Origin of the sequence: Adlercreutzia muris (assembly GCF_041223505.1) — a bacterium.
GTDB lineage: Bacteria > Actinomycetota > Coriobacteriia > Coriobacteriales > Eggerthellaceae > Adlercreutzia > Adlercreutzia muris.
The window spans coordinates 1-55,621 of the sequence record NZ_JBCLQK010000004.1; the positions used below are offsets into that span (position 1 = coordinate 1).

54 protein-coding genes, 1 tRNA gene and 1 pseudogene are annotated in these 55,621 nt (G+C 63.3%); 29 read left to right on the forward strand and 27 right to left on the reverse strand.

What is annotated here, in order from left to right; all coding sequences use genetic code 11:
- Window positions 1–384: 384 nt before the first annotated feature.
- Complete coding sequence (locus AAK988_RS04945; protein ID WP_135970606.1) at window positions 385–918, forward strand: phosphatase PAP2 family protein; 534 nt, start codon at window positions 385–387, stop codon at window positions 916–918.
- On the opposite strand, the gene AAK988_RS04950 is transcribed toward AAK988_RS04945, so the two are convergent.
- Window positions 908–2,533 (reverse strand): helix-turn-helix transcriptional regulator, encoded by a 1,626-nt coding sequence (locus tag AAK988_RS04950; RefSeq protein ID WP_242370381.1) that lies wholly within the window; start codon window positions 2,531–2,533, stop codon window positions 908–910. The two genes, AAK988_RS04945 and AAK988_RS04950, sit on opposite strands and share 11 nt — an antisense overlap.
- A 191-nt stretch (window positions 2,534–2,724) precedes the next feature.
- Here AAK988_RS04950 and AAK988_RS04955 point away from each other — a divergent pair, with 191 nt between their 5' ends.
- Window positions 2,725–4,236 (forward strand): flavocytochrome c, encoded by a 1,512-nt coding sequence (locus tag AAK988_RS04955; RefSeq protein ID WP_369873770.1) that lies wholly within the window; start codon window positions 2,725–2,727, stop codon window positions 4,234–4,236.
- A 139-nt stretch (window positions 4,237–4,375) separates the two neighbouring features.
- Here the strand turns inward: AAK988_RS04955 and AAK988_RS04960 are convergent, their stop codons facing one another.
- A complete protein-coding gene (locus tag AAK988_RS04960; protein WP_135970604.1) occupies window positions 4,376–4,675 on the reverse strand; it encodes a helix-turn-helix domain-containing protein in 300 nt (99 codons plus the stop codon).
- Window positions 4,676–4,887: 212 nt separating this feature from the next.
- On the opposite strand from AAK988_RS04960, the gene AAK988_RS04965 reads away from it, so the two are divergent.
- A complete protein-coding gene (locus AAK988_RS04965; RefSeq protein ID WP_170272665.1) occupies window positions 4,888–6,099 on the forward strand; it encodes an aminotransferase-like domain-containing protein in 1,212 nt (403 codons plus the stop codon).
- Window positions 6,100–6,369: 270 nt separating this feature from the next.
- Here the strand turns inward: AAK988_RS04965 and AAK988_RS04970 are convergent.
- Window positions 6,370–6,443, reverse strand: a tRNA-Gly gene (locus tag AAK988_RS04970).
- Between the two features lie 71 nt (window positions 6,444–6,514).
- On the reverse strand, window positions 6,515–6,670 hold the full coding sequence (locus AAK988_RS04975) for a hypothetical protein (protein ID WP_369873769.1): 156 nt from the start codon (window positions 6,668–6,670) through the stop codon (window positions 6,515–6,517).
- 419 nt (window positions 6,671–7,089) lie between these two features.
- Here AAK988_RS04975 and AAK988_RS04980 point away from each other — a divergent pair, with 419 nt between their 5' ends.
- The 5 genes from AAK988_RS04980 (at window position 7,090) to AAK988_RS05000 (ending at window position 11,087) form a co-directional block, all read left to right on the forward strand.
- Window positions 7,090–8,010: a substrate-binding domain-containing protein gene (locus tag AAK988_RS04980; protein ID WP_369873768.1), complete on the forward strand. Its 921-nt coding sequence runs from the start codon at window positions 7,090–7,092 to the stop codon at window positions 8,008–8,010.
- 4 nt (window positions 8,011–8,014) lie between these two features.
- A complete protein-coding gene (gene pstC / locus AAK988_RS04985) occupies window positions 8,015–8,875 on the forward strand; it encodes a phosphate ABC transporter permease subunit PstC (protein ID WP_136435441.1) in 861 nt (286 codons plus the stop codon).
- A complete protein-coding gene (gene pstA, locus AAK988_RS04990; protein ID WP_135970602.1) occupies window positions 8,872–9,705 on the forward strand; it encodes a phosphate ABC transporter permease PstA in 834 nt (277 codons plus the stop codon). The genes pstC and pstA overlap by 4 nt, the downstream gene beginning before the upstream one ends.
- Before the next feature lie 36 nt (window positions 9,706–9,741).
- Window positions 9,742–10,548: a phosphate ABC transporter ATP-binding protein PstB gene (gene pstB / locus AAK988_RS04995; RefSeq protein WP_440132285.1), complete on the forward strand. Its 807-nt coding sequence runs from the start codon at window positions 9,742–9,744 to the stop codon at window positions 10,546–10,548.
- Between the two features lie 215 nt (window positions 10,549–10,763).
- The gene (locus AAK988_RS05000; RefSeq protein ID WP_369873767.1) at window positions 10,764–11,087 is read left to right on the forward strand and encodes a hypothetical protein; all 324 of its coding nucleotides are present in this window, start codon (window positions 10,764–10,766) and stop codon (window positions 11,085–11,087) included.
- A 281-nt stretch (window positions 11,088–11,368) separates the two neighbouring features.
- Here AAK988_RS05000 and AAK988_RS05005 read toward each other — a convergent pair whose 3' ends face one another.
- Entirely contained in the window at window positions 11,369–11,740 is a 372-nt protein-coding gene (locus tag AAK988_RS05005; protein ID WP_369873766.1) for a helix-turn-helix domain-containing protein, read from the reverse strand.
- A 183-nt stretch (window positions 11,741–11,923) separates the two neighbouring features.
- Between AAK988_RS05005 and AAK988_RS05010 the strand changes: the two genes are divergently transcribed.
- A complete protein-coding gene (locus tag AAK988_RS05010) occupies window positions 11,924–12,283 on the forward strand; it encodes a putative quinol monooxygenase (RefSeq protein ID WP_369873765.1) in 360 nt (119 codons plus the stop codon).
- Between the two features lie 121 nt (window positions 12,284–12,404).
- Here AAK988_RS05010 and AAK988_RS05015 read toward each other — a convergent pair whose 3' ends face one another.
- The 5 genes from AAK988_RS05015 to AAK988_RS05035 form a co-directional block, all read right to left on the reverse strand.
- Complete coding sequence (locus AAK988_RS05015) at window positions 12,405–13,727, reverse strand: MATE family efflux transporter (RefSeq protein WP_369880467.1); 1,323 nt, start codon at window positions 13,725–13,727, stop codon at window positions 12,405–12,407.
- Window positions 13,728–13,877: 150 nt separating this feature from the next.
- Window positions 13,878–14,339 carry a MarR family winged helix-turn-helix transcriptional regulator gene (locus AAK988_RS05020; RefSeq protein ID WP_151429464.1) on the reverse strand — a complete coding sequence of 154 codons (462 nt, stop codon included), beginning with the start codon at window positions 14,337–14,339 and terminating at the stop codon, window positions 13,878–13,880.
- Window positions 14,340–14,774: 435 nt separating this feature from the next.
- The gene (locus tag AAK988_RS05025) at window positions 14,775–15,191 is read right to left on the reverse strand and encodes a YjdF family protein (protein ID WP_151429465.1); all 417 of its coding nucleotides are present in this window, start codon (window positions 15,189–15,191) and stop codon (window positions 14,775–14,777) included.
- 233 nt (window positions 15,192–15,424) lie between these two features.
- Window positions 15,425–16,801 carry an MATE family efflux transporter gene (locus AAK988_RS05030; protein ID WP_151429466.1) on the reverse strand — a complete coding sequence of 459 codons (1,377 nt, stop codon included), beginning with the start codon at window positions 16,799–16,801 and terminating at the stop codon, window positions 15,425–15,427.
- 269 nt (window positions 16,802–17,070) lie between these two features.
- Entirely contained in the window at window positions 17,071–18,258 is a 1,188-nt protein-coding gene (locus AAK988_RS05035; RefSeq protein ID WP_151429467.1) for an aldo/keto reductase, read from the reverse strand.
- An 89-nt stretch (window positions 18,259–18,347) separates the two neighbouring features.
- Between AAK988_RS05035 and AAK988_RS05040 the strand changes: the two genes are divergently transcribed.
- Complete coding sequence (locus AAK988_RS05040) at window positions 18,348–19,034, forward strand: TetR/AcrR family transcriptional regulator (protein ID WP_369873763.1); 687 nt, start codon at window positions 18,348–18,350, stop codon at window positions 19,032–19,034.
- A gap of 51 nt (window positions 19,035–19,085) precedes the next feature.
- Here AAK988_RS05040 and AAK988_RS05045 read toward each other — a convergent pair whose 3' ends face one another.
- From AAK988_RS05045 to AAK988_RS05070, 6 genes are all read right to left on the reverse strand, one after another.
- Window positions 19,086–19,808, reverse strand: coding sequence for a hypothetical protein (locus AAK988_RS05045; RefSeq protein WP_369873762.1), 723 nt, complete (start codon window positions 19,806–19,808; stop codon window positions 19,086–19,088).
- Window positions 19,809–19,846: 38 nt separating this feature from the next.
- Window positions 19,847–20,095: a hypothetical protein gene (locus tag AAK988_RS05050; RefSeq protein WP_369873761.1), complete on the reverse strand. Its 249-nt coding sequence runs from the start codon at window positions 20,093–20,095 to the stop codon at window positions 19,847–19,849.
- Complete coding sequence (locus tag AAK988_RS05055) at window positions 20,083–20,307, reverse strand: hypothetical protein (protein ID WP_369873760.1); 225 nt, start codon at window positions 20,305–20,307, stop codon at window positions 20,083–20,085. Before AAK988_RS05055 ends, AAK988_RS05050 begins: the two co-directional genes overlap by 13 nt.
- Window positions 20,308–20,341: 34 nt before the next feature.
- Complete coding sequence (locus tag AAK988_RS05060; RefSeq protein WP_369873759.1) at window positions 20,342–20,515, reverse strand: hypothetical protein; 174 nt, start codon at window positions 20,513–20,515, stop codon at window positions 20,342–20,344.
- A 111-nt stretch (window positions 20,516–20,626) separates the two neighbouring features.
- Window positions 20,627–21,988, reverse strand: coding sequence for a sensor histidine kinase (locus AAK988_RS05065; RefSeq protein ID WP_369873758.1), 1,362 nt, complete (start codon window positions 21,986–21,988; stop codon window positions 20,627–20,629).
- A 4-nt stretch (window positions 21,989–21,992) separates the two neighbouring features.
- Window positions 21,993–22,655 (reverse strand): response regulator transcription factor, encoded by a 663-nt coding sequence (locus tag AAK988_RS05070; protein WP_440132286.1) that lies wholly within the window; start codon window positions 22,653–22,655, stop codon window positions 21,993–21,995.
- Window positions 22,656–22,836: 181 nt separating this feature from the next.
- Between AAK988_RS05070 and AAK988_RS05075 the strand changes: the two genes are divergently transcribed.
- The 3 genes from AAK988_RS05075 to AAK988_RS05085 are packed head-to-tail and all read left to right on the forward strand — an operon-like array spanning window position 22,837 to window position 25,130.
- A complete protein-coding gene (locus AAK988_RS05075) occupies window positions 22,837–23,634 on the forward strand; it encodes an ABC transporter ATP-binding protein (protein ID WP_369873756.1) in 798 nt (265 codons plus the stop codon).
- Window positions 23,631–24,356: an ABC transporter permease gene (locus AAK988_RS05080; protein WP_369873755.1), complete on the forward strand. Its 726-nt coding sequence runs from the start codon at window positions 23,631–23,633 to the stop codon at window positions 24,354–24,356. The genes AAK988_RS05075 and AAK988_RS05080 overlap by 4 nt, the downstream gene beginning before the upstream one ends.
- Window positions 24,357–24,365: 9 nt before the next feature.
- Entirely contained in the window at window positions 24,366–25,130 is a 765-nt protein-coding gene (locus tag AAK988_RS05085) for an ABC transporter permease (protein ID WP_369873754.1), read from the forward strand.
- Between the two features lie 91 nt (window positions 25,131–25,221).
- Here the strand turns inward: AAK988_RS05085 and AAK988_RS05090 are convergent, their stop codons facing one another.
- The 7 genes from AAK988_RS05090 to AAK988_RS05120 all read right to left on the reverse strand — a co-directional run bounded on the left by AAK988_RS05090 (window position 25,222) and on the right by AAK988_RS05120 (window position 33,615).
- On the reverse strand, window positions 25,222–27,234 hold the full coding sequence (locus tag AAK988_RS05090; RefSeq protein ID WP_369873753.1) for a hypothetical protein: 2,013 nt from the start codon (window positions 27,232–27,234) through the stop codon (window positions 25,222–25,224).
- On the reverse strand, window positions 27,231–28,448 hold the full coding sequence (locus AAK988_RS05095) for an ABC-2 transporter permease family protein (protein WP_369873752.1): 1,218 nt from the start codon (window positions 28,446–28,448) through the stop codon (window positions 27,231–27,233). The genes AAK988_RS05090 and AAK988_RS05095 overlap by 4 nt, the downstream gene beginning before the upstream one ends.
- Complete coding sequence (locus tag AAK988_RS05100) at window positions 28,439–29,317, reverse strand: ATP-binding cassette domain-containing protein (RefSeq protein ID WP_369873751.1); 879 nt, start codon at window positions 29,315–29,317, stop codon at window positions 28,439–28,441. Before AAK988_RS05100 ends, AAK988_RS05095 begins: the two co-directional genes overlap by 10 nt.
- A gap of 1 nt (window position 29,318) precedes the next feature.
- Complete coding sequence (locus AAK988_RS05105; RefSeq protein ID WP_369873750.1) at window positions 29,319–30,491, reverse strand: WD40 repeat domain-containing protein; 1,173 nt, start codon at window positions 30,489–30,491, stop codon at window positions 29,319–29,321.
- A 3-nt stretch (window positions 30,492–30,494) separates the two neighbouring features.
- A complete protein-coding gene (locus AAK988_RS05110) occupies window positions 30,495–31,523 on the reverse strand; it encodes a hypothetical protein (protein ID WP_369880469.1) in 1,029 nt (342 codons plus the stop codon).
- A gap of 131 nt (window positions 31,524–31,654) precedes the next feature.
- Window positions 31,655–32,944, reverse strand: coding sequence for a sensor histidine kinase (locus AAK988_RS05115; RefSeq protein ID WP_369873771.1), 1,290 nt, complete (start codon window positions 32,942–32,944; stop codon window positions 31,655–31,657).
- Window positions 32,941–33,615 (reverse strand): response regulator transcription factor, encoded by a 675-nt coding sequence (locus AAK988_RS05120; RefSeq protein ID WP_369873748.1) that lies wholly within the window; start codon window positions 33,613–33,615, stop codon window positions 32,941–32,943. Before AAK988_RS05120 ends, AAK988_RS05115 begins: the two co-directional genes overlap by 4 nt.
- A gap of 188 nt (window positions 33,616–33,803) precedes the next feature.
- Here AAK988_RS05120 and AAK988_RS05125 point away from each other — a divergent pair, with 188 nt between their 5' ends.
- The 4 genes from AAK988_RS05125 (at window position 33,804) to AAK988_RS05140 (ending at window position 37,485) form a co-directional block, all read left to right on the forward strand.
- Window positions 33,804–35,219: an FtsX-like permease family protein gene (locus tag AAK988_RS05125; RefSeq protein ID WP_369873747.1), complete on the forward strand. Its 1,416-nt coding sequence runs from the start codon at window positions 33,804–33,806 to the stop codon at window positions 35,217–35,219.
- Between the two features lie 11 nt (window positions 35,220–35,230).
- The gene (locus tag AAK988_RS05130; protein WP_201757736.1) at window positions 35,231–35,977 is read left to right on the forward strand and encodes a nitroreductase family protein; all 747 of its coding nucleotides are present in this window, start codon (window positions 35,231–35,233) and stop codon (window positions 35,975–35,977) included.
- A 324-nt stretch (window positions 35,978–36,301) separates the two neighbouring features.
- Window positions 36,302–37,006 (forward strand): HAD family hydrolase, encoded by a 705-nt coding sequence (locus tag AAK988_RS05135; protein ID WP_236650689.1) that lies wholly within the window; start codon window positions 36,302–36,304, stop codon window positions 37,004–37,006.
- Between the two features lie 2 nt (window positions 37,007–37,008).
- Window positions 37,009–37,485: a VanZ family protein gene (locus tag AAK988_RS05140; RefSeq protein ID WP_369873746.1), complete on the forward strand. Its 477-nt coding sequence runs from the start codon at window positions 37,009–37,011 to the stop codon at window positions 37,483–37,485.
- Between the two features lie 25 nt (window positions 37,486–37,510).
- Here the strand turns inward: AAK988_RS05140 and galE are convergent, their stop codons facing one another.
- Window positions 37,511–38,683: a UDP-glucose 4-epimerase GalE gene (galE, locus tag AAK988_RS05145; RefSeq protein WP_369873745.1), complete on the reverse strand. Its 1,173-nt coding sequence runs from the start codon at window positions 38,681–38,683 to the stop codon at window positions 37,511–37,513.
- Window positions 38,684–39,051: 368 nt separating this feature from the next.
- On the opposite strand from galE, the gene AAK988_RS05150 reads away from it, so the two are divergent.
- Together AAK988_RS05150 and AAK988_RS05155 are read left to right on the forward strand one after the other, a co-directional pair.
- Window positions 39,052–40,491 carry a CapA family protein gene (locus AAK988_RS05150; protein ID WP_369873744.1) on the forward strand — a complete coding sequence of 480 codons (1,440 nt, stop codon included), beginning with the start codon at window positions 39,052–39,054 and terminating at the stop codon, window positions 40,489–40,491.
- A 68-nt stretch (window positions 40,492–40,559) separates the two neighbouring features.
- Window positions 40,560–41,972 (forward strand): phosphohexomutase domain-containing protein, encoded by a 1,413-nt coding sequence (locus AAK988_RS05155; RefSeq protein WP_369873743.1) that lies wholly within the window; start codon window positions 40,560–40,562, stop codon window positions 41,970–41,972.
- A 59-nt stretch (window positions 41,973–42,031) separates the two neighbouring features.
- On the opposite strand, the gene AAK988_RS05160 is transcribed toward AAK988_RS05155, so the two are convergent.
- Complete coding sequence (locus AAK988_RS05160; protein WP_160324814.1) at window positions 42,032–42,475, reverse strand: hypothetical protein; 444 nt, start codon at window positions 42,473–42,475, stop codon at window positions 42,032–42,034.
- Window positions 42,476–42,663: 188 nt separating this feature from the next.
- Between AAK988_RS05160 and AAK988_RS05165 the strand changes: the two genes are divergently transcribed.
- From AAK988_RS05165 to AAK988_RS05185, 5 genes are all read left to right on the forward strand, one after another.
- Window positions 42,664–42,918, forward strand: a complete 255-nt coding sequence (locus tag AAK988_RS05165; RefSeq protein WP_135971469.1) for a dynein gamma chain protein — start codon at window positions 42,664–42,666, stop codon at window positions 42,916–42,918.
- A gap of 11 nt (window positions 42,919–42,929) precedes the next feature.
- Window positions 42,930–43,352, forward strand: coding sequence for a nickel-responsive transcriptional regulator NikR (nikR, locus tag AAK988_RS05170; protein ID WP_135971468.1), 423 nt, complete (start codon window positions 42,930–42,932; stop codon window positions 43,350–43,352).
- A 177-nt stretch (window positions 43,353–43,529) separates the two neighbouring features.
- Window positions 43,530–44,555, forward strand: coding sequence for a hydrogenase expression/formation protein HypE (hypE, locus tag AAK988_RS05175; protein WP_135971467.1), 1,026 nt, complete (start codon window positions 43,530–43,532; stop codon window positions 44,553–44,555).
- Window positions 44,556–44,761: 206 nt separating this feature from the next.
- On the forward strand, window positions 44,762–44,950 hold the full coding sequence (locus AAK988_RS05180; protein ID WP_016310220.1) for a 4Fe-4S binding protein: 189 nt from the start codon (window positions 44,762–44,764) through the stop codon (window positions 44,948–44,950).
- A gap of 215 nt (window positions 44,951–45,165) precedes the next feature.
- Window positions 45,166–45,666: a hypothetical protein gene (locus tag AAK988_RS05185; protein WP_242370134.1), complete on the forward strand. Its 501-nt coding sequence runs from the start codon at window positions 45,166–45,168 to the stop codon at window positions 45,664–45,666.
- 8 nt (window positions 45,667–45,674) lie between these two features.
- On the opposite strand, the gene AAK988_RS05190 is transcribed toward AAK988_RS05185, so the two are convergent.
- Window positions 45,675–47,111 (reverse strand): ATP-binding protein, encoded by a 1,437-nt coding sequence (locus tag AAK988_RS05190; RefSeq protein WP_369873742.1) that lies wholly within the window; start codon window positions 47,109–47,111, stop codon window positions 45,675–45,677.
- Between the two features lie 385 nt (window positions 47,112–47,496).
- Here AAK988_RS05190 and dnaK point away from each other — a divergent pair, with 385 nt between their 5' ends.
- The 5 genes and pseudogenes from dnaK to AAK988_RS05215 form a co-directional block, all read left to right on the forward strand.
- Window positions 47,497–49,401, forward strand: coding sequence for a molecular chaperone DnaK (gene dnaK / locus AAK988_RS05195; protein ID WP_369873741.1), 1,905 nt, complete (start codon window positions 47,497–47,499; stop codon window positions 49,399–49,401).
- A gap of 5 nt (window positions 49,402–49,406) precedes the next feature.
- Window positions 49,407–50,090: a nucleotide exchange factor GrpE gene (locus AAK988_RS05200; RefSeq protein ID WP_016310225.1), complete on the forward strand. Its 684-nt coding sequence runs from the start codon at window positions 49,407–49,409 to the stop codon at window positions 50,088–50,090.
- 69 nt (window positions 50,091–50,159) lie between these two features.
- Entirely contained in the window at window positions 50,160–51,122 is a 963-nt protein-coding gene (locus AAK988_RS05205; protein WP_369880470.1) for a DnaJ C-terminal domain-containing protein, read from the forward strand.
- Window positions 51,113–51,487 (forward strand): heat shock protein transcriptional repressor HspR, encoded by a 375-nt coding sequence (locus AAK988_RS05210; RefSeq protein ID WP_016310227.1) that lies wholly within the window; start codon window positions 51,113–51,115, stop codon window positions 51,485–51,487. The genes AAK988_RS05205 and AAK988_RS05210 overlap by 10 nt, the downstream gene beginning before the upstream one ends.
- Window positions 51,488–51,497: 10 nt before the next feature.
- A pseudogene (locus AAK988_RS05215) lies at window positions 51,498–54,185 on the forward strand (ATP-dependent Clp protease ATP-binding subunit); the annotation flags it as partial.
- A gap of 460 nt (window positions 54,186–54,645) precedes the next feature.
- Here the strand turns inward: AAK988_RS05215 and AAK988_RS05220 are convergent.
- Window positions 54,646–55,593, reverse strand: coding sequence for a helix-turn-helix transcriptional regulator (locus AAK988_RS05220; protein WP_369873737.1), 948 nt, complete (start codon window positions 55,591–55,593; stop codon window positions 54,646–54,648).
- Window positions 55,594–55,621 lie beyond the last annotated feature (28 nt).

The following is a 55,621-nucleotide window of genomic DNA, read 5'->3' on the forward strand; positions in this document are numbered from 1 at the left end:
CCGGCGAACGGGGCCGATGCCGTCTTCGGCACCCCGCGGGGTGCCTTTTGCTTTCTGGGCCTCGTCTCCGCGCGGCCAGGGCAACGCCATCGTCGCCGGCGCCCGTGCGGGGCGCCTTTTTGTTCTCGGGCCGGTTTGCCGGATGGGCCGCGCGCCGCCGCGGCGCCGGGCCTCCCGGGCGGCCGGTTCCGCGGGAGGGCCCTTCCCAAAATGCATTAGAATGAGAGACGCCGCATAGGGTGTCTTTTTTGTTTTTGGGGCCGGTTCCCCGGGGGCCGTGCTGCGCGCGATCTCCGCTTCGTCGTCCCGGATTGCAGCCTTTGCGGGCAGTGGCGGGAGGTGAGGCGTCGTGGGGCGGACTTGTCGGAAGAAAGGCGTTTTCGAGTGGTAGGACAGAACGAGCGAGTTGCGGCCTATGCCGAGCGCTATGAGTGTCGCGCGATGGTTCTGCGGGAGCATCCTCGATGCCTGCGGGCCCTTGTGATTGCCAATCGACTGCTGACGCTGCTGTTCTATGGGGCCTATGGGGCTCTGCTGCTGGTGGAGGCCCTCCATGCTCCGCTGCGGCTGGTGCCTCTTGCGGGGATCCCGGCCGTGGCCTTCGGGCTCATAAGCCTTTTCCGGCGCCGTTTCAATGCGCCTCGGCCCTATGAGCGCTGCGCATTCACGCCGCTCATTCCCCGCGAGGGAGTGGGGCGGTCATTTCCCTCGCGTCATGCCTTCTCGGCCTTCGCCATTGCGACGTGCTGGTTCGTTGCGAGCGCTTCCGTTGCCGTTGCTCTTATGACTTGTGCGGGTGCCTTGGGATGGTGCCGCGTGTTGGGGGGCGTGCACTTTCCTCGGGATATCGTGGCCGGGGCATTGGCTGGTATCCTTACCGGGGCTGCGACCTTCGCCGCGGCTCTGCTTATGGCTTAGGAACCGGACTGAAGGGTGCTCCGCGATGGCGGGTCGCCTCGACGAGATCGATGACTTCCTGTTTCCCGTGGACTCCGAGCTTGGCGTAGACATTGCGGATGTGCATCTTCACGGTGTTGCGCGAGAGTGTGAACCGCTCTTCCATAAAGGCGAGATCGCGCCCTTGAGCCAGCTGCACGAGCACCTCCTGTTCCCGGCGCGTCAGACCCCACGTGCGGGCAAGCTCGGCGCAGGGATCTTCCCAAAAGTGCTGCGTGCTAGGGGCCTCCGCAGCAGCGTCTTCCACCGGGGCGGATGAGGGGTCGCTGCTGCTGCCGTCAGCGGGGATGGCGCTATCAAGAACGGCAGCGCTGGCTCCGATCGGTGCGGCGGCGGGTGTTTCTGGAATGCTGCTCTCGGTGGTGCTCACGATGGCTTCGGCTTGAGGGTCCGCGTGATCCTCCTCTTCGAGGGCTGCATCGCTTTTGGCGACGAAGAGCAGCATGAGCACGAAGAGGAAGACGATAATGAGCCCCGCTCCTTCGGTGGCTTGGGGAATGACGGTGCTTGCCCAGATCGCTCCGACGGCCATGAGGGCTCCCAGGCCGTGACCTGCGACGGCGAGAAGGCGAACGGCCGCCGCCGCTCGGAGGGGTCTCAGTTGCGAACGGACGACGACGGCGGAGATGACCCAGATGAGCATCTCGAAGAGGGCGGTGCCGATACCGACGAGCAGGGCACTGCCGTCGAAGGGCAACAGCGCGAGAAGGGGCCCGAAGAGCAATCCTGCCGCCACGCAGATGGTCGCGATGCGAAAGCAGCCGTTGAGATCGAACGCGGGGGAGCGCCGCACGGCCAGGAGCACCCCGGTGAGAACTACCAGGGCGGCCAGGGTTCCCACGGAATTGCTCGGGGTTTCGCCGCTGCGCATGAAGCCCAGCATGAGGGAGGTTACGGCGATGCACAGTATGACGGAGGCGAGCTGGGGCCGCGAGAGGGGCACCGTCTCGCGGGTCTCATGATCGGCATCCGCGGCAGTGCGGGTGCTGTCGAGCAGGGCGAGGCTGACGCTTCCAGCTCCGATGAGGGCCGCAGCTCCGAGAGCCAGGAAGGCCACGGGGCTTGCGCCGACGGTCTCGCCGACCGATTTCGCCAAAGCCTCGAAAGCGAAGGCCCCGGCCATGGCCACGGCGGTGGTTCGCATAACGAGGAGGTGGGGAAGGGCTGCGAATTCAAAGAGGAGGACGACGCTGAGAAGCGGCCCCACGCATTTCATGAGCAGGGCTCCCCCGATGGCCAGGGGGTTTCGCGGGTCGCCGATTGCGAGGATGAGGGCTGCGACTCCGATGGCGAACAGAACGCCGCCCGCGATGACGAACTCCACAAGAAGCGTCTTCTTGCGACGATCGGCCCGGGGGCCCGCAATGGGAAAGGAGCCGATGCGCCAGGCGAAGGCGAGGGCCAAGCCGTAGGTGATGAGGGAGAAGAAGCGGATGGAGAGGTAACCTCCGGGCAGATCCGCCAGAGCCAGGGTGGCATTGTCGCACGTCCACACGCCGGCGAACATGAGCGCGAGACCGCAGCCGGCGCCGAGGACGCTTCGGCGCTTCCTCGATGACGTGGGCGACGGGTTCACGGGCTGCCTCCTCTCGGCTGGTTCCGATGCAGATACGGTGCCCCAGTATAGCCTATTCGGGAAAATACACCCATGGTGGGTGTAGCTCTCACCCGGCGTTTTTCCGATGATGCAGGGGCACTGCGGGAGGGCCCGGCTCAGGCTGGCGCCGGGCCCCTTCTCAATCCATTCTCATTTCGGAGGGAGCAATCATGAACGGATTCATCAACGGTATCGCAAGCCCGTCGGGCATGGAGGCATCGCGGCTGCTGAGCCGCCGCGGCTTTGTCGCCGGGATGGGGGCCACGGCGGCGCTGGTGGCTCTCGGCGGTTTCGGTCTGACGGGCTGCACGCCGTCGAAGGCGGCCAGCGAGAGCCCGGCGGAGAGCGAGGACTACGATGCGGTGATCGTGGGCACGGGCGGCGCGGGCCTGTCGGCCGCCATTGCCGCCTACGACCGCGGCCTCACGAATGTCGTGATTCTGGAGAAGATGGCCGTGAACGGCGGTAATACCAACTACTCCTCGAGCGGCATGAACGCCTCGGAGACGACGTTCCAGAAGGATCAGGGCATCGAAGACAGCAACGATGCCTTCGCCGCGGAGACGCTGGAGGGCGGCCATGACACCGGCGATCCCGAGCTGGTGCAGTTCATGTGCGACAACTCGGCCGGCGCCATCGACTGGCTGGACGGCCTCGGCATCAAGCTGGACAACATCACCATGACCGGCGGCATGTCCACGAAGCGCTGCCATCGTCCCACGGACGGCTCGGCCGTGGGCCTGACCCTGGTTCCCGGCCTCATGGCCGCCGTGGAGGAGCGCGGGATTCCGGTGAAGATGAGCTGCGAGGCCAAGGAGCTGCTGAAGGACGGCGACGCCGTGGTGGGCATCGCCGTGGATGACAAGGGCAAGACGAAGAACCTCAACGCCCGCGCCGTTATTCTCGCGACGGGCGGCCTCGGCGCGAACCAGGATATGGTGACGAAGTATCGCCCCGATCTGGCGGGCTATGTGACCACCAACCAGCCGGGGGCCACGGGCGATGGCTACGTCATGGCAGAGAACGCCGGCGCCGAGCTTATTCAGATGGATCAGATTCAGATTCATCCCACCGTTGAGCAGGAGACGTCCACCCTGGTAGCCGAGGGCGTGCGCGGCGGCGGAGCCATTCTCGTGAACACCGAGGGCAACCGTTTCTTCGACGAGATGTCCACGCGCGACAAGGTGTCGGCAGCCGAGCTGGAGCAGCCCGGCGGATTCGCCTGGTGCGTGTTCGACCAGCAGGTCTATGACGCCAACAAGGCCATCAGCAAGTACGACGACGCCGGCATTGTGCAGCAGGGCGCCAGCGTGGCGGAGCTTGCCAGCGCCATCGGCGTGGACGCCGCGGCCCTGGCCGACACCATCGCCGCCTACAACGCCATCACCACCGACGGCGCCGCCGACGAATTCGGGCGCACCGAGGGCTGCATCGCCTTCGTCGATGGCAATATGTACGCCATCAAGGTGGCGCCGGGCATTCACCACGCCATGGGCGGCATTCGCATCAACACGAAGAACGAGGCCCTCGATGCGAGCGGGAACCCGATTCCCGGGCTGTACGCGGCCGGCGAAGTGACCGGCGGCATTCACGGCAACAACCGCATCGGCGGCAATGCGGTGTGCGATATCGAGGTGTTCGGCAAGAACGTCGGCGAAGTGGTGGCCGAGGCCTTGGCGTAAGGTGGGCGATCCCGGCCCCGCCGTTGGTGGCCGGGATCGTTTGGACCCTCCCCGCGGCGCTGTGCCCTCGGGCGCCGCCTGATCCCTCATAGGCGAGCCCCGGCTCCTCCCCGCCGGGGCTCGCCCGTTGCTGGAGGGGCTAAGGACGCAGGGCGCCCCCGATGGGACCGGTCGCTCCTCTGCCGAATTCCTCGGCCACGCGTCGCCGTCGGCCACTCAACTCGGCGGCCATGGCCTTGGTGAGGAAGCATTGGGTACCGAGGCCCAGTACGAAGCACAGGCGCATGAACTCATCGGTGCGCATGGGGCGATTCTTCCGCAGTACGTACCAGAGGCGCTTGCCGTCGATGTCGGCGCGACGCCCCAGCTCCGCGATGCTCATGCCGCGTTCTTGGCGGGCAAACTCGATTCTTTGGGTGATGAGGTCTGCATAATCCATGGGATTCCTTTCTCCTACCAGCCCTGCAAATATGCCGAAATCCCATTATGCCGCCAGACGCGCATTGCCCCATGCTCTCGGCCATCGAGCCTGGGCCGCGGCTGTCGTGCGTGTTCCCGCCCCACTTCGGCGCGTTGGCAAAAAACTGGGGTAAGCGAGGGGCGGTTCGTGGAACAATGGTAGGGAGAGTTCCCAGCGAGCGGAGGCAACCTATGACCACGACTGAAACTGCAACGGAGTTCGCCATCGACGAGCTGCTGTCCGACGGCATCACCAACACCCCGCCGTCGTTCGTGCGCGCCATTCTGAAGGCGGCGTCCGATCCGGCTATCACGTCCTTTGCGGGCGGCCTGCCCAATCCTATTTCCTTTCCCCAGGAAAAGCTCATGGAGTCGATGCAGCGCGTGGTGGCCGAGCGTGGGCCTGAGGCCTTCCAGTACTCGATGACCGCGGGCATTCCCGAGCTGCGGGAATGGATCGCCGAGCGCTACAACCACCGCTTCGGCACCGACTACACCGCCGATGACGTGCTGGTGACCACCGGCTCGCAGCAGGTGCTCGATTTGCTGGGCAAGGTGCTGCTGGACAAGGGCGACGGTGTCATCGTGGAAAAGCCCACCTACCTCGCCGCTATCCAGGCCTTCGCGCTACAGCAGCCGGTGTTCCGCGAGGTGGAGCTGACCGAGGAGGGCCTGAACACCGACGAGTTGACCGCGGCGCTCGAAGCCGGCGCGAAGATGATCTACCTCATTCCCAACTTCCAGAATCCCACGGGCCTGACCTACACGGCCGAGAACCGCGCGAAGGTGCGGGAGATTCTGGCTGATCGCAACATCGTGGTGGTGGAAGACGACCCCTATGGCGAGCTGCGCTTCGAAGGAGAATCCCTGCCCTATATCGGGGCCACGGCGCTGCCCCACGGGGTGGTCATGGGCTCGTTCTCGAAGACGGTGACGCCGGGCTTCCGCATGGGCTATCTGCTGACGAAGGATCATGAGCTGCTGCGTCGCCTGAACACGGCCAAGGAGGCCGCCGATTTGCACACCAACGTGTTCTCCCAGTTCGTGGTGTTGGACTATCTGCGCCACAACGATCTGGACGAGCACTTGGTGAAGATCCGCGATTTGTACCGCGACCAGGCACAGGCCATGACCGATGCCATGGCGGAGTTCTTCCCGGCCGAGGTTGCGTTCACCAAGCCCCAGGGCGGTATGTTCCTGTGGGCGACGCTTCCGGCGGGCATCAACACCATGGATCTGTTCCCGAAGGCGCTCGCGCGCTGCGTGGCCTTCGTGCCCGGCGAGCCCTTCTACGCCGAGCCGGGGAGCTATTCCACCATGCGTCTGAACTTCACCAATGCCGATGCCGACACCATTCGCGATGGCATCCGTCGCTTGGGCGAGGTAATTGCCGAGGCGCTATAGGACTCTGGGGTCTTTCGGGCCTATTGACGAGGAGCAGTCCGCTCGCGCGCTTCGGCGCCGGGCGGGCTGCTTTGGTTTCGGGGTGCTGCGGACGCGCACGATGACGAGTTCCCCGGGGTGACGTGCTCGGCCCGAGCCTGAGCCTATGGAGGCAGCGGCGAATGACCGCGCCGTTCATGGGCATCCTTTCTGGGAGGAGTCGCTCGGGTGGCGCCAACCGGTCCCGAAATGCAAAACGGCCCCGTCGAGGGACGGGGCCGGAGGGTTCGCTGGAGCGGGCGACGGGAATCGAACCCGCGTGGTCAGCTTGGGAAGCTGAAATTCTACCATTGAATCACGCCCGCAATGAAAAAACATTATACTCTAACCTCCTTAACACCCTTAGGTATTTCAGCAAATCATCACGAGCGTGCGCCTAGGCGGCGGCTCGAAGGAAGCTCATGTAGCGCTTGTCGATCCCTATGCCCGTGTTGGGCACGTAGGCCGCATAGAGGTCGAGCGTGTAAGCGGAGCTCGCATGCCCTATAAGGACTGAGACGGTTTTGATGTTCTCGCCATAGGTTTCCTTCATAGTCGCTTCCTCTCGAATGTGAGGCGGCCAGCGTCGCTGACCGCGATGATGGGGTGTTTGGATAAACGCCACAACGATGCGAACGCCCCAAGCGCATGCTTGCGCAGAGCGCGCAGTTGTGACGCAACTCGAAATGAGTATTCGATGCGGTTATCAAGGTGCCTGCATTCCGTATATATCACCGATAGTTCCGGGGATGCACATTTCACGAGCAAGGCTAAAACTCTGTGATTCATCCGAGAAAAAGATGTTCCAAATTGAGAAGAAGGTGTCCCGTTTCGATTTGCTCTGCCGTGAAACTTTGCAAAGACTTTACGGGCCTCTGACAAGGCGCACTTACAGCTTGGTCATACTTGAGCAGAGCCTCCTCTTAGGCTCCCTCCTGTGAGAGGAGGCGTCTTTCAGAGAAAGGAATCGACATGACCAAAAACATGACAAGAAAAGTACTCACTATCGCTGCGGCGGCGATTCTCACGCTCGGAATGATGAGCGCCTTCGGCTGTTCTTCACCCGAAACCCAATCGGGGAGTCCCAGCGCATCCGAGGCGCAGACGAGCAATCAGATATCGGTTTACTCACGTGAAGATGGTTCGGGCACGCGCGGTGCGTTCATCGAACTGTTCGGACTTGAGGAGAAGGATGCGAGCGGCAACAAGATTGACATGACGACGGATGCAGCCGCCATCACTAACTCTACTTCCGTGATGATGACGTCGGTAGCGAGCGACCCCGACGGTATCGGATACATTTCTCTCGGCTCGCTCAACGATTCGGTCAAGGCCGTCAAGATCGACGGCATCGAGGCAACGGCGCAGAACGTGAAGAGCGGCGACTACAAGGTGTCCAGGCCATTCAACATCGTGTTCGCCGAGAACCTCAGCGCACCGGCACAGGACTTCGTGGACTTCATCATGAGCTCCGATGGTCAGGCGATCATCGAGGATAACGGCTACATAGGCGTTGACGAGAATGCGGCTCCCTTTACCGCTACTGGCGCAAGTGGCAAAGTCGTGATCGCGGGATCCTCCTCGGTCACCCCCATCATGGAGAAGCTCGCCGAAGCGTATAAGGCCGTGAATCCTGACGTAACCATCGAGGTTCAGCAATCCGACTCCACCACCGGCGTCAACATGGCCATCGAGGGCACGTGCGACATCGGTATGGCATCGCGTGACCTGAAGGATTCGGAGGCTTCGTCCGGGGTCAGCGCCACGGCTATCGCCAAGGACGGAATCGCCGTGATCGTCGCCCCCGCATCCATCGTCGACAGCCTCACCAGCGACCAAGTGAAGGCGATCTTTTCTGGCGAAGCGCTCACGTGGGCAGAAGTGATCGGCTAGCTATATGTCGAAGTCTGCAAGGAAAGAAGGCTTTGCGAGGGCGCTGTTCACCCTCGCTGCCGCGATTTCGATCTTGGCAGTTGCCCTGATATGCGTGTTCCTCTTCGCCAACGGGCTTCCGGCGATGTTCCAGATCGGCATCCCCGAGTTCCTGCTGGGCACCACCTGGAAGCCGGGAAGCGACATGTATGGCATCTTTCCCATGATCGTGGGGAGCATCTACGTGACCGCCGGTGCCATCCTCGTCGGTGTTCCGGCGGGCATCCTGACGGCGATATACCTGTCGCGTTTTGCGGGCAGCAGGGTCGCATCCGTTCTGCGGCCGGGCATCGAGCTGCTCGCCGGCATCCCCTCTGTCGTGTATGGCTTCTTCGGGTTGATGGTGCTCGTCCCCTTCATCAGGATGACGATGCCTGGCAGGGGCCTTTCGCTTCTGGCAGCATCCCTGCTGCTGGGGATCATGATCCTTCCCACCATCATCACCGTGGCGAAGAACGCCCTCGATGCCGTTCCGAGAAGCTACTACGAGGGGGCCCTTGCCCTGGGCGCAACCCATGAGTGGGCCGTGTTCCGCATCCTCGTGCCTGCTGCGTTCTCGGGAATCATGGCGGCTGTCGTGCTGGGAGTCGGGCGCGCGATCGGCGAGACCATGGCGGTCGTTATGGTCGCGGGAAACCAGCCCGTCATACCGAACTCCATCTTCGACGGCGTTCGCACGATGACCGCGAATATTGTTCTGGAGATGGGCTATGCCGCCGACCTCCACAGGGGCGCTCTCATAGCAACCGGCGTCGTGCTGTTCGTCTTCATCATGCTCATCAGCCTCCTGTTCAGCGCCATCAAGAAGCGGGGTGAGGAGCGATGACGTCGAAGATTCTGCGCGCTCTCGTGTACGTGGGAGCCATCCTCACGGCTCTGGTCCTGGCGGGGATCGTGGGATACATCCTTATAAACGGCATCCCTCATCTCAAGCCCTCCCTGTTCGAGTGGACCTACACTTCCGAGAACGTCTCGCTCATGCCCGCTCTCATCGATACCATCCTGATGGCCCTGCTTGCTTTGGCGCTATCTGTGCCGACGGGCGTTGGCGCGGCAATCTATCTGGTGGAGTACGCGCGCTCATCGAGCCGCTTCGTGAGGGCGGTCCGCATGACAGCAGAGACGCTCCAGGGCATCCCCTCAATCATCTACGGTCTGTTCGGCTTGCTCTTCTTCACGACCATGCTCGGATGGGGGCTTTCCCTCATTTCCGGCGCATGCACGCTCGCCATCATGGTGCTCCCCGTCGTGATGCGCACTACCGAAGAGGCGCTTCTCGCTGTCCCCGAATCCTACAAGCAGGGCGGCTTCGCATTGGGGGCGGGCCATGTCAGGACGATCTTTCGCTGTGTGCTGCCAAGCGCGCTTCCTGGCATCGTGGGCGGCGTGCTGCTTGCCCTTGGCCGCTGCGTTGGAGAGGTGGCCGCGCTCCTCTTCACCGCTGGCACCGTGGCGCAGATCCCCGATTTCGGTGGACAGGGCATCTTCGCAATCTTCGATTCGTGCAGGACGCTTGCCGTCCACATGTACGTGCTCGCAAGCGAGGGCCTTCACATGGACGAGACCTATGCAACAGCCGTCGTGCTCCTGATCCTCATCGTGATTCTGAACATGGGAGCGAACTTCGCGGCAAAGAGGCTTAAGAGAGGAATGTAGATGATGGACGCAGTCACAGCACCCGAAAAGAGAATCATGGAACCTGAGAAGGAGCAAAGCATGCAGAGCGCACGGGCGGAAGCCGTCGCCGCTGAAGTGAAGATGGGCGTTGAGGGACTCGACCTTTACTACGGAGAGTTCCATGCTCTCAAAGACGTCACGCTCGATTTTCCGAAGAACGAGGTGACGGCCCTGATCGGGCCTTCGGGATGCGGCAAGTCGACGTTGCTCAAGACCTTGAACCGGATGAATGACCTGGTGGACGGCTGCCGCGTGGACGGGTGCGTCTCCTTGGATGGCGACGACATCTATGGTGGCCTGCCGGTCAATGACCTCCGCCGCCGCGTGGGCATGGTATTCCAGCAGCCCAATCCCTTCCCCATGAGTATCTACGACAACATCGCCTTCGGCCCGCGTACTCACGGGATCAAGGGCAAAGAAGAGCTCAACGTGATCGTAGAACAGTCGCTCCGTGATGCCGCCATCTGGGACGAGGTCAAGGATCGCCTGAAGAAGAGTGCCCTTGGGCTCTCGGGTGGCCAGCAGCAGCGTCTGTGTATCGCACGTGCGCTTGCCGTTCAGCCTGAAGTGTTGCTGCTTGACGAGTCCACGAGCGCGCTCGACCCGATATCCACGGCGAAGATCGAGGATCTGGTCACCGAGCTCGCATCGAAATACACCGTGATCATGGTCACGCACAATATGCTGCAAGCCATTCGCGTATCTACCAAGACCGCGTTCTTTCTCCTAGGGGAGATGGTTGAGGCAGGTGACACGGATGCGTTGTTCACGCATCCGAAAGACAGCCGAACAGCCGACTATGTGTCAGGTCGCTTCGGCTAAGCAGAGCGAAATAGCGGCGCTCCAGGCGCGGACGCTTGCGATGATGCCAGATTGCAGATTCGGAGCGTATCACATGAAGAACCTTAGATCGAGAATTGCCATCATCGTCACGTGAATCGCGGCTTTAGGAATCGTCTGCGCCATGCTCTTCGTCTACTCGCAGTTCGTCAACGAGAAGGTCTATGAGGAGGCGAAGCACAACTTCTCGGAGGTCTATGAGCTGCATCATCAACGGACTGAAGGACGAAGCGAGGACATCAACGGGTGTCTCCAGCACCGTCTACGGATGGCTTGACGAGATTGGCATACCTAAGGGGAGGGGCCGTAAATCGAAGTTAAGGAACGGGCGCATCCAGCAGTTGACGGAGACGCTTGCCATGTTCGACAGGATGGGCTGCCGCCCGACCTCGAAGGAGTCTATCGCAAGGCTCTCGGATCTGAGGGAGCGGTTAGATGACGCCTGCGGCAGATACGGCAACCAAAACGCTTTCGTGTCGTATCTCGGCTTTCTCTCCCGACTCATTGACAAAGCCGTGTGAGCCTGTCACTCTACTCGTACATGTCAAAGCCTTCGAGGCTTTGTAAGGGCCGGTCCTGCGGGACTGGCCCTAGTTTTATTTAGGCGCACGATCGGGCCACATTCAAGTTGGCGATACGGCGTACATCTAGGCCGCTGCTCTCCCTGGCCGCTTGTTGAGGAGGCGCCTCTAGGCTCCGATGAGTCCGATCATCTCCGCGATGTCCTCGGTGATCATCTGGACTTTGGGGACGGGATCGTGTTTTACCTTCGCGGAGATTATGGCGTACGAGAAAGCTGCCTCTACGCGAACAGCACGGCGTAGCAGACGATGCCGGCGAAGAATGCCAGGATCGCCGCGCCGATGCCCAGCAGCACGCGGATGTACTTGCGCATGACGGCCTTGCCTCCCTCCACGTCGGCGTAGATGGACGACAGCTGCTTCTCCGACTCGTTCAGGGCGCGCACGTCGCCCACGTCCAGGCCGCGCACCAGCTCGTCGAGGCTGATGTCGAAGTAGTCGGCCAGCAGCACCAGGCGCTGGAAGTCGGGATAGGACTGCCCCGATTCCCACTTCGATACCGTCTGCCGCGATACCCCCAGCTCGAAGCCGAGCTCTTCCTGGGAGAGACCCCACTTCTTGCGCAGGGCCATGAGTCGCTCGTTGAATTTCATGGCGCTTCCTTTCCTCGGTTCCAGTATGAGCGCACTTCGATTCAAGCGGAAGGGCCGCCGCGCATCTACCAACCATGGTTGGAAATCTGTCAACCAAAGCTGCCATCTGCAGTGGGTTAGCCGGGAGGTCTGCGCGATTTACCCCGCGCCGCCCCTCTTCGGTGGGAAGAAGATGCCGGCGGGGTGTCAAGGGAACCGCCCCCTCGACATCTGTCCATCACCGTGAACATCTACTACCACGGCGCCGACGGAAGCGCCCGGCGGTTCGCCGAGGAGATGACGGCCTCGGGCACGGTGGATGCCATCCGCGCCGAGCCGGGCAACCTCCGCTACGAGTACTTCGTCCCCCTGGCCGGCGGCGAGACCGTGCTGCTCATCGACAGTTGGGAGGACCAGCAGGCCCTCGACGCGCATCATGCGTCCCCGATGATGAGCGCCATTGCCGCGCTGCGCGAGAAGCACGACGTGCGCATGACCGTCGAGCGCTACGTGACCGACGAGGCCCACGACGCCGCGGCAGACCGCGCCTTCGTGCGCGAGTAGCCGGCGGCCGCCCCGAACCTGTCTTTCTCGGGTGTCAGGGGAATCGTCCCCCTGACACCCCGCCCGTCAAGGGAACTGTTCCCTTGACACCTAACGATTGCGGTCAGCTCAAGAGTATGTATTAGGCAGAGGTTTCTGCATGCTCGGCATTTGCCATCTCGCTATCAGATAGAACTCCTTTCGATTTGGCGACAAGGACAAGAACCAGAAGGAACGAGAGCAAGTCTCCAATGGGCTGCGCGGCTATGATGCCCGGAAGCCCAAAGGCCCAAGAGCCGATGAGGAGCGCAGGTATGAAGAAGATGCCCTGCCGCCCGATGGCTATGAGCGCACCCTGTTTCGCCTTGCCAAGTGCCAGGAAGAAAGCGGAGTAGACGGCCTGCACTCCGAAGGTTGCGAAGCTCAATGCGTTCCAGAACAGGGCGGTCGTACCGATGGAGACAATAGTGGCGTCTTCCCGACTGAACGCCGATAGCAGAGGTTCCGCGAAGATGATGAGCGTCACGGCAGTGATGCAAGCGAAAGCCGTCTCCCAGATGCACGCCGCCCTCGTGCCCTCCCGCACCCGATCGAACCTGCGGGCCCCGTAGTTGAAGCCCGCGAAGGGCTGATAGCCCTTGACGAAGCCGAAAGCCACCATGCTCGCCAGGTTCATAATGCGCGCCACAATACCGAGCGCCGCCACGGCGGCATCCCCGTAAGCTGCGGCGAAGACGTTGGTGAGCCAGAGCGCCACCGAGACGAGCAACTGATAGGTCAGGTTGGGGACGCCGATCTTGAGCACCTGCGCGTACATCTCCGCCGTGGGCTTGAGATTTCGCGGCGACAGGGCGAGGCTGCTCTTGCCGCGCAGGAAGTACGAGAGGTAGACGCAGGTGGTCAGAAGGGTTCCCACAAGCGTCGCGACGGCGGCTCCTGTCACGCCCCATCCGAGGGCGAAAATCATGATGGGGTCGAGCACGATGTTGGATATGCCACCGAGCAGCATGGCTACCATGCTCACGGTCGTCGCACCCTCGGAGACGATGAGGTTGTTGGCGGTGGCGTTGAAGGCGTAGAACGTCATGGCGATGAAGAAGGGGACGGCGTAGGCCGCCGCATACGGCATCATGGTGTCCGTCGCGCCTAGAGCACGAAGGAACGGCTCCGCGAACGCGACGAACCCGGCCAGCAGCAGGACCGCCACGGCCATCGAGGTCGCCAGCGACGTGGAGGCGCACTCGTTCGCCTCGCTACGCTTTCCCGCGCCGAGTAAACGGGATATGTAGGATGCCGCGCCACCGCCGAACAGGAGGGCCAGTCCGAGCATGGCGGTGGCTATGGGGGCGAACAGCGACACAGCGGCCATCTGGGACCCGCCGAGATGCCTGACGAAGAAGGCGTCCACGACGTTGTAGAGGGCCGACACGCTCATGCCTATCAGCGTCGGTGTTCCGAGCTTCAAAAGCGCGCTCTTCACCGGAGCCGATCTCAAGAGCTCTGTTCTGTCTTGACTTTTCTGCATATGCTTCCTTTCGTATAGTAACTATACTATATAGTATCTAAACTATTAGGGTCGAAGAAAGGGCACCCTGGGGTGCCCGAGGCGGACGCTTTAGTTGGAGGCTTCTTCTAGCGCATCGTCTACCATGGCCTCAAATGAGGCGAGAACCTGCTGCAGGACGGCGAACTCGGCCGCTTTCATGCTGCCGAGGAAGTCCATGAAGTCGCCCGACCTTTTCGCATGGTATTCCCTGTGGGCTTTGTATGCCGCGTGACCGCTCTGGGTGAGCAGTATCCGAACCTCGCGATCGTCCTCGGGGGCGGGCACCTTCTCCACATATCCCTTGTCGAGCAGTCGGCAGATCATCTGCGATACGGCACCTTTCGTTATGCCGTGCATCTCGGCGAGCTGGGTCATGTTGATATCGGGGTTCGTCCCGATGGTATCTATGACGTGAATCTCGCGCTGGGTGAGCCTAATGCCATCCCCATAAGTGAACGGCATCTCTTCGAGCCGCATGTACTTGTGCAGCACGCGCTCGATGGCCTTCGCCTCTTTCACCCCCTTGCGCATGTCTCCGCTCCTTTCAAAATAGTTTATATGCTATACTATTTTAGGATGGACTTCGCTTCTGTCAAGAGCGCTGTCTGTAAACTTCATTTCTCCACAGCGCAAGCGAGCGGAACATGTGCAAGGCTAGTTTGCTATTTGGATGGCACTAGAATCTAGGTCGCTGGTCTCTTTCCCGTTCGCTAGATGACGCGATCTCCGGCAAGATAGTTGCAGGTATGCCGAGGTCTTCGACTCTCTGCGCCCCACTTGATTCCAAAAGACGATTGAACTGCGCGCTCCCCGGTGTCTTCGAGCCTCCTCACTCCGCCCGATCGCAACAACGGCTCCAGCCGCTCGCGTGTCAAGGGAGCCGTCCCCTTGACACGCGAGCGGCTGCGGGGGCCTGCCACCCATGTCGCGCATCGTCGGCGTAAACAACCTATTGGCACACGACACCTAGTGCCCGCGGTGCTTCTGCTTGCGCTTCTCCGTCCGCTTGGCGAACTGCTCGCGCTCGCGCCCTTCCTTCTGCTGCCGGGAAAGCGCCTCGCCGGATTCTATCGCCATGGCGCGCTGCTCTGCGAGCGTCTGCTGCGCCTTGGTCCCGCGCCAGGCGTCCGATCGCATCTCCTTCTCGATCATGCGGCGGAGCCTCTTGGGGTTGATGCGCTTGGACTCCTTGGCCTCGACCTGGACCTCGTGCGTGAAGCGCAGGTCGTTCCAGCGGTCGCGGATGAAGTCGAACACCTCGGGCGTGGTGGGCTCTGCCCCGAAGACGTGCTTCGCCACGCTGTAGCCGTCACCGTCCTCCGTCTCGACGAGGCCGACCCAGAACGGCTCCTCGAAGCGCACGGTGAGTTTGCACAGGCTCATCGTTGTTCCTCCTTTATGTCGATGACGAACCTGAAGGAGGGACAACCAAGGAGGCAGGTTACTGACGGCTCGTCGCAAGAGGGCGGCCGCACCCCGACTACCCGACGGGGTCGTGTTTTTACCTTCTGGGGAAAGTATACCGCAGGAGAAACGAAAAACCCTCCGCCTGAAGATGGAGGGTTTCGGCGAGCATGTTTCTGACTGCCCGTCATGGGCATGGGGCAAGACGGTCGCTACCTTGACAGATTCCTTCGCTCCCACAGCTGGAGGTAGACGAAGCCGACGAGCGCGGGAAGAACCGGTGCCGCCGCCTGCGCCGTGTAGATTCCGATGAAGCCGCAACCCAGGGGGACGGACAGGAGCCAGGCCAGCCCTGCCCTCATGGCGAATGCGTCGATGAGGGAGTTCGCCAGGGCCAGCTTCGGCGCGCCCGAGGCCAGGGCGAATGAGTCGAGGGCGTACATTGCCGCGTAGAAGATTCCGTTCACGCTGCAGGTGATGCGAAGGTAGAGGACTGCTGCGTCGATGAGCTCCCGGCTCGAATCCCCGAAGAGCGAGACGAGCCATCCCGCGCCCAGCTGCACGGCGATCTGGATGCCCACAGTGACGGCAATGGCCATGAGGCAGCCCGACTTGGCGAATGCGACCGCCCGCTCGGGCATCCTAGCTCCGATGCTCTGCGAGACTGCGGCGGAGACGGCCTGGCCGACGCCCCAGCAGGGCAGCCCCGCGATGGTGCTTATCTTGAGGCCGACTCCGGAGGCGGCGGCGATGGTCGGGCCGTAGGAGTTGAGCCACGCGGTCACGAGGACGTAGGAGAGGTTGATGACGGCCTGCTGCACGGCCATGGGGGCGCCCACGCGGAGGACATCCCGTGCGGCCGCGATCGCTTTCCCCCGCTCCCGGGCTTCGCGCATGGAGCGGAGCACGCTCCGGGCAGAGGCGTACCTGCGCCGCGCGAGCCACAGGGCGAAGACCGCCCCCGCGCCCTGGGCGGCCACGGTGGCGATGGCGGCGCCGACCACGCCGAGGCCGGCGCCCGCGATGAGGATGAGGTCGAGGGCTACGTTCGCTGCGGCAGAGACGGCCATGATGGCGAGGGGGCCGGCGGAGTCCCCCTGCGCCCGCAGGAATGCGCACGCCGCGTTGAGCAGGAAGAGGCCGGCTGTGCCCAGAGAGACGACCTCGAGATAGGCGGCTGTTTGGGCGAGCGAGGCGTCGGGAACGCCCATGAGGGTGAAAATGGGCTTCGCGAACGCGCAGCCTGCCAGCGTGATCGCCGCAGCCCCCAGAAGGGCGACCCCGAGAGATGCGGCGAAGGCGCGGCGCTGCCCCTGCTCGTCGCGAGCACCCACGCGGTTGCCCACCGCGACGGTGCAGCCCGACATGAGCCCTATGGCTATCGAGCTGATGATGAAGACGATGGCGGAGGCGTTGCTGATTGCGACAAGCCCCGTCTCGCCGACGACGTTGCCAACAATGCCCATATCGACGAACTGGTAGACGTATTGGAGGAGGTTCGCCGCGACGAGCGGGGCGGAGAACGCTGCCAGGCGCTTCGGGGCGCTTCCCTCCAGAAGGGATGACGTGTGATCTGCAGATGCTGACATGGAAAGCCTTTCGATGGGGTGAGAACAAAAAGGAACGGACGCATGCCCGTTCCCGTGCCCATCGTTCGTCTGCGCAAGCCGAAGCAACCCGTAGCGGGTTGCGGGAGCCGACGATTTATCAGGCTTCGCTCCGGTCAGCGTCTCGTCTGTGTGCTTCCGGAGCCGCCCCAATGCAGAGCTTCATGGCTGTTCCTGTCGATGCGATTACTCAAGCACATGGATTATCTCACCGGGCGCATGGGCTGGCAAGGGACGCTCGCACGCTAGCGCTAGCGGCTCATCAGTTTCACGCCGAGCCTGACCAGGGCCGGGAGGCCGGGAACCTGAAGGCGCCGCTTCACCGATGTCAGCTCGCTGGGGATCCGAATATGCTGGGGGCACTTCTCAAGGCAGGCTCCGCACTTGACGCAATCGCTCGCGAAGCGAGCATCGCCCACCATGGCCCCCGATGCCGTGATGTACTGGTGCATGCCCTGGTACCAGCCGTGAGCGAAAGACGTGTTGTAGGCAGCGAAGCACATGGGGATGTTGATTCCTTTGGGACACGGCATGCAGTACCCGCACCCCGTGCAAGGAATCCGGTAGTTTTGCGCGATGTGCTCACGGGCTTTTTCGACCGCATCCGCCTCAGCACCTTCGAGCGGGCCAGGGAGTGCCGATTCGGCCGTCTCGATATTCTGCGACAGTTGGTCCTGCGTGTTCATGCCCGAAAGCACCACCGTCGCTTCCGGGTGGTTCCATACCCAGCGAAGGGCGAGCCGTACCGGATCGTCGCTCAGGCCGGCATCGGAAAGGGCGCGCCGCGCGCCCGCTGGCAATTCGCCTGCCAGCTTGCCTCCGAGAAGCGGCTCCATGACGATGACGGGCAGGCCACGCTCTGCCGCTGCCATGAGGCCCGCCGTTCCCGCCTGATAGTCCTCGTTCATGTAGTTGTACTGAATCTGGCAGAAATCCCAGCCGAAGGAATCGAGCAGCGCAGGAAAATCTGCCTTGGGGCCATGGTATGAGAAGCCTATGTTGGCGATCCGGCTCGACCTCTTCTGCTCCGCTACCCAATCCTCGAAACCCAGAGAGCTCAAGCGATCCCATGCCGAAGCGCTCGTTACGTTGTGGACAAGATAATAATCAACATGGTCGGTGCGAAGCCTCTCAAGGGAGCGCTCCAGATACGTATCGAAATCGCCTGACGCCTCGCATCGCGCTATCGGCAGCTTGGTGGCGATATAGACCCTCTCCCTCAGGCCGGGGTTGCGAGCGAATATCTCGCCCAGAGCAGCCTCGTTCCCGTTGTACAGATAAGCCGTGTCGAGGTAGTTGATGCCGCGCTCGACAGCTTCCACGATGAGCCGCTCAGACGCGTCAATATCGATGCGTCCTCCAGAAGAAGGGAACCTCATGCAACCGAAGCCGAGCGCCGACAACTCGTTGCCATTCTTGGGATCGGTCCTGAATTGCATCGCGAGCACTCCTTGCGTAAAATTAGTTGCACAATGCAATTAACTATAAGTTGCGATGTGCAACTTGTCAAGGAGGCGGTAGAGCTACCGTGACTGAAGAAGATCGGACGTACCAACGCGCGCGGACGCGTGAGCAGAAGAGCCAAAGGCTCGATGGCATCCTGGATGCCACGCGATCGATACTGGATGAAGGCTCGTACCACGATGTCACCTTGAGCGCCATAGCCGAAAGGGTCGGGTGCTCGCGCGCCAATCTCTCGCACTATGTCGGTTCTAAAGAGGAGATACTCCTGCTCCTGTACATCCGGTCATTGCGGGAGATCTTGGAAGCTATGAAAGAGATCGATCCCGGTTCTTTGGACGCGTCCTCCCTCGAAGGCCTTAAGGCTGCTTCGGCCGTTCTGGCGGCAATGCTCGCCTCGCACAGGGACTTCGGAAGACTCGGGGCGCTTTTGACGAGCATCATAGAGACCAATGTGCGCCTGGAATGCCTCGTCGAATGCAAGCGAGAGATCATCGGAATGATGGCAGATGGATCGAGTCTGCTCGTTGAACGCGGCCTCTTCGACGAGCTGGCTGACTCCACCAGGTTTCTCATGGACCTGTCGGACTATGTCGCTGGGCTCTACCCTGCGACCCACCCGCTCCCCATTCAGCGAGCCGCCTGCAAGGAGACGGGGTATCCGATCCTGTCGTATGAGGAGTCGTTGCGTGACTTTCTGACCGTTCAGCTTGTCGGCTATAAAGTGTTGAAGGAGAAGCGGGACGACTCGTGACCCCGCAGGCGGAAGGCCCGCCGACCCGAAGGCCGACGGGCTTGCGAGCTGCTATGCGGCAACCTGCTGGCCGCGCGGCTTGATGCGCGCCGTGTCGCCGTGGATGTAGTTGTTGCAGTTCCACGAGAAGTCGCCGTCGTGGTCGCACTTGGCGACGTATGGCAGGTCAGGGTACGTGACCTCCCTCCTGCCGTTCGGGGCATCGACCTCGACCGCGATGCGATTACCGCTCGGCTGTCCGAAGCCGACGACCGGGAAGACTTCCCACTTGCCGCGAATACTGTCGAACATCCACACCTCATCGCCAACCTCAAGCTCGCTTGCGGGCACGTCCACCGAGTTTAGGAACTCGCCGAGACGAAGCTCTTCGGGCATGGACGCGTCGAAGCTGCGGAGCATATCGTCGAACTTGTGCCAGTCGTGCTCCTCGGCGGGCTCGAACGCGCGCATCCCGACAGCGTTCCAGTCCTCGTCGTACTCGATCCGCAGATGCTCGGAGATCCGCCAGCCGTCGATGACGTAGACGCCGTTGTCGCCGGGGTCCATCTGGCGGTCGGTGGTGTAGGGGTCGATGCCGAGGGACGTGCTTCCCCCGAAGAAGTTTCCCATGACCTGGCACATGCGCGCCCAGCCATACGCGTCTTGGCTCGGCGGCCGGTAGCCCTGCAGCTCGCAGTACTTGAGAAGCGGCTCCACGGTGTCGCGCCCTCCGTTCCAGTGAAGGTAGAGCCCGACCTTGCGCTCGGGCGTGGTGATGACTGCGCAGTTTCCCATGATGACCTCCTGGTGTTCGCGGCGCCCATGGGCTGCGCCTATCGGTGGCGGGCTGACAGACGGATGCGGAGGACTTCCAGGTCGCGCGACCACGGCTCGTAGCCGCGCTTGGGGACGCGCTCCGGGAGGCCGGGCACGCAGGCCGGGATGGTGCGCATCAGGATGAACTGGTCGAGGGCCTTAGCCTTCGGCTCCTTGAAGCCCTCCCAGGCGTCGTCGGGCTCGTCGTCGCAGTAGAAGGTGACGTCCGCCCCCTCGCCCCAGGGCTGGGGCCTCACGACGGCCACGAGACCGGGGCGCCCGCAGTCGCCGCTGCATCGGAGACGGGCACGCCCAGCGAGAGCATGGTCTGGATGCCGCGCCCGCGCTCGGCCTCGGTCAGCTCGCGGCGGTGGTTGTTCTCCGCGTTGAGGATCTGCGCTTCCTGGCGAACCTCATTGACAAGGCGACCTGAGGCTGGCATTATAATCGCAGATTCAAAAACCTTCGGGTTTTGCATGGGCCGGTCCCACTGGGACTGGCTCTAGTTTTATCTAGGCCTGTTCCAAGACCGCATCGAGATCGCTCGCGCAGGCTTCCACGATGCAGCGGACGGCGGAAAGCTCGGAGGCAGTTATCTGCTCGCTGTCGGCCTTGTCTTCGAGCATCGCCAGGGGCGATGCCGCCCCTTCCAGCCTCTCGGACGACTGGACCGCGGCGTTGACCATCTCTTTGGTTGGGGAGCAACCTTCTTCGGGGCGTATCCTGTATAGCGGCCGAGCGTGTACGACGGGCTCTCGTGCCTCATGAGCACCGAGGCAGCAGGCCTCGCAGCCGGATTAACACCTGGAAAGCTGCATTACAGTTTTGAAGCCGCCTTCGACGGGAGCTGAGAAGGAGAGATTTCCCTGGTGCGCCCTTATCACCCGTGACGCGATTTGCAAGCCGAGCCCGTGGCGAAGGTCGAGGTTTTCGTCGGTGCTGCTCGCGTGTTCCTGAGATTTAAGGAGGGCGAGCAGGCCTTCTCCGGCCGCCCCCGCCCCGTCATCTTCAATGGTGATGAGCACATGCTCATCGGTCGCATTCAGCCCTATGCGTATGCGGCAGCCTTGCGGGTTGTGCGTGACGCTGTTCTGCAGGATATTCCCTATCGCCCGCCCGAGCAGGCGCTCATCGCACTCAACGGCCGCCTTCTCGGCCTCCTGTTCGATTTCCATCTCATAGGAATACCTCGTTTCCGGGCATGCGTTGATCGCATCTGCCACCGCCTTGCGGACGATTTTCGAGGGCTTCGCTTTCGCCTTATGCAAGGGCTGCATGTCGTACTCCAGCTGGGAGGCAAGATTCAGGTCGTTGATCAGGTTGCTGATCTTGGCGCTCTGCGCGCTGATAAGGGCAGCGCGGCCAGACGCATCCGATGGGGCAGAGGGGTCGCTGGCGATGCGCTCCGCATTTCCCATGATGAGGGTGAGCGGGGTGCGGATGTCATGGGATATGCCGGCAATCCAGTTCGCTCGCGCCTCATTCTGCTTGGCGATGAGGTCGGACGCGCGAGTCACGCTCTCCGAAAGGTTCGCAAGCGTCCCCTTCGGCAGGGAATGCGTCGCCTTGCCCGTTCCCAGTGCCTCGATGGCATCCTCGATGGGCTCCAATCCAGACAGAGTGCGCCTCTTTGAGAGCCAATAGGCTAGAAAGAGGCAGCCGACATCGAGGAGCGCCATCACCACGAGGAAAGACGGGAGAGCTTGCACCGCCCGCATGGGGATATAGTTGCCCGTGATCTTCATGTAGCTGTCCTTGGGATAGCCCAAGACCAGCAGGCCGGCGTCAGTGACGCGCGTGAAAACAGGATAGTCGGAGATATATCCCTTCGAGAAGCGCGCGACGTCCTGCAGAGTGTAGTGGAGGGGAACGCCCTCGGGGGCGTCAACTGACCACGAGCAGTCCCCATCCGGCTTTATGAACAGCGCCCATAGGCCGTTTTCCCGTAGCTTGCTCCTCGCCTCCGGAGACGCCTCCGATGCGCTTGTTGTGTCCTCAATGGCATGAAGCATGGCCGCGGGCGAGGCGTCTCCGGCCTCATGGGCGACTGCTCCGGAGAAGAAGATGCCGAACGCCGCCGCATTGAACGCCAGCAAAGCGACCATCAGGGCGGCGAAGAACGCGAGATTTCTCGCGATATAGGGGCGTAGGGACTTCACGGCATCACCTGCAAACCATCAGCTTGTACCCGAGCCCCTTGCAGGTGATGAGCGACACAGGATGCGAGGGATCGCGCTCGATCTTCTCCCGCACGCGCCTGATGTGGGCATTGAGGGGGTTCTCGTACCCGAATGCGTCCCCGCCCCACAAGGCATTGCAAATGGCGTCGGTTGTGACCACCTTGCCCTGATTGCGGGAAAGGATCTCCAGCAGCGCGAACTCCTTTGCCGTGAGCGAGACCGGGCCGTCTTCGCGCACGGCTTCGGCCCTGTCGAAATCGATCACGCAATAATCAAGTTGGACCTTTGGCTCAACCGCGGGGTATGACCTCCTGAGTACTGCATAGACGCGCAGCAAGAGCTCCTGGGGAAGGAATGGCTTGGGAATGTAGTCGTCGGCTCCCAGGCCCAGGCCCGATATCCTGTCGATGGGCTCGTCTTTCGCCGTGAGGAATATCACGGGGATGTCGGACGACTTGCGCACCTGCCGCATGAGCGAGAACCCGTCGCCATCGGGAAGCACCACGTCTAAGATTGCCAGCTCCGGATTAACTTCATCGAAGCGCTCAAGCGCGTCCTTTGCATTTGCTGCGGTGAATATCTCCCCGAACCCCGCGTCGGTCAGGATATCTGACACGAGGGCAAGAAGCTCCGGCTCGTCGTCCACGAGCAAGATCCTTTTGCTGTGCAAGAGAGCGTAATCCACGAGGTGCCTTTCTCAAACCTATCCACTGTACAGAATACAGTCCCGCGCCTGGGCCGCACGCGAAAGTAAGGAAAAAATCAGGTGCGCAATCGAGGAATGTCAGGCGGGGCGAATACCTTGATCTCCGTCGAAAGGAGCAACGATGAAACATGCGCAACCAGGGCGTTCGAGGCGCCATCCTCTCATCATCGAGACCCGTAATCTGACGAAGCGCTACAAGGATTTCGTCGCCGTCAACGATGTCTCAATGCATGTGCGGAAGGGGAGCATCTACGGGTTCCTCGGGCCCAACGGAGCGGGAAAGTCAACGACCATGAAGATGCTGCTCGGCCTCACGGCGCCCACATCGGGCGCCTTCGAGATCGATGGCATGCGCTTTCCGGACAGCCGGGTGGCGATCCTCAAGGAGGTCGGCTCCTTCATCGAGTCCCCCTCTTACTACGCCAACCTCACCGGAAGGGAGAACCTCGATATCATCCGGAGGATACTGGGCCTGCCTGCGAGCTCCGTGGACGAGGCCCTGGAACTCGTGGGCCTGTCGGAGTTCGGCGGCCGCCTCACGAAGAAGTACTCGCTTGGCATGAAGCAGCGCCTGGGGCTTGCCGAGGCCCTTCTTGGAAGGCCTCCGATCCTCATCCTCGATGAGCCGACGAACGGCCTGGACCCTGCCGGAATACACGAGATCAGAAACCTCGTCAAATCGCTGCCGAAGGCCTTCGACTGCACGGTGCTCGTCTCTTCCCACATGCTGTCGGAGATCGAGCTTGTGGCTGACGATATCGGCATCTTGAACCATGGGACGATGCTCTACGAGGGAAGCCTCGACAACCTGCGCGCCCAGGCGCTTGCCTCGGGCTACGCCGCCGAGAACCTGGAAGAGCTGTTCTTGGCGATGATAGAGCAGGACAACCTCTTGCGGAAGCAGAGGGCCGTCCTATGAGCGCGCTGTCGATCGAGCTGCGCAAAGAGCGCAGGACGGGCATCGTTTTCGTGCTCTTGGCGATTGGCGTCTTGGGAGCCCTTTACGCATGCGCGAACTTCCTCGTCCGCGGAGAGGTGCTGCTCGGCATGCCGCTCGACCCGATGGACATCCTGCTCACGCAGCTCTACGGGATGATCGTCGTCATCAACATGTTCGGGGTCATCGTGGCGGCGTGCATGATCTACGGCATGGAGTTCAGGGGCGATGCCATCAAGAAAATGCTCGTGATGCCCATGAAGATGCCTTCGATGTACGTGAGCAAGTTCCTCGTTCTCGCTGTTGGGCTGCTCATCGCCGTCGCGATGCAGAACGGGGCGCTCGCCCTGATCGGAGCGAGCAGCCTGCCCGAAGGGGCGTACGATCCCGGCGCTGTGATCGCCTTCGCCGGCTACTCGCTCATCACCAGCATGCCCGTTCTCACCCTCATGCTGCTCGCGTCGTCGCGCATCGAGAACATGTGGATACCCCTCGGCATAGGCGTGGCGGGCTTCTTGAGCGCCATGGCGCTCGCCAGCGTCGACTCGCCCCTCGTCTTAGCCCACCCCTTCATCCTGATGCTGAAGCCGGCGATCGCCATGAGCGCCCAGCCGGACTTCCTGGCCATCGCGGTTTCGGCGGCGCAGACGGTCATCCTCCTTGCAGCCGGGCTCTGGCTTTCCGGCCGCGGGCGCTACGAGTAGGAGGCAGTCATGGGATTTACAAGCCTTATCGGAATCGAGTTCATGAAGGTGCGCAGGTCGAAGATCGTCCCGCTTATCTTCATTGCGCCCATCCTCGTGGTCGTATCGGGGGTGGCGAACTTGAGCCGCTACTTCACCCCCGAGTACACAAACGCATGGCCCGCGATGTTCGTCCAGAGCGCGCTTGTGTACGCGTATTACCTGCTCCCGCTCAGCATGATCGTCGTGTGCGTGATGATTGCGGGCAGGGAGACGTCGCACAACGGCATCCTGAAGATGCTCGCGCTTCCCGTCAGCCGCCACAAACTCTCCCTGGCGAAGTTCGTGGTCGTTGCGTTCTTCCTTCTCATGGAGATCGCCGTGTTCTTCGCGGTCTTCGTGATCGTCGGGCTCATCGCCACCCAGATGATGGGGGTGCAGGAGACATTGCCCATCGGCTACCTGCTGAAGTCCTGCGCGGGCCTTTTCCTGACCATGCTGCCCGCCGTTGCCGCCATGTGGGCGATAACGGTGGTCTTCGAGAAGCCCCTCATCACCGTCGGGCTCAACCTGCTTCTCGTCATCCCGGGCGTTCTCGTCGCGAACACCCCCGCCTGGATAGCTTATCCGTACTGCTATAGCGGCTACCTCGTCTCGTGCTCGCTCCATGACTTCACGGCCGGAATGGCATCGACCGCGTTCCAGCCGTTCCCGTTCGCCCTCTTCGCGGCGCTGCTCTTCGCGGCGTTCCTCTCATTGTCGGTGCTTCGATTCGGAAAAAAGGAAATGAGGTAAGAAATGAACACGAAGATCGTCTCACCCTTGGGGCGCAAGAGAGGGCAGGCAGCGCACGTTGGGCCAGTTGCGCATAGGAGAAAACCGCTCGTCATAACTCAACTGGAACCGTTCGGCCATCCGATTTCAGAGTGACGGAGAGCTCGCCGCCTTCATAATCGACCGACAGGGCAGGTCCTTCCAACACCACCACGGCATCGGAGCCGTCTTTGGCGCAGGTGCAGACTGCATCGCCGTCCAGGCGGTTGACGAAGCAAAGGCCGTCCTCGGTGAGACAGAAGCTGCGGGCGACGATGTTTCCCACGGGAGCAACTTCCCGGGTTTGGGTGTCGTAGGCCTGAAGGCGCGAATCCTCGTCTACAAAGTAAATGGCGCGACCGTCGAAGGCTATGTTGCCGCTGGCGGGGATGGCGAGCGTCTGCACCGACCGCGTGCCCCGGTCCACCTCGACGATCTTATCGTTCACCACGAAAAAGAAACTGCGGTCGTTCAGGAAAAAACTGCGGCAATCCGGAAGAAACGCCCAGGTATCGCCGACCGTGTAGTCGATTCCCAGCAGGGAGCGGTCGCTGTCGGCGATCTGCTCGAAAATCACGTGGCGCTCCAGCGTGTCCGCATTAAGGCGCACGATGCTGAACTGGGTGAACGTGCTGTTGTAATTGCCAACCCGGTCGATGTATTGTTGGGTTCGCGAAGTAAGGTAGTAAATGCAAGAGCCGGCCACATAGGCGCCCGTCACGGACTCCCCGTCCGAAAAAGCGCCGAAAAGCGGCGATGTTTCCACGGCCATCGTTGCGGCACCTTCGCGTTCTAAGGTGTAGGTTCGGGTTTCGTCGTCGAGCGCCACGGCAAAACCGTCGCCTGCCACGCTTTGGGCGGCAGAGTTGTAGACCACGGTCTCAGCGGCCTCGGAAGAGCATCCGGTTACGGGCAGCAGAAGGGCGACGGCAAGCAGAAGGGCGGCCGCGGGCTTTGCCTTGCTGCCGAAGCGGGGCCTTCTCTCCAAGAGCCAGCAGTTCGTGCTGCGCCGCACCGTTCCGTACAGCGCGAGCATCGTAAGCGCCGCCGAAATTCCCGCCACCAGCGCGAATTCCCACGGGGACACTTCGGCAAACACGGCGATTGCCTCCCCTCCGTCGCCCTGAGCAAAGCGGCCGCCCTCCAAGAATCCCGTGGCCAGCAAGAACGGCAGGGGAAGGGGCAGGCGGAAGATGAATTGCTCCGGCAGTCCGATGAGGGGGATGAGGGTGGCAGCGGCGCCGATAAGAGCCGTCAGTGCGTACTTCCTCACTATAACCGAGGCGAAGAGGAGCAAGGCCGCGAGCATCACCGCGCCGAAGCAGCGGAGGGCGGCGGCCGCTACGAACGCCTCTGCAAGGGAGAGGCTCTTCTCGCTGGTGCCGAAAAGCGGAACGCTCTGGAGGGGATAGTCCCCGTGGGGCAGCCCGTATTTCACCGCGAAGAACGTGAGCTGGAGAAGGGAGAGCGCGACACAAAGGGCAACGGCGGAACCGATGACGATGAGCACCTTGCACCGGGCGCTTGCGCGGCCCTCGGGGGTCGTACGCAAAAGCGCGTCCATCTGGCAGGCGTATTCCGAGCAGAAAGCTGCGGCGGCCAGATACAAGACGGCCAGCAGCACCGCGAAATCCAGCGTCTGGGCAGAGAGAAGCCCGGCCCAGCCGTTCGTCTCAAGGAAGTATCGGTTGGTCGGGTTCTCCGATACATAGAGGTACTGCTGGAAGGCGGCGTCGAAGCCCCGCTCGTGGGCCAGCACCTCCCCGGCCTGGGCCGCCGCACTTTCGTAATCTTCAGCCGAGGTGAGGCCGCTGTAGTAGCTTTCCTGCGCTTCGGCACGGGCGGCTTTCGCTTCCGTGATGGCCTCGCTCTCGTCTTGAAGCCAGGCCTCCTTCTGGTCGTTCAACGCCCCGTCCAGCCTTTCCAGGCACCAGGCGTAATCGGATCGGTGCTCTTGCATGGCGATGTTCTGGGGCTGTTCGGTCGCCGCCAGCCAGACCCCGCTGACCACCAGGGCCGCCAGCAGACAGGCTAGCCCTCGCTGCCCGATCATGAGCTTCTTCCATTCATAGGCGAGCACCATCATCGCAACCTCCTTATGGGGCAGTAGGTGTTTCGCGGCGAAAGCAGATAGATGGCTGCGGCAACGACGAGCCCCGCAACCAGGGAGATTGCGAGCGCTGCCTGCCAGGACAGGACGGGGAAGCCGCCGATGTCCAGAAACTCCGTTTGGGCCAGGAGGGGGCGGCCCGCCAGCAGTGAATAGGGATCGAGCGCTTTCGCCCAGACAAAGTGGGAATAGGCCGCGCTCGCGCCTCCGATGACGAGCACGGCGGTGAGCGCGAAGTTGGCGACAAGGGGAACGAGGGCGTTTCTGCCCCGCAGCGACACCGCAAGCCAGACCATGCCCAAAGCCCAGAGCCCGACGCTTCGCAGCGCCGCCGCCAGCACCGCGAATTGGAAGACGCTGAGGTCGATAGGTGCCTCGGCGAAGCTGGGGATGGCGTACACCGGCAAATCCAAGCCCTCTAAGGTGCCGAAGGCGACCCCGAAGCCCGCCAGGTCAAGCAGCGAGAACCACATGGTCACCAGCAGCAAAAACCCGCTGGCTGCCATCAGCTTCGCGAGAACGGTGCGGCTGCCGCCATTGGGATTCGTGAGCAGCAACCGGTCCATCTGCGTTTCCCGCTCCTCCACGAAGGTGCCGGCCACGCCGTAGAGCCCCAGAAGCAGCACGAGAACGAGGGAGAAGTCGTAGTTCAGGTAGTAGTTGGCCATCTCCGTGTAGGCGAAGTCGGGCACGGTGCGACCGGCGTAGATCTGGTACAGGGCGGCGCTTTCCCGCTGTTGGTACAAGGCTCTGGCCTGAGCCGCGGCCTCGGCGTTTTGGCGCGCCTTTTCCGCCACCGATGCAGCACGGTCGCCATATTCGTAGCAATACTGCATGGGATCGACGAAGTACTTCTCCAGTAGATTCCGATCGCTGTAGAGGTTTCCCGTCAGGGAGTTGGCGTCGTCGGTGGCGGTGCTGGCGGTCATGTCCGCCGTGGCCTGGGCCAAAGGCTGCCACGTCGCCAGCAGCTGCTGCACCTTTTCGGGCGTAATGGGGCCTTGGTACTGGTCGTAGAGCTGCCAGTAGACGGTGTGCCAGCTGCGCTCGCCGCTTCCGTCGGCCAGAAACGAATAGGCATCCCACTCGCTGTAGATCTTGGCCAGGTTTATAACGCTGAACAGGACGAAGAGCACGAGAACCGATCGCCGACAGAAAAGCTTGGCGAATTCGTACCAGACTAGGCGCATGGTGCATCGCCGTCCTGGCAGAAATACAGGAACACGTCTTCCAGGTTCGGTCGCGCTGGCCGAGCCCCCGCACAGGGGCACTCGTCGCTGACGATACGAAGCGAGAAGAGGGCACCGTCCTGTTTCATGTTGCCGATGCAGCAGCGTTCGGCCAGCCGCCGGGATTGTTCCAGGTCCGCCGTTACCTCCCACACTTTGCCCGCGATGCTCTGCTCCAGTGCGCTCGGGGCTCCCTGCATGAGCAGCTTGCCGTGGCGCAGCAGCAGGATTTCCGTGGCAATGCACTCAACGTCGGGCACGATGTGGGTGGCCAGAAGGATGGTGCGCCCAGGGGCGAAGCGGGAGATAAGGTTGCGAAAGCGGATGCGCTCGCCCGGGTCCAGGCCGGCGGTGGGCTCGTCCAGCACCAGGACCTTCGGGTCGGATAGCATGGCCTGGGCAATGCCGAGCCTTTGGCGCATGCCCCCCGAAAGGGCGCCGATCTTCTTGTCCCGCGCGTCGGACAGATTCACGGTGTCCAGCAATTCCACCGCGCGGCTTCGCGCCAAAGCCGGGGACAGGCTCTTCAGCGCTCCCATGTAGAGGAGGAAATCCCCCACGGTGAAGTCGCGGTAGAAGACCGGGTACTGCGGCATATAGCCCAAATCGGCCAGAAACGCGCGGCCCTGTGCCCCAACGTCGCGCCCATCGGCTCTCACTGTCCCGCCGTCGGCGCGCAAGATGCCCACGAGGATGCTGATGAGCGTCGTCTTCCCGGCTCCGTTTTCGCCCAGCAGCCCGAAGACGCCCTCACCCAGCGTGGCACTAAAGTCTTTGAGGGCGTACTTGCCCTTGTAGCATTTCGCTACGTTATCGAACTGAATCTCCATGCTAGGCTCCAAAGCTGAACGTGGCGACTGCCGTGTCGATTTCCTCTATGCCGCAGCCCAGAAGCACGATGGCGGCCTGCGCATCATCTAGAAGGATCACCCGAGGAATTCGCCCCACATAGCGGGAGTCGTTCACCTCGATAGTCTCGGTGGCCACAAGCTCGCCGGAGTCAACGGCATAGACCCGCACGGTGAGCACGTCGCCCAGTTCGGCGGTGGCGACGTATTTGCCCTGTTCGGACACGTAGATGCCGTCCCCTCCCTCGTCGCCCGCGGAAAAGGCGAGCCGATGCGCGGCGCCGCTTGCCGCATCGACCCAGGGAAGGCTCCCGTCGACATGGGAAATTGCAGGGGGAAAGAACAGCCGGCCGTCGGCTCGTAGCATCTCCTCGACGCCCTCCGATTCCAGCCAGTCAAGCTCAAGCTCGCTGCCGTCGATGCCTATGGTCCCCCATACCGGCGCGCTGTCCTCGCCATTTCCGCTTTCGGCGGAAAAGCCGTCGCCGAAAAAGGCCACGCGGTCGTCGTCGGGGGTGAATGCGGCGCCGTTCAGCGAGGTCGCCATGCAGCTGGAGCCGCCGACACCTTGGGCAGTGTCGAGCAGGGTGGTCAGCTGGCCGGCCGGGCGGTCGTAAAGGTAGAGGGCGCTAAGGCCTGCGATGGCCAGCCGATCCCCGTCGCTCGACGCCGCCACACAGCCGGGATCGACCACCGGATCGCCGGACAGAAGCTCTTCCAACGCCAGAGTTTCTTCCAGCTTCAACTCGCTGTCGTAGATGTACGCGACCGCCTCCGCATCGCCCATAACCGTGAGGACGATGCCGTCTTTGAACGGTGCTGCGCCGAAGTCTCGCATCGGTGCCGGAGCCGGGCAGTGGGCCAGCACCGTGCCGGAGGCGGTATCGTAGAGGTACAGCTCATCAGCGCAGACGAGCAACGTGCCCGCCTGGGCATAGGAACAGCCCGTCAGCTTTCCCTGGAAAGGAGCGCTGTCGAAAGCGAAGGAACCTGACGTTTGGGCGGGGTCGTCGTCCCTCATGACATCGGAAGCCGGCAGCGGGGCGGCCGGTGTTTCCGGCGCCGCCTTTTCGGAGCTGTCCGTTGGTGCAGGCGCGCTGCAGGCTCCTAGAACGAGCAGCGACAGGGCCAGTGCGGCGCAAAGTGCTTTTCTCATGATCTAGGCCTCCTGGAAGAGCAGTATCGAGTTGGTTTTGAAGAAGGGCGTGCCCGCGTTGTCGGCAGGCACCGCCACGCAGTAGAACGTGCTGAGCTTCCCTAACAGGGACGGGTCGATGACGCCCTCCACCACGGCCACGCCCCCTTTGCTCAGCTCTACGGCGCTCGATGCCTCTCCGTTCATCGCCATCGGCTGGTGATCGAGGAAAAAGGAGATGTGGTAACGCGCGCCGGGAGTGCCGCACAGGGTGAAGCGCACTGCTACCGGCTCGGTAAGGGGAAGGTTGTCGAATACCGTGTCGCCATCGAGGGTGAGCGTGTAATAGATCCCGTCGTCCAGCGTGTCCATGGTTGTATCCGGCCATCCCGCCTGGGCCAGGTCGTTCTCCAGGTACCGGGCCGTGACCTTTTCCTCGTGCACGCTGCAGGAGGAAAGAGCCTCCACCGGGTTCGGCGCCGTGGCGGCAGACGAAGGGGGGTCGGCGTTGAAGCGCATCTCCACACTGGCGGAAAGTGCGTTGTGATACCACCCGTAGCTGGACGTGCTTTCCATGTCCGGCTGGAAGTCGGGGTTCGTGATGCTGGCGATAGTCAGGTTCAGCGTGTCGCCGCCGTGCCCGGTCACCGGCTCGAAGAGGAAGGCAATGTCTTGATCCTCTGCCGCATCGAATGTGTGGCAAAAGGCATAATCGGACGATTGGCCGTCGATACGGTAGGGCTGGGGTTTCCCGTCCAAGAACAGGAGAAACCCTACACTTTCCAGGTCTCCGCTGACAGAAAAGCGATAGTCCAGGCGAAACTCGCCGCCATCGTAGGGAAATGGCTCCCGCTCACCGCTGTCGGACAGGGGCGGATTGGCGGCCTCGTGGCTGAGCATGGCCATAAGGCTCGCGTCGTCCTGGGCTTCCTCGAAGGGGTTCGACTCATCGCTTTGCGCGGGTGCGGGAGCTTCTTCCGGAACGTCGTAACCGCTGCAGGCGGAGATAGGCAGAAGAGCCGCCCCCAGCAGCACGGCCAAAATGGGTTTCATTCGCATACAGGACCTCCTTTGCATCTTCTGCTCCAGCCTAGGGCGCAAAAGTCAAAAACCGGTCAAGCGGCGAAAAAAATTTCAGAGATGCTGAAGGGCCGCCGGTGAAGATCGACGGCGGCGGTTTTGCGCTAGCTTTTCTCAACGCTTCCTTGGGGGCGATTGACGGCAATCAGCGCCTTTACGCAGGCACCCGTATCGCCGTTCGACAACTCCAAGGATCCTCCCAGCTTCCTGCAGAATATCCGGCTCATGGCAAGCCCCAGCCCCAAATGGCCGCCGGAGGCATCCTCGGTGAAGAACAAGGCGTCCCTCTTTCGGAGCGCTGTCTCTGAGAAGCCGGGGCCGTCATCGGTTACCGTGGCTGCTAGCAGTTCTCCTTCCAGGTGGAACTCAAGGACGATCTCGCGGCGGGCGAAGCGCTGGGCATTGCCCACGAGGTTTTCGAGAATGCGGTACAGAAGTTCGCCGTCGAAGACAGCTGTGCGCTCCGGCACGGAGATGCGGCAGGTCAGCTGCGCGGAACTGCCGCGGCACAGCACGGCCAAAGAATCGCCCAGCCCCTTCAGAAACCCCGGAAGGCTTACCTCTTCGAGGCGAACCTCCACCTCCTCGATGGCTCCCACTTCGCGCATGGCTTCGGTGTAGCGCCCCATGCGGTCGGCGGCGAATTCCAGGTTGACAAGCGCCCGATCGAGTTCCTCGTCGGTCAGAAGACCCGCCTTGCGGCTTTCTTGCAAGTGCTCCACATAGCCTCCCATGATGGCGATGGGGTTGCGCAGATCGTGGGCCACGGATGCCTGGAGGGCTCGGCGCTCTTCCAGCATGTCCCACAGAAGGCGGTTGTTGTCGACGAGGGCCTGACGCATGCTCTCGAAGGCAACGCAGAGCTGGCCCAACTCATCGGCGGAAGCGCAGCGCACCCGAAAGTCGAGGTCTTGGCGGCGGACGTGGGCGGTCGCGTCGGCGAGCGCGCGGATGGGAGGCTCCAGCTTCTTCCGGTAGAACCATTGTCCCGCCAGGGCGATGCCGAGGATGGCGAAGAGAAGCGGCAGCCCGACCATGGCCACCTGCGAGGCGCGGTAGGCGGCTTTCGCCTTATCCGTGAGCATCGAGAAGCTCGAGTCTATGCGGTCGATGGTGTAACTCGCCGTTTGGTCGGGATCGCCTTCCGCGCCGTCCTGGACAAGACGGCCGAGCGACTGCGCCTGTCCGCCGATCTCAACTCGGGTGGTCGCTTCCGAGACCGTGCCGTCGGCAGCAGTGATCCTTTGGGTGAGCCACGCCTCGTTGGAATCTGGCAGGATGGATTTCTGCAGCTGGCTGCAGCCGAAGATCGCGAGGCCGCTGGCCAGGGCAACGGCGAGCATGGTCACCGCCACGGTTCGGGCGAACTCGCCTTTGAGGGACTTCTTCTTCATGCCTTCCACCGGTACCCCATTCCCCAAACCGTTTCAATGGGCTCGCTGCCGCAGGCCTCCGAGAGCTTCTGGCGTATTTTGCGCACGTGCTCTTTGACGACGCTGGCATCCCCTTGGCCGTCGATACCCCATACCGCCGCGTAAATGCGCTCGCGGTCGAAAACCTGGTTGGGGTGGGATGCCAGGAAATCCAAGATGTCGAACTCGCGCTTCGAGAAGGCTATTTCCCGATCCCCGGCGAACACCTTCCGCTGGGACCGATTGATGAGAAGGCCCTGCGCGGCCACCACTTCCGATGTCTGGTGTCCCCGGGCCTCCCGGCGCAGGTGCGCCTCGATGCGCGCCGTCAGCTCTCGCAGGCTGAAGGGCTTCGTGATGTAGTCGTCCCCACCGACTGCAAGGCCGTCAATCTTGTCCTGCTCGGCGATACGCGCCGTAAGAAACAAAATGGGGCAGCCTATGTGGTTCCTGATGGTCTGGCACAGTTGCAGCCCGTCTGTCCCCGGCATGCCGATGTCCAGCAAGATAAGGTCGGGCTTCAAGCCCAGCTTCGCCAGGGCCTCTTCGGCGTTGTTGGCCTTGCAAACCAAATATCCGCGCTGGGTCAGGTGCGCGTCCAGCAGGTCGGTGAGCATGGGCTCGTCATCAACCACGAGAATCTTTTGGGTCATGCTGTCGCCTCCAATCCTATGAATCATAAGACGGGAAAGTCAAAAAACTGTCAAGCCCGAGCACTTCACTTCCCCGCCGAAGGACTGTCGGGGAACCTTGCAAAATCGTTAGGTGCGCGTAAGGCGAATCGATGGCGGGAGGAAGCCCCCTCCCTTAGGCTGGTTCCACCCTTGGATTGGAGCCGCCCATGATCTTGAAGCTTGCCATGCGCAACGTGCTGCGCTCGGTGCACGACTACTCGGTATACTTCGCCACGCTGGCCTTCGCGGCCTGCCTGCTGTACTCCTTCACGGCTTCGGGCGACTACCTCCTGTCCCTCGACCTCACCGCCGACCAGCGCGACATCTACGGGTCCGCCTCCATGGTCACCCAGGCGTTCTCGGTGTTCTCAGCGCTTGTTTTTGCCTTTTTGGTAACCTACGCCAACCGTTTCATCCTGCGGCGGCGCTCCCGAGAGTTCGCCACCTACGGGATCATGGGAATGGAGCCGGCGACCATGGCTCGCATCCTGGTCTACGAGGGATGCGCCGCCGCTGTGGTCGCGCTTGGGGTCGGCGTGCTTGCCGGAGCGCTCGCCTCTCCCCTCTTCGGCGCCATTGCTGCATTCGTCTTCGATGCTGCCTGGCGGCCCCTGCTCGTCTTCTCGGCCGACGCCGCCCTCTGGACTGCGGCATGCTTCGCCGGCATTATGGCGCTCGCCCTGGTCTTGGAGGTTCGGAGCCTGCGCAAGCATTCGCTGGTCGAACTGCTGGATGCCGACAGCGCGCCCGAACAGCCGAAGGGGGCCGCCCGGCTTTCCGTGGGCCTCCAGACGTCGCTTGCGGCAGTCCTGCTTGCCGTCGTCTGGGGCTCCTGCCTGTTCCAGCCGACGCAGTTCATCGTGTGGATTCTGCCCATGGGGGTCGCCGCCGTGCTGGCCACCGGCATGCTCTTCCGGGTTTGGGCCATCAGGCGGCCGGCCCGCGCGTACTGTCGGCCCGAGCGGCTTCTAGCGGGCCTGCGCCTCTTCGACCTGCGTCAGCTGCAGGCCCGCATGTCCCTCAACGCGAACGCGATGGCATGCACCTGCGCACTCATGGCCGTGGCGGTCTGCATGATGGTCGCCGGGCTCGCGTTCAGCGTCGGTATGCGGGACGGATCTGGGCGGCTGAGCGATCTGACGCTGGCCCCCATCGGCTACATCGGCATCTTCTACGGGATCACGTTCCTGATCGCGGCCGCCGCCGTGTTGGCCCTGCAGCAACTTGCCGGCGCCGCCGACGACCGGAAGGCCTACCAACTGCTCGGGAATTTGGGCTGCGATGCGTCCGCGATGCGGAAGAGCATCCGGTCCCAGGTCGGCACCTGCTTCGCGGCGCCGCTGGTCTTTGCGCTCGTCCACGACATCTTCGGCCTGGCCCTGGTGGCGTTTGTGGCCTCCGTGCTGGGCAGCGCGCAGTTTCCCCTCATTGTGGCGGGAGTCGTGGGGGTTACCGCCGCGCTTTTGGGCGCGTACTATCTCATCACCTGCAGGGAGTGCAGCCGCATGCTCCTGCCGTCAGCTCTTCTCGAAGGCCACCGCGCCGCCAGTTGTGATTGTGCTATCCTGCGGAGAAACCGTTGAAAGGGTGAGCTATGGGCGTTGGGATGCTGAGTGAAGGCGTGCGCGGAGTCGACCTTTGGTGGGCGGGGCAGCTCACGCCGATGGAGGCTATCGAGGCGCGGCATTCGGTGCGCAGCTACACTGATCAGTCCCTCGGTGAGGCAGCCGTCGAAACACTGCGAGCGGCCATTGATGCCGTGAACGAGGAAGCGAACCTGAATATCCAACTGGTGCTGAACGAGCCGCGAGCCTTTTCCGGCTTCAAAGCGCGTCTCGTGAATTTCACAGGGGTGCGCAACTACCTGGCGCTTATCGGACCTGAATGCAAGGAGCTGGACGGTATTCTGGGGTATTACGGCGAGCGCCTGGTGCTACTGGCCCAATCGCTCGGCCTGAACAGCTGCTGGGTGGGCGGCACCTACAAGGTGGTGAATCGCGCTTACAACGTGGATCTGGGGGAGAGGCTGGCTGCCGTGGTGGCCTTGGGCTATGGTGCGACCCAGGGCGCGCCCCGCAAGTCCAAGGCTCCTCAGGAGGTGGCCGCGGGCCACAGCGATGCCCCCGACTGGTTTAAGCGCGGGGTGGATGCGGCTTTGCTGGCACCCACGGCGCTAAACCAGCAGAAGTTCTCCTTTGCCCTGGCCGGCGAGACGGAGGCGGGCGCGCCTTTGGTGAGGGCGACGACGCGGCGCGGGCCGTTCACCCAAATGGACCTCGGTATCGCCCAGTGCCATTTCGAGATCGGCGCCGGGGATGCCCTGTTTGCCTGGGCCGATTAGGCATTTGCAGGTTGTCCAGCTGACGGGCGAACTCGCGTCCGAGGCCGGAGGAGGCACCCGTGATGAGGGCGACGCGCTTGGAAGCGGCTGGCGTGGTCGGTGCGGGTGCGTGTTCCGGTTTCGGGGACTCCATGAGGGCACTCCTCTTCGTCAGTGGATGGACTCACGCTACCAGCCGAGGAGGCTTGGGGCCAGAGGGCTGGGGAAACCGTTACAATTATGTGGCCCCGATAACAGTTTGGAGGGCACGGTGGAGGCCTCGGCCCGTTCGTGGTTTCCTAGGGAGGATGACTGCACGACCCCACGCAAAGGAGCCCCATTCCCATGGCTGCTGAAGAAATGAAGACCCTGGCCCTCGAGCCGCCCTTTGATACGTTCATCTTCGACTTGGACGGCACCCTGCTCGATACCCTCGACGACCTCATGGTGCTCACCAACGATGTGCTCGCCGAGTTCGACATGCCCACGCATACTCGCGAGGAGATCAACTCCTACGTGGGCAACGGCGCGGCGGCGCTCATCTATCAGGCGGTGCCCGCCGACACGCCGCCGGCAGTGGCCGATGCGTGCCTCGCGCGGTGGAAAGAGGCCTACGACGCCTATCCCAACGACCTCACGAAGCCCTACCCGGGCGTTGTCGCCCTGCTGGCTGCCCTGCGTGAGCGCGGTTGCAAGCTGGGCATTCTCTCGAACAAGTTCGACCGGGGCGTGACGTTCATTGTGGACAAGTGCTTGCCGGGCGCAGTGGACACGGCCCACGGCGAGGGCGGTGTGCGGAACTTCCCGCGCAAGCCCGCGCCGGAGGGTCTGCTGGCGACCATCGAGGAGCTGGGGAGCACGCCTGCGCGCACGGTGTACGTGGGCGATTCGCCGGGAGATATTCACGTGGCCCGCAACGCCGGGTGCTATGCCGTGGGCGTGGCCTGGGGCTACCACGATCCGGCCGACTTCGCTGCCGAAGGCTGGGCACCCGACCGACTGGTGAGCGAACCCGCGCAGATTGCCGCATTGGCTCCTGGGGTCGCATAGCCGTGACCCAGCGAGGAAAGCTCATACTCTCCTGGGTGCTCGTCGCCCTGTGGGCGGCGCTCATCTTCTTCATGTCGGCCCATGCGGGCAGCGATTTCTCGGGCACGGGCCCCTTGGCTGCGGTTAAGGGCTGGCTGGTGAGTTTGGCAGCTCCCGCGTTCGGGGAAGATACCGACATCGTGAACGTTGCGGCGCACTTCTGCGAGTACCTCGTGTTTGGGATGCTGTTGTTTCGGGCCGCGAGGCTGACGGTTCCGGGTCGTCCCCACTGGTGGGTGGCCCTGACGGCCGTGGCCTTGGCCAGCGCCTACGGCATCACCGACGAGCTGCACCAAGCTTTCGTCCCCGGCCGCCTGTGCGATCCCGCCGACTGGCTCACCGACACCCTGGGGGCCAGCTTGGGCGCAACTTTGGCGGCGATCCTTGTCCGTGGAGGCGGGAGGAGAGAAAAGAGGGACGGCCGATGGCCGTCCCAGTAGGGTGAGAGAAGCGGGCTTCGGTTGCTTAAGAGGCGTCCCCGTATCCGTCGGGGTTCTGGGACTGCCAGCGCCAGCCGTCCTCGCACATGCGGGCCATGTCGTACTCGGCTACCCAGCCTAGCTCGTCGCGGGCCTTGGAGGCATCGGCATAGCACGCGGCGATATCGCCGGGGCGCCGGGCCATGATGCGGTAGGGAATCTCGTGACCGCAGGCCTTCTCGAAGGCGCGGATGACATCGAGCACCGAGGAGCCGGTGCCCGTGCCGAGGTTGAATATGCCCACGCCCCGACGGCTGCCGTCTTCGGCCGGCTTGCCGGCCACGGAGCCCACACCCGCCGCCTCGCCGGTGCCCACGCGCCCGGCCATCCAGTCCAGGGCAGCGACGTGGCCCCGGGCCAGATCGACCACGTGGATGTAGTCGCGCACGCCGGTGCCGTCGGGGGTGGGGTAGTCGTCGCCGAGCACGCCCACGGATTCCAGTTTTCCCACGGCTACCTGCGCCACGTAGGGCAGCAGGTTGTTCGGAATTCCCTTGGGATCCTCTCCGATGCGGCCGCTCTCGTGGGCGCCGATGGGGTTGAAGTAGCGCAGAAGCACGATATTCCACTCGTTGTCCCCCGTGTACAGGTCGGACAGGATCTGCTCGAGCATGGACTTGGTCCAGCCGTAGGGATTGGTGGCATCGTGTTTCGGGCAGCTCTCGGTGATGGGGATGAACTCCGGCTCGCCATACACCGTGGCGCTCGACGAGAACACGATGTTCTTGCAGCCGTGTTCGCGGGCCACATCGGCCAGTACCAGAGTGCCCGTGATGTTGTTCCAGTAGTACTCCAGCGGCTTGGCCACACTCTCGCCCACGGCTTTGAAGCCGGCGAAATGGATGATGACGTCTACGGCATGGGCCGCGAAGATGGCCTCCAGAGCCGCACGGTTGAGAATGCTCGCCTCGTAGAACGTGAGCGAGGGTCCAGCGGTGTTGGCGACGGTGCCCTCATCGGCGAATACGGGGGCAATGCCGGTGATCTCCCCCACGCGCCGCACGGCCTCGCGGCTGGAATTGCTCAGGTCGTCTACGATGACAACCTGGTAGCCTTGCTCTAGGAGCTCAACGACGGTGTGGCTGCCGATGAACCCGGCACCTCCCGTCACCAGGACGCAGGTGTCGGCGGCGTCTTTTGCAAGCAGGGCATTGGCCATGGGAACCTTCTTTCTCGCGTTGAAGCGCCGGGCGCTTCCTTTGTATGGCCACCATGGTATCAGGAGCGAGGCTCCCTCCGGTCGTTTTCAAGGGAAAAGCGCGAGGAGGGGTCTCAGGCGACTCCCGTTGCCTCTGCGGCTGACACGTCGATCAACGAGGCGAGAAGGGAACGGTCGGCTGCGGCGAAGGTCTCGATCTGATCGACGAGCAATTGGGGTTGTGAGGGCGCGCCTCGGTGGGCTTCGGGTGTTCGCTTCTCCTGCGGAGGTCTTCTGCCGGTCTGCGGGGACGACCGCGTCAGAAAGCGTATAATGGGCCGGAACGACAAGCCCCAGGGGCTATGCGCGGCAATGGGGAAGGAGCGGCCGTGGAGCGACATCATCGGCGGCCGGGTCCGACGCGGCGCCGCAGTATCTACGTGGGAGGCCGGGGCCACTCATCTCTGGGAAGCATGGGGCCCTTCGGCGTGCCCGGGGCCATCGGCGGGGCTCCGGCGGGGAAGAGCGGCCTGGGCCCGCGCCTCGTCGTTTTTGCCGTCGCGGCCCTGCTGCTGTGGTGGGTCGTGTCCTCCGTCGCCTCGTGCGCCGCTCGGCCCGCAGCCTTGTCTGACACGGGGCTGTCCGGCGAGATGGCGAGCGAGCCCCTCGGCCCGACCGTGTCCTTCGTGGCCGTGGGAGACAACCTGCCCGAGAAGACCCTGGGGGCCTACGCCGACAGCCTGGCCGGCGAGACCGGCGATGGCACCTACGACTACCGGCCCATCTACGCGCCGGTGCGCTCCTATATCGAAGGGGCCGACCTGGCTTTCGTGAGCCAGGAGGTACACCTCGGCGGCGACGATTTGGGCGTGCAGGGTTACCCCTCGTTCAACGCCCCCGACGACTTGGCCGATGCCCTGGTGGACACTGGATTCGACCTGGTGGCTTCCGCATCAAACCACTGTTACGACTGGGGTAACTTCGGGGCCGTGGAGCATTCCCGAGAGCTGTGGAACACCAAGCCCGTGGCTTTCACCGGCACCGCCACCTCCCAGGAGGAGGCCGACTCCATTCCCGTGGTGGAGCGCGAGGGCATCACCTTCGCCCTGCTCGACTACACCTATGGGCTGAATGGCTTCGAGCCCGACGATATTCCCTCTTACGCCGTGAGCTTCCTGGACGAGGACCGCATCCGCTCTCAGGTGGCCCAGGCCCATGAGCTGGCCGATGTGGTCGTCGTCGCAGCCCATTGGGGCACCGAGAAGCAGATGGAGCCCGACGAGCAGCAGCTGGCCTACGCCCAGCTGTTCGCCGACTTGGGCGTCGATATCGTGCTGGGGTCGCACCCCCATGTCATCGGCCCCGTGGAATGGGTGGAAGGGTCAGGCGGCCACAAGACGCTGGTGGCCTACGCTCTCGGCGACTTCAAGAGCACCCATGATACGCCGCATCTGGAAAGCGAGCTGGCCGGTATGCTTGCCTGCGATTTCGTGCGCGAGCCCCCTGCGAGCGCCGAGGCAGCGGAAGGCGCGGGGCCGGACGAGGAGGGGGCTGAGGCGCCGCCCGATGCCGACGCGACCGGCGACGGAGTGGGCGATGACGGGGCCACCGAGCAGGGGCCGGTCACCATTCAGAATGTGCGGTGGATTCCCCTCGTGAACCATATTGAGGACGGGGCCCACGCGGTGTACGCCCTGGAGAACTACAACGACGAGCTGGTGGCGCGCCACACGTTCCTCGGCACCCAGGACAACCCGCTCCAGTGGATGCGCGATACCACCGAACAGGTCGTTCACTCCCGCGGTGCCGATATTCCCATTGAAATCTGACGCAGCGGCGCGGCCTTCCACTATAATCAACGGCACTGTGCATTACCCGCCTAACCAGGAGGCATTCCATGGCTGACATTCATTTCGGAACCGACGGCTGGCGCGCCATTATCGGGGAGGATTTCACGCCCGATAACTTGATTCGCGTCATCGATGCGGCGGCCCGCATCTTCAAGGAGGAGGCGGTGGCGGCCGGCCGCGATGCCGATGCCCCGGGCACACTCATCGTCGGCCACGATTGCCGCCAGGATGCCCACGGCTATGCCGAGCTGGCGGCCCAGGTGGCTGCGGGCCACGGCTTCACCGTGCTGCTCACCGAGGACTACTGCCCCACCCCCACGCTCTGCTGGTCGGTGGCCCACAACGACGACGCCGTGGGCGGCATCATGCTCACGAGCTCCCATAATCCCGCCGAGTACCTGGGCGTGAAGCTGCGCATGGCCGATGGCGGTGCGAGTCCCGCCGAGTTCACCGACCGGGTGGAGGCGGTGCTGCCCGCCGAACCCACCGATGTGCTGGGCCCCTTCCAGACCGCCGACCTCATGACCGACTACCTCGCCGCCCTGCGCTCGTTGGTGGACATGGAGGCCATTCGCGACGCGGGCCTGCGCGTGGTATGCGACCCCCTCTACGGCGCCGGTCGTCACTACCTGGCTGACCTTCTGCGCGATATGGGCGTGGAGGTGGTGGAAATCCACAACGGCGAGGATCCCACGTTCGCCGGCTTGCATCCCGAGCCCATCCAGCCCTGGGTTGACGAGGGTCTGGCGAAGGTGGCCGAGCTGGGCTACGATGCGCTGTTCATCAACGATGGCGACGCCGACCGCATTGCCGCCGGCGACGCTCAGGGCAACTACGTGAACGCCCATCGCATCATCACGCTGCTCACCAAGCATATGGTCGACCGCGGCGAGACGGGCCGCGTGGTGTCCACGATCACGGCCTCGGCCATGCTCGACCGCATGTGCCGCAGGCTGGGGCTTGAGCTGGTCAGCACGCCCGTGGGCTTCAAGTGGATCTACGGCGAGATGGAGAAGGGCGGTGTGATGATCGGCGGCGAGGAGTCCGGCGGCATCGGCCTGCCCGGCCATGTGAAGGAGCGCGATGGCCTGCTCATGGCCCTGCTGCTCACCGAGTGCATGGCCCAGTCCGGCAAGGACCTGGGCACGCTGGTGGACGAGATGCTCGCCGATATCGGCCGCTTGGAATTCGCTCGCCGCGGGCTTTCCATCACCGACGAGCAGATGGCTCGCTTCCGTGCCGAGATGGTGCCCTCCTACACGGCCGACGAGGTGGCCGGCAAGCGCGTGATCGACGTGGATCGCCGCGACGGCGTGAAGCTCTTGCTGGAAGGGGATGCCTGGGTCATGATGCGCCCCTCCGGCACCGAGCCCTTGGTGCGCGTGTACGCCGAGGCTGCTACCACCGAGGAGGTGGAGGCGCTGCTCGACGCCGCCGAGGCTATGGTCACGAGCCTGTAGGCCGAGTATTTCGCGTTTGCGCGGGCGGCTGCCTTCTGAGGGGCGGCCGCCCGCTGTCGTTACCGCAGCTTCTTCAGGAGGGCCCAGGCGCACTGCTTGCCGTTGTCGGAGGTCAGGAGCCCTTCGAAGTCTTCGAAGATGACGGCGGTGCGCCCGAGCAGACGGTTGGGGGCATCGAGGGTCACGGGGGTGCGGTAGGCGGCCGACAGCAGTTCGGCGGCGAAGGCGTCAGTGGCCACCAGGGCCACGGGATCGAGCCCCTCCACGATGGTGCGGGCGTCTTCGGCGCCTAGCTTGCCCTCCTCGGTTTCGGCGACGACCACGGCCAGGGGCGCACTGCCGAACTCCAGGGACGCAGCCGATTTCTCCAGGGCTGCTCGGGCGGGGGCGCCCAAGGGCGTTTCGCTGACCACCATGAGGGCGGATGTGGGCGCACCCGTAAGGTGAGAACCGTAGAGGGTGAGCACCGACTCGCCCGTTACCTCGAACATGTTACTGCTCACGGAATAATTCACACTCCATCTTGCGCTTCGGGGCCGTTCGCGATAAAAATAATCCTACCTATATAGTAGCAAAGCACTGCGATCCCGGGGCTGGCGGATTGCGCTCGCAAGGGCCGGATGCGGCTCGTCTGGACGCAGCGAAGCCCCGTGACTGCACGGCGCTTACGCTCGGTTCCAAGGAGGAAGCCATGTGCACCAACGGAGTAAACACCGGTCAGCTGGAGATGATGATCGACCAGATCGACGACCACATTAAGCTGGAGCGCCGCCACGCGCACGATCTGGGCCACTTGGCCTCCGATGCCGGCTTTACCACCGTGGGCGAGAAGCTGCACAACGTCATGCACCTGCTCGACGAGGTTCGTGCGGCGTTGGACGAGGCCAAGGAGGCCATGGAGGATGACGCGGAAGACGCCGCCGGCTTCACGGTGCAGCTCGTCTAGGCGGCTCATCCATGAGCAACGATCTGGTTCGGTTCTCCGTTGCCATGCCCGAGGATCTGCTGATCGAGTTCGACCAGTTGGTGGCCCGGCGCGGCCTGGCGAAGAACCGCAGTGAAGTAGTGCGCGATCTGGTGCGTGATGCCCTGGTGGAGGAGGAGTGCTCCACGCCGGGGTCGGTGGTCATGGGCACGCTCACCATCATCTACAATCACCACTCCAACGACTTGCAGGAGAAGCTGCACACCATCCAGCACGACTATTTCGATGCCATCATTTCCACCATGCACGTACATGTTGACCAGCACATGTGCCTGGAGGTTATTGTAATGCGCGGTGAAACGGGCCTCGTGCAGTCGGTGGCGAACCTCATTCTGGGCACCAAGGGCGTGAAGAACGGCAAGCTGGTGCTCACCACAACCGGCAGGCATTTGTAGGCGGTGCCCCTGCCTGCGCAGCTGAGGTTGAGTGTAGAGGAGGCGTCGGGTGTTCTGACCGAGCGAGTTCCGCAGCGACTGGAACAGCCCAGTGGGCTGTTCCACAAAGCGAGGACTGTCTGAGCGAATCAGAATACCCGATGGCTCCGACCAGCGATAACGCACGAGAGGAACGATATGGCAGACGAGAAGGTAATGCTGGGGCATGGCTCTGGCGGCTCTATGATGAAGCGCATCATCGACGAGGTGTTCTTTGCGGCCTACGGGAGCGACGAGCTGCTCGTTGGCGACGATGCGGCGGTGCTGCCGGCCCTGGAACCGGGAGAGCGCCTGGCCTATTCCACGGACAGCTTCGTGGTGACGCCCCACTTCTTCCCCGGTGGCGACATCGGGCGCTTGGCCGTGTGCGGCACGGTGAACGATGTGGCCACCTCGGGCGCCCGGCCCCTGTACCTGTCCTGCGCCTTCATTCTGGAAGAGGGCTTTCCCATGGACGATCTGCGCCGCATCTGCGCCTCTATGGCGGCCTGCGCCAAGGAAGCCGGCGTGCGCATCGTGACCGGTGATACCAAGGTGGTCAACCGTGGCCACGGCGATGGCATCTACATCAACACGAGCGGCGTGGGCGCGCTGCCGGCTGGCCGGCACCTCGGCGGCGCGCAGATTCGCCCCGGCGACGTGGTGCTCGTGAGCGGCACTCTGGGCGACCACGGCATCACCATCATGAGCTGCCGCGAGGGCCTGAACTTCTCGGCAGACATCGAAAGCGACGCCGCCCCGCTGAACCACCTCATCGCCGACGTGCTGGCCGCCGCTCCTGCCACCCGCTGCTTCCGCGATCCCACCCGGGGTGGTTTGGCCTCTACCTTAAACGAGCTCGCCGAGCAGTCGGGCACCGACATCACCGTGGACGAGGGTGCCGTTCCCGTGAAGGACGCCGTGCTCGGTGCCTGCGAGATGCTCGGCTACGACGTGCTGCAGGTGGCCAACGAGGGGAAGATGGTGTGCGTGGTGCCGGCCGACGAGGCGGAGGCGGCCCTGGCCGCCATGCAGGCGAGCCCCTACGGTCGCGACGGTGCCATCATCGGCACGGTGGCCGCCGCCGATGCGACCCGGGGTCCGAAGGTGTTCCTGCGCACCGCCTTCGGCAGCACCCGCATTCTGGATATGCTCGTCGGCGAGCAGCTTCCCCGCATCTGCTAGGGCGCGCTGGCCCAGTGCCGCGCGGCGCCGCTCGCCGGACAAAAAAGGGGTGGTTTGGGGTGTCCTAAACCGCCCCCCTGAAAAGTTCCCTATTCCTACTTGCGCTCGGCTGCTTTCATGGTATCTTGCGCAATGTGGTTGGGGCCCTCAAAGGGCTTTGGCCCCTACGACGAGGAATTAATGAACTGAACACGAAGGAGCTTCCCATGTCTCATCCGGTTATTGAAGCTGACGAGTGCATCGGCTGCGGCATTTGCGTTGACGCGTGCCCCCAGGAAGTGCTCGAGGTCGTCAACGGCGTCGCCGACGCCGTGAATGAGGATGCCTGCATCGCTTGCGGCGACTGCGTCGAGGAGTGCCCCATGGGCGCCATCCCCGAGATCGTCGAGGACTAGGCAGCGACTCTTTCGGTAGGCATCGGCCCTCGGGTTGCGATGCTCCCAGCGTAGTGCGAGAACCCGCCGTGGCCCCCATTCAAGGGCTGCGGCGGGTTTTTTCACGCTTTAGCAGGGAAAGTTCGCTTTTATGATATATTGAATCTCCAAGGTGCCCTCCCGGCTTCAGCTACGGGAGGGAGCCGACACGCAAGGGAAGCGCGGAGAATGAATTCATGAGGAAGAGCAACGGGATCATCATAGCCATCTTCGCGGCTGCATCGGTCGCGTTTCTCTGGCTGTGGCATGCTCTTCGGTTCGACCTTGTGGACAATCCCCTCGATTTGGTGATCGCCCTTGTGTGGTGGGCGGTCATCGCAGGGGTCTGCATTGCCATTCATCTGGTCGAGAAGCGTCGCCAAGAGCGTATTCGCACCATGTTTCTGGCGCCGGGGCTCATCTACAACAGCGAAGCCGGTGTCATGCGCATTGCGCCCGATGCCCCTATGGCCGGCGAACTGCAGCGCGTGCTCGGCAGCCTCACCTATGGCTTCGAAGTGGCCGAACTGCCCTCAAACTCTCGTGTGCGCTTCCAGCGCATCGTGCGCACCTCGAAGTTCGCCGACCAGGGAGATGTGTGGGAAGGGGAGGTCGTTGAGGTGGCCACGCCCGACCGCTCCCAGCCTTTCCATAGCCGCCGTGAGCTGGCGGCGCTCTTGGAGCCCGGGCGCTCCTAGGTCATTGCTCAGTTCACCTGCCAGAAGCCAGACTTATCGGAGCCGATGCGCGTAATGAGCCCCAGCTCGCGCAGGCGCCTGAACGAGCGCCGCACGGTGCTCTCGGAGACCCCCAGATTGCGGGCAATGCGCGGTGCGGTCAGCCTTCCGTCGATGTCGATGAGGGCGAGGACCCGCTCGTCGCTGAACGTGAGGCTCGTCTCGTGCTGCATGGCCGCGGCTCGGGCCGCGACCTGCACGGCGGCCAGCTCCGTTCGGGGCACGGGCGCGGGAGCCAGATGGGGGGACGGTGCCATGGAGGCGGCCAGCAGGCTGTCGTTGTCGGTGGGGAAGCACACCATAGTCTCATCATCGCGCAGCGAGAAGAGGGGCTCGGGCACGCCGGCTTCCATGCAGTGCATGCGGATGGCGCCGATGCCGTTGCCCCACCCGTCGATGATACCGAGGGAGCGCAGGGCGGCCACGAGGCTTGGATTGTTCGGCCGCGAGGTATGGCGCCCCAGCAAGGTTCCCACATCCCAGGTGCGGGGCGGCCGGCCCACGTTGTCGATGCAGAGGCGATCGGAGAACACGCTGACTTGCACGGGGGTTCCGCTCCCATAGTTTTTGTGGGCAAGGGCGTTCAGGATAGCCTCGTGGATTGCGTCGCGCGGCGGCAGGGCGCCGTGGGGGCCGGTCGCCGGCGAGCCTGCAAAGGGGTTCATGCGGGGCAGGTATTTCTCGAAGAGCAGCTCCACGGTGCCGTGCAGCTGCTCGATAAGCGATCCGCGCACCTCGTCCTCAAAGATGGGGGTGATGCCGCGGGCTCCGAAGAAACCGATGCGCACCGTGGCTCCCGGGATGAAGCGCTGGGGCTGGTCGTGCAGCAGGAGGATGCCGGCGTTGGTGGGGGTACCCACGCCGGTCATGAGCCCTTCGTGGCGCAGGGCCTCTTCGATAGCGGCCGTCTTATCGAGATCGGTGGTGAGGTCGGTGTCCCGCGCCGCCCCGGTGAAGCGGGTGACGAGTCCGAGGTTCAGATCGTCCATGCTCGCCTGCACTACGGGGAGCAGCTCCCATTTGATGTCCGGTTCCAAGTCCCGCTGGAGCAGGCGGTCGAGGGCCTCGTCATCGAGCACATGGTTCGCGCCATCCTGGTAAAAGTAGAACACGCCGCGGTAGCTAAGGGGCTCGCTGGCAGGCGGGATCACCACCTCAAGGCAGAAACGACCGCCGTCGAGCACCAGTTCCACGGCGCAGACGAGGCCGAGGGCCTGATCGACCGCCGGCGGAATGGACTTCATGATGCGATTGGTGCGGCGCTTGACCGAGCCGCGACTGTCCACATCGGCATTAAGGATGAGCCGTCCGCCGCCGGCGTTGGCTATGCCGCAGACAACCTCCAGGCAGTCGTCCCGCCACGCCGAGCGCCGGGCGATAGGGAGCGTCCTGTCGGAAGCGACCATGGGCTGCCTTTCTCCTTACCCTGTCAGTACCCGTGCATCATTATTATAAAAAAGAACTCCGCGCAAGGGAACGGGCCTCATCTAAGCTTTCCTAGCTCAGGTTTCGTACAAGTGTTCACATAACCTTCATAGCGGAAGGAGGCGCTCTGTGGCGAGGATTGGGTGAGGGAGATTCTTATATTCTCCCTGATGACGGCATTGTTTTGGTTCGGTAACAAAGTTTTTCTGATCGGTGACTTCCCGCATTGGGGGGCGTATTGTGCGGGGAAGTGAGCTTTGCTTACTGAATGACGTTGAGGAAACTTGACAGCAGTAGACTAAGGTTTTATACTGCACCCCAATATCATTCATCTGTACCAGAACTGTGAAAGCGAGGCAGTACACAATGGCTAAGATTCTTGGCATCGACTTGGGCACGACGAACTCCGCCATGGCCGTCATGGAGGGCTCCGAGCCCGAAATCCTGGTGAACGCCGAGGGCGACCGCACCACCCCGTCCGTCGAGGGCTTCCGCAAGGACGGCGAGCGCGTGGTGGGTAAGGCCGCGAAGAACCAGGCCGTCACCAACCCGGAGAACACCGTTTCCTCCGTGAAGCGCTTCATCGGCCGCTCCTTCGACGAGACCCCCGAGGAGCAGAAGACCGTTTCCTACAAGGTTCAGAAGGGCAAGGACGGCCGCGCCGTCATCGATATCGACGGTAAGGACTACACCCCCGAGGAGATTTCCGCCATGGTGCTTCAGAAGCTGAAGACCGACGCGGAGAAGCAGGTGGGCCAGCCCATCACCCAGGCCGTCATCACCGTGCCCGCCTACTTCAACGACGCGCAGCGCCAGGCCACCAAGGACGCCGGCAAGATCGCCGGTCTTGAGGTCCTGCGTATCATCAACGAGCCCACCGCGGCGGCGCTCGCCTACGGCCTTGACAAGGTCGACCACGACGAGAAGATTCTCGTGTTCGACCTGGGCGGCGGCACCTTCGACGTGTCGGTGCTGGAGCTGGGCGACGGCGTGTTCGAGGTAGCCTCCACCGCCGGCGACAACCACCTGGGCGGCGACGACTGGGACCAGCGCATCATCGACTGGATGGCCGACAAGTTCCAGGCCGAGAACGGCATCGACCTGCGCAAGGACCCCATGGCCCTGCAGCGTCTGAAGGAAGCTGCCGAGAAGGCGAAGATGGAGCTGTCCTCCACCACCCAGACCAACATCAACCTGCCCTTCATCACGGCCGACGCCTCCGGCCCGAAGCACCTGGACCTGACGCTTACCCGCGCTGAGTTCGAGCGCATCACCAAGGACCTGCTGGATCGCTGCAAGAAGCCCGTTGAGCAGGCGCTCAAGGATGCCGGCCTGAAGATGGGCGAGGTGGATGAGGTCATCCTCGTTGGCGGCTCCACCCGTATGCCCGCCGTGCAGGAGCTGGTGAAGACCCTCACCGGCAAGGCCCCGAACATGTCGGTGAACCCGGACGAGGTGGTGGCCATGGGCGCGGCTGTGCAGGGCGGTGTCTTGGCCGGCGACGTGCAGGGCATCCTGCTGCTGGACGTCACCCCGCTGTCCCTGGGCGTTGAGACCATGGGCGGCGTGATGACCAAGATGATCGAGCGCAACACCACCATCCCGACCCGCAAGACCGAGATCTACTCCACGGCCGCCGACAACCAGACCTCCGTTGAGGTGCACGTCCTGCAGGGCGAGCGCGAGATGGCCGCGGGCAACAAGACCCTGGGCCGCTTCCAGCTGACCGGCATTCCGGCCGCCCGCCGCGGCGTGCCGCAGATCGAGGTGACCTTCGACATCGACGCCAACGGCATCGTGAACGTGTCCGCTAAGGATCTGGGCACCGGCAAGCAGCAGCAGATCACCATCTCCGGCTCCACCGCCCTGTCCGATGACGAAGTGGACCGCATGGTGAAGGATGCCGAGCAGCACGCCGAAGAGGATGCCGCTCGCAAGGAAGAGGCCGAGGTGCGCAACAACGCCGACGCGCTCGTGAACGCCACCCAGCAGACGCTGGACGAGCTGGGCGACAAGGTGCCGGCTGACGCCAAGACCCAGGCCGAGGAGGCCATCGCCGAGACCAAGACCGCACTTGAGGGCACCGACATCGACGCCATCAAGGTCGCCACGGAGAAGATCCAGCAGGCGGGCTACAAGCTGGCCGAGGTCGTGTACTCCACCGAGGGCGCTGCCGCCGGCGCCCAGGCCGCTGCTGCCGAGACCGCTCCGGCCGATGACACCATCGAGGCCGACTACGAGGTCGTGGACGACGAGAAGGAAGGGAAGTAAGACCGATGACGACGCCCGATAAGGACCAAGTCACCTCTTCTACCCCTGAACCCGAGGAAGCCGCCCCCGCGGCGGCTTCCCCCGCCGATGGCACCGCGCCGGCGGAGGTTATCGCCGATGCCGAGGTGATCGAGGCCAATGAGGACGGTCAGCTGGACGAGGAGCTCGAGAAGGCCGCCGCGGAAGCCGTGGCCGGCGTAATCGAGGAGTCCGAGGCCGTGGCCGCCGCCAAGGCCGAAGCGGCCGACTGGCAGGACAAGTACGTGCGCCTGCATGCCGAGTGGGACACCTACCGCCGCCGCATGGCCGAGCAGCGCGAGGCCGAGAAGGCCCGGGCCACGGAGAAGCTCATGGAGAGCCTCCTGCCAGTGCTGGACGATTTCGTGCGCACGGTGGACTACGCCGAGACCAACGGCGAGGCCGGGCTGCTCGGCGGCGTGAAAGCCGTGCAGGCCAAGTTGACCGACACGCTTGCCAAGGGCGGCTTGGAGGTCATCAACCCCGAGGGGGAGGCCTTCGACGCCCTGGCCTGTCAGGCCGTGGGCACGGTGGACGACCCCAGCGTTCCCGACGAGACCGTCGCCCAGGTATACCAACTCGGATACCGCATGGGCGACAAGGTGCTCAGGCCCGCCATGGTGACCATCACCACAGGAGGCCCCAAGCGGGAGAAGCCGGAAGAAGAGTAAGACTGATCGGGGGCGGACTTGCGGGTCCGCTCTCGCGTTCAAGAGACAAAAGTAACGGAGGTGGAACGAATGGCGTCCACGCCTGATTATTACAAAACGCTAGGCGTTCCGCGCACTGCCACGGCCGACGAGATCAAGAAGGCGTTCCGCAAGCTCGCCCGCAAGCATCATCCCGATGCCGGCGGCGACGAGGCCAAGTTCAAGGAGTTGAACGAGGCCTACGAGGTGCTGAGCGACGAGAAGAAGCGCAATCTCTACGACCAGTACGGAACCGCGAACGAGAATCAGATTCCCCACGGATGGGGCGGCGGTCAGGGATTCAACGTCGAGGATATCTTCGGCGGCGGGGGCGGCTATACCACCGGTGGCGGCTTCGGCGGCAGCTGGGCCGACATTCTGGAGAGCATTCGCAGCGGTGAAGGTGCGTTTGGGAGCAACTGGGACTTCGGTGGCGGCTTCGGTGGGCAGCCCCAGCCCCGCCGCGGCCAGGATATGAACGTCACGTTGAATGTGACGTTCGACGAGGCCATGCAGGGCACCGAGAAGCGCATCACCGTGCGCATTCCCGGCAAGAGCGAATCCGACACCCACACGGTGAAGGTGCCCGCCGGCGCCGTGGACGGCGGCCGCGTGCGATTGCGCGGCCAGGGTGCCCTCGGCGAGAACGGCGGCCCGGCCGGCGATTTGCTCATCACCACGAAGATCGACGAGCATCCCTACTTCGGCCGCGACAAGGCCGACGTGACGGTGACGCTGCCGGTCACGGTGGCCGAGGCGGCCCTGGGTGCCTCCATCGTGGTGCCCACGCCCGACGGCAAGAAGATCAAGGTGAAGGTGCCCGCCGGCACTCAAGACGGCAAGGTGCTCACCATCAAGGGCAAGGGCGCGCCCGATGTGAAGAACAAGGGCCAGTTCGGCAACTTGAAGATTCGCGTGGCGGTGGAAGTGCCCACCGAGATGAACGAGGCCCAGACCAAGGCCATGGAAGATTTCCAAGCGGCAACGGATAAGGAGATCAGACCATGGGATTAGACGATAGGAACCGGCCGCTGTACATGATCAGCATTGCCGCCGAGCTAGCGGGGGTGCACCCCCAGACCCTGCGCTCCTACGAGCAAAAGGGCCTGGTGACGCCCTGTCGCACGAGCGGCAACACGCGCATGTACTCCCAGGCCGACATCGACCGGCTCAACCTCATCAACGAGCTGACGAGCGAGGGCATCAACCTCGCCGGTGTCACGCGCATCCTTGATCTGCAGAGCCGGCTCGACGAGCGCGAAGGCGAGGTGGAGGACTTGCACGGCCGCGTGCGACGCCTCGCTGATCGCGTGCGAGAACTGGAGAACCGCGCAACCGTCGGCGCCATCGTCCGCGTGACGCCCCGACGACTGCCTTAAAGGAGAAACCATGAGACTAGATAAACTGGCGGTGACGGCGCAGGAGGCCTTCCAGAGCGCCATGGGCGTGGCTGGCGAGGCCGATGCGGCCGTCATCGAGCCCATTCATTTGCTGAAGGCGCTGCTCGATTCCGACGAGAACAATCTCGCCGCCATCGTGAAGCGCATCGGCGCCGACCCGGTCTGGCTGTCCCAGAACGTGGCCGACGAGATTGCCAAGATGCCCAAGCAGACCGGCGCGGCCCCCATGGCCATTCCCGGCCAGGACCTCATCAAGGTCATCGACAACTCGGTGAAGATCGCCGAGAAGTTGGGCGACAGCTACGCCACGAGCGAGCACTTGCTCATCGCCCTGTCCGAGGACAAGGGCGCGGCTGGCCGTATCCTTACCACGGCGGGCATCACCCGCAAGAACATCGAAGCGGCCTACGAGAGCCTGCGCGGCGACACCCGCGTGACTTCCCAGACCGACAAGACCCAGTTCGAGGCCTTGGAGCAGTTTGGCCAGAACCTTACCCAGCAAGCTCGCGAGGGCAAGCTGGACCCGGTCATCGGCCGCAACGAGGAGATTCGCCGCACCATTCAGGTGCTCTCGCGCCGCACGAAGAACAACCCGGTGCTTATCGGCGAGCCGGGCACCGGCAAGACCGCCATCGTGGAGGGTCTGGCCCAGCGCATCGTGGCCGGCGATGTGCCCTCTTCCCTGAAGGACCGCGAGATCGTGTCGCTCGACCTGGGCGCCATGATGGCCGGTGCGAAGTACCGCGGCGAGTTCGAGGATCGCTTGAAGAACGTGCTGCGCGAGGTGAAGGAAGCCGACGGCAACATCATCCTGTTCATCGACGAGCTGCACACCATCGTCGGAGCCGGTGCCGGCGGCGACTCCTCGCTCGATGCGGGCAACATGCTGAAGCCGGCGCTCGCCCGCGGCGAGTTGCGCGCCATCGGCGCCACCACGCTCGACGAGTACCGCAAGTACATCGAGAAGGACGCCGCCCTGGAGCGTCGTTTCCAAACGGTGCTCGTGAGCGAGCCCACGGTGGAGGATACCATCGCCATCCTGCGCGGTCTGAAGGAGAAGTACGAGATCCATCACGGCGTGCGCATCACCGACGGCGCCATCGTGAGCGCGGCGGAGCTGTCCGACCGCTACATCACCGACCGCTTCCTGCCCGACAAAGCCATCGATCTTATGGACGAGGCGGCCAGCCGCCTGCGCATCGAGATCGACTCCATGCCCGAGGAGGTGGACGCCGCCGAGCGCAAGCTCATTCAGATGCAGATCGAGGAGCAGGCTCTCATGAAGGAGACCGACATGGCCTCCCAGGAGCGCCTGGAGAAGCTGCGCCACGATATCGCCGCCGCCCGCGAGGCACTGGATGCCCAAAAGGCCGAGTGGCAGAACGAGAAGGACGCCATCGTGGGCGTGCAGAACCTCAAGGCCGAGTTGGAAAGCGCCCAGCTCGATGAGGAGCGTGCCACCCGCGAGGGCAACCTGCAGCTGGCCTCCGAGATTCGCTACTCGCGCATTCCCCAGCTGCAGCAACAATTGCACGTGGCCGAGGAAGCCGTGAAGACGAAGCAGCAGGACGGCGCCATTTTGAAGGAGGAGGTCTCCGAGGAGGAGATCGCCTCGGTGGTGGCCGCCTGGACGGGCATTCCCGTGGCCAAGATGATGCAGGGCGAGATGGAGAAGCTCGTTGACCTGGAGGAAGTGCTGAAGGGCCGTGTTATCGGCCAGGACGAGGCCGTGGGCGTGGTGGCCGGCGCCATCCGCCGCAACCGCGCGGGCCTGTCCGACCCGAACCGTCCCATCGGCAGCTTCCTGTTCCTCGGCCCCACCGGCGTGGGCAAGACCGAGCTGGCCAAGACGCTCGCCGAGTACCTGTTCGATTCCGAGAAGGCCATGGTGCGCATCGACATGTCCGAGTACATGGAGAAGTTCTCCGTGCAGCGGCTCATCGGGGCGCCTCCGGGATACGTGGGCTACGACGAGGGCGGCCAGCTGACCGAGGCCGTGCGCCGCAACCCCTACTGCGTGGTGCTGCTCGACGAGATGGAGAAGGCCCATCCCGATGTATTCAACATCCTCTTACAGGTGCTCGATGACGGCCGCCTGACCGACGGCCAGGGCCGCGTGGTGAACTTCAAGAACTGCATCATCATCATGACCTCCAACGTGGGTTCGCAGATCATCCGCGAGCACGCCGCCGAGGGCCGTGCCTTCGACGAGGCCCAGGCCACGGGCGGCGAGACCATGGGCGAGATGGCCGAGAAGATGATGTCCATGACGCCCGAGCAGGCCGCCAAGCGTATGCAGGAGTTCGCGAACAAGATCCAGGACGCCCTGTCCTCCACGTTCCGCCCCGAGTTTTTGAACCGCATCGACGACGTCATCACCTTCAACGAGCTGTCCATCTCGGCCATCGAGCCTATCGTGGATTTGCAGTTGGAGGAGGTGCGCGACCGCTTGCAGGCGCGCCACATCACCCTGGACGTCACGCCGGCGGCCATGGAGCACTTGGCCATCGACGGCTACGACCCGGTGTACGGCGCCCGCCCGCTCAAGCGCCTCATCCAGCGCGAGGTGGTGGACCGCATCGCCGAGAAGGTCATTTCCGGCGAGCTGCGCGACCGCAGCCACGTGCTCATCGATCTGGATGCCGAGGGCAACTACGCCTGCCGCATTGAGGGCCCCATGGACCTGGACGGCCTGAACCTGGACGATCCCAGCTTCCTCACCGCCGGGGCCGACCCGAAGGAGGCCCTGCAGGATCTGGACACCCTGTCGGGCGGCGACCTCGGCGAGGATCCCATCGCCTAGTAAAAGGAGGGGCGACCTCGCCCCTCCGCGCACCGGTTTCCGGCATTATCGCCCGAACCCCCGCTCCGCTGTTCTCCTTCGGCTCAGGCGCTTCGCTCCTTCATGCTTTCATGGAGCGACTTGGGGTCGCGGACGGACAGCGTTCAGAGGTCTCGGTCAGCGACACCGGAAGCCGGCGCGCTACTCAACCGCATACCCCTTTCACAGCAAGCGCCCCGGGCAGCCAAGACCCGGGGCGCTTTTGGTCACGAAGGTCCTTCCGTCCGTGTGGATAGCGACATCGTGACCGCGGTGACGATGAAAGCCTCCGTGCTGCGAAGCTGGGGGCTGGCGCTTACGACAACGATTCGAGCATATCCAGGAGCTCCTCGCGTGAATGGACGCCCAGCTTCAGGTAGATGCTGCGCACCTGGGAGCGCACGGTGTGGAAGGAGACGGTGAATTGCTCGGCGATGGACTTTACCGTGTGCCCCTTGGCCAGGGGAACGAGAACGGCCGCTTCCCGCTCGGTGAGGTCGTGCTCCTTTGCGAGGCGAGCGCATTTGTCCTCGAGCGGCGAGGCGCTGGCGGCCGGCGATCGATGGGGAAGGCCAGTGTAGAAGAACCCGAATATCAGCACGAGCAGGGAGATCACAAGAAAGATCAGGGCGAGCACCAAAGACGAGGGAGGATCGAGGGCAAAGACCGTAACCAGAATCTCGCTTGCGAGGCGCGATGCGAAGAACAGAAACGCGGCCAGGCGAAAGCCGAGGCAGGCGGGTTTTCCGACGGTCCTCGCCAACATGCCCGGCAAAAAGAACATGAGTCCTCCCAGGAGGAACGCCGCCGTGTTGAGGAGGAAGGCGATGAGGTATAAGCCGCTTTCGGGAAACAGGATGACAAGCAGAGCGCTCAGGCAGATAAGCAGCACGAAGCCCGAGGCAAGCCAGAGGCCCGTGCGCAGCGCAAAGGACCTTCTCTGGAAGTAGAGCACGAAAGCCCCCGTGACCACGACGCCCGCAAACGATGTAGTGGCAATCGAAATACCTGCCGAGGGCGTGAACACGGTGCGGAAGGCAAAGCTGAGCAAACTGTAGGCGCAGATAGCCAGGGGCACGAGCGCCGAGAACTCGGGTCGATCTTCCGGCGCCGCCGGAGGCTCCTCTTCCGGGGGCAGCGGGGCAAGGAGAACGTCAAGGGCGACGGCGACGAGCATCAGCACGAGAAGCCCGAAGCGTGCGGGGACGGCCAGCGCCATGTAGACGGTGAGCGCAAGCACGGCCACTATCCCCGCGCAAAGCATTTGGAGGGATCCTCGCCGAGCCGAAAGG

Bases quoted from the DNA above. Each gene is read 5' to 3' on its own strand.
- AAK988_RS05130 (WP_201757736.1), top strand. From the start codon at position 35,231: ATGGGCGTTGGGATGCTGAGTGAAGGCGTGCGCGGAGTCGACCTTTGG.
- AAK988_RS05135 (WP_236650689.1), top strand. From the start codon at position 36,302: ATGGCTGCTGAAGAAATGAAGACCCTGGCCCTCGAGCCGCCCTTTGAT.
- AAK988_RS05105 (WP_369873750.1), bottom strand. From the start codon at position 30,491: ATGAGAAAAGCACTTTGCGCCGCACTGGCCCTGTCGCTGCTCGTTCTA.
- pstC (WP_136435441.1), top strand. From the start codon at position 8,015: ATGTCGAAGTCTGCAAGGAAAGAAGGCTTTGCGAGGGCGCTGTTCACC.
- AAK988_RS05220 (WP_369873737.1), bottom strand. From the start codon at position 55,593: ATGCTTTGCGCGGGGATAGTGGCCGTGCTTGCGCTCACCGTCTACATG.
- AAK988_RS05095 (WP_369873752.1), bottom strand. From the start codon at position 28,448: ATGCGCCTAGTCTGGTACGAATTCGCCAAGCTTTTCTGTCGGCGATCG.
- AAK988_RS05125 (WP_369873747.1), top strand. From the start codon at position 33,804: ATGATCTTGAAGCTTGCCATGCGCAACGTGCTGCGCTCGGTGCACGAC.
- AAK988_RS05100 (WP_369873751.1), bottom strand. From the start codon at position 29,317: ATGGAGATTCAGTTCGATAACGTAGCGAAATGCTACAAGGGCAAGTAC.
- AAK988_RS04965 (WP_170272665.1), top strand. From the start codon at position 4,888: ATGACCACGACTGAAACTGCAACGGAGTTCGCCATCGACGAGCTGCTG.
- AAK988_RS04960 (WP_135970604.1), bottom strand. From the start codon at position 4,675: ATGGATTATGCAGACCTCATCACCCAAAGAATCGAGTTTGCCCGCCAA.
- AAK988_RS05090 (WP_369873753.1), bottom strand. From the start codon at position 27,234: ATGATGGTGCTCGCCTATGAATGGAAGAAGCTCATGATCGGGCAGCGA.
- AAK988_RS05005 (WP_369873766.1), bottom strand. From the start codon at position 11,740: ATGAAATTCAACGAGCGACTCATGGCCCTGCGCAAGAAGTGGGGTCTC.
- galE (WP_369873745.1), bottom strand. From the start codon at position 38,683: ATGGCCAATGCCCTGCTTGCAAAAGACGCCGCCGACACCTGCGTCCTG.
- AAK988_RS05020 (WP_151429464.1), bottom strand. From the start codon at position 14,339: ATGCGCAAGGGGGTGAAAGAGGCGAAGGCCATCGAGCGCGTGCTGCAC.
- pstB (WP_440132285.1), top strand. From the start codon at position 9,742: ATGGAACCTGAGAAGGAGCAAAGCATGCAGAGCGCACGGGCGGAAGCC.
- AAK988_RS05185 (WP_242370134.1), top strand. From the start codon at position 45,166: ATGAGGAAGAGCAACGGGATCATCATAGCCATCTTCGCGGCTGCATCG.
- AAK988_RS05085 (WP_369873754.1), top strand. From the start codon at position 24,366: ATGGGATTTACAAGCCTTATCGGAATCGAGTTCATGAAGGTGCGCAGG.
- AAK988_RS05110 (WP_369880469.1), bottom strand. From the start codon at position 31,523: ATGAAACCCATTTTGGCCGTGCTGCTGGGGGCGGCTCTTCTGCCTATC.
- AAK988_RS05000 (WP_369873767.1), top strand. From the start codon at position 10,764: ATGAGCTGCATCATCAACGGACTGAAGGACGAAGCGAGGACATCAACG.
- AAK988_RS04980 (WP_369873768.1), top strand. From the start codon at position 7,090: ATGACCAAAAACATGACAAGAAAAGTACTCACTATCGCTGCGGCGGCG.
- AAK988_RS05165 (WP_135971469.1), top strand. From the start codon at position 42,664: ATGTGCACCAACGGAGTAAACACCGGTCAGCTGGAGATGATGATCGAC.
- AAK988_RS05115 (WP_369873771.1), bottom strand. From the start codon at position 32,944: ATGAAGAAGAAGTCCCTCAAAGGCGAGTTCGCCCGAACCGTGGCGGTG.
- AAK988_RS05045 (WP_369873762.1), bottom strand. From the start codon at position 19,808: ATGGGAAACTGCGCAGTCATCACCACGCCCGAGCGCAAGGTCGGGCTC.
- hypE (WP_135971467.1), top strand. From the start codon at position 43,530: ATGGCAGACGAGAAGGTAATGCTGGGGCATGGCTCTGGCGGCTCTATG.
- AAK988_RS05155 (WP_369873743.1), top strand. From the start codon at position 40,560: ATGGCTGACATTCATTTCGGAACCGACGGCTGGCGCGCCATTATCGGG.
- AAK988_RS05055 (WP_369873760.1), bottom strand. From the start codon at position 20,307: ATGCAAAACCCGAAGGTTTTTGAATCTGCGATTATAATGCCAGCCTCA.
- AAK988_RS05080 (WP_369873755.1), top strand. From the start codon at position 23,631: ATGAGCGCGCTGTCGATCGAGCTGCGCAAAGAGCGCAGGACGGGCATC.
- AAK988_RS05060 (WP_369873759.1), bottom strand. From the start codon at position 20,515: ATGGTCAACGCCGCGGTCCAGTCGTCCGAGAGGCTGGAAGGGGCGGCA.
- AAK988_RS05120 (WP_369873748.1), bottom strand. From the start codon at position 33,615: ATGACCCAAAAGATTCTCGTGGTTGATGACGAGCCCATGCTCACCGAC.
- AAK988_RS04955 (WP_369873770.1), top strand. From the start codon at position 2,725: ATGAACGGATTCATCAACGGTATCGCAAGCCCGTCGGGCATGGAGGCA.
- AAK988_RS05035 (WP_151429467.1), bottom strand. From the start codon at position 18,258: ATGCAATTCAGGACCGATCCCAAGAATGGCAACGAGTTGTCGGCGCTC.
- AAK988_RS05200 (WP_016310225.1), top strand. From the start codon at position 49,407: ATGACGACGCCCGATAAGGACCAAGTCACCTCTTCTACCCCTGAACCC.
- AAK988_RS05025 (WP_151429465.1), bottom strand. From the start codon at position 15,191: ATGAGCCTGTGCAAACTCACCGTGCGCTTCGAGGAGCCGTTCTGGGTC.
- AAK988_RS05180 (WP_016310220.1), top strand. From the start codon at position 44,762: ATGTCTCATCCGGTTATTGAAGCTGACGAGTGCATCGGCTGCGGCATT.
- AAK988_RS04975 (WP_369873769.1), bottom strand. From the start codon at position 6,670: ATGAAGGAAACCTATGGCGAGAACATCAAAACCGTCTCAGTCCTTATA.
- AAK988_RS05190 (WP_369873742.1), bottom strand. From the start codon at position 47,111: ATGGTCGCTTCCGACAGGACGCTCCCTATCGCCCGGCGCTCGGCGTGG.
- nikR (WP_135971468.1), top strand. From the start codon at position 42,930: ATGAGCAACGATCTGGTTCGGTTCTCCGTTGCCATGCCCGAGGATCTG.
- AAK988_RS05210 (WP_016310227.1), top strand. From the start codon at position 51,113: ATGGGATTAGACGATAGGAACCGGCCGCTGTACATGATCAGCATTGCC.
- AAK988_RS05075 (WP_369873756.1), top strand. From the start codon at position 22,837: ATGAAACATGCGCAACCAGGGCGTTCGAGGCGCCATCCTCTCATCATC.
- pstA (WP_135970602.1), top strand. From the start codon at position 8,872: ATGACGTCGAAGATTCTGCGCGCTCTCGTGTACGTGGGAGCCATCCTC.
- dnaK (WP_369873741.1), top strand. From the start codon at position 47,497: ATGGCTAAGATTCTTGGCATCGACTTGGGCACGACGAACTCCGCCATG.
- AAK988_RS05030 (WP_151429466.1), bottom strand. From the start codon at position 16,801: ATGTCAGCATCTGCAGATCACACGTCATCCCTTCTGGAGGGAAGCGCC.
- AAK988_RS05205 (WP_369880470.1), top strand. From the start codon at position 50,160: ATGGCGTCCACGCCTGATTATTACAAAACGCTAGGCGTTCCGCGCACT.